Below are 47,888 nucleotides of genomic sequence, written 5' to 3' on the forward strand. Positions count from 1 at the left end.
AGGTTTACGGTAATCGACTCATCATCACCCTCACCCTCACCAGTGCGGTTGTCACCAGAATGCTGTATCGAACCATCTTTGGATTTCAACTGGCGGAACCACACCAAGTCGACCGGCTTCAGGTCGCCATCCAGCATGATGCACGACGCGTCGAGGTCGATCTCTCCACCGCCACCACCGAAAATCTTGCCGAAAAGACCAGTAGCTTTCACAGGATCCCAGCCCAGACCCAGGGTTACCTTGGACAGACCCGAGCCCGCGGTCTTCTCCAGAGAAATGGACTGATTCTTCGAAAGGGTAAGTGCCATCGTTACGCTCCTTGTTGGTCATCGTGCTGTTGGGTGCCAGAGGAGACACCCGTAACTGAATTTGTGGTCGCGTCCGTCGAGTTCACACGCGCACCAATTTTCTCAATCTTCATCCGGCCACGTTGCCAGCGCGGGTGAAAGTGCCGCCAGTGCGGCTCTTGCGCTGCAGCAAGTAGCTCTTGATCCCCGCGGGTGTCACCCCAAGCTCGTAGCTTGTACTGGGCCAGCGGGCCATATACAGCTTCCAGGCGAAGTACCTTTGCTTCGCAGCGGCAGTTACTCCCGCTAAGCGCGCCTGTTAGCTTGCCTTCAACTACTTCAAGCTCAGTCCCAATCAAGCTGATACCCAGCTCCTGAGCGAATGGCATGAGCACTATCCGCGGAGAAGCTGAACAGATTGTTACCAGGGCACCGCTTGCAACCTCGGACGCGACGGATTCTACGCCGGCCGGCCGCATGAGCCGTACCCAAAACGCCCGCCTGAATTCCGCAGCCTTCCGCTTCACCCAAGCCTCCTCAACACCAGTCAGGAAGGTGGCGACAAGCACAGCTTTAAGCTCGTCGCGACTCATTCCCTTGCCGAGGTAGCGAATGCACGCAGGAAGCATGCGTATCACCCGTGCGGCGAACTTCCGCTTACCGAACGCAAACAGCAGGAATGGGACGAAAGTGTCTCGCCGCGTCAGGGTGCCGTCGAAGTCAAAAACCGACAGGACCTGGCCGGAGGCCGGGCCAGCTTCAATCAATTCCTGGGTCATCGAACTGCCTCAGCCAAGCGAACTGGCTCCGCTATACCTGCTTCTGCGGGTTTCACTCCGTGCCATTTCACCCGTTCGATGATGTTGACGGCCCAGTTGTAGTGGGTCGCTGGTTCAACCATCGCATCGTTGTGCTTGAAGACAGCGGGCGCAGAACCATCGACGATGAGCTTGGCGCAGTTGTAGTCCTCAAGAGGAACGCGGAAGCCGTCATGAATCTGCGCAATCTGAGTCGGGTGGATCGCTGTCTTACCAACCAGCCCATGGGCAATGTCCAGGTCCAGCTCCTCAGCGAGCAGCTGAGGTGTTGCGAGCTGCTCGAAGACAGGCGCGGTAAGAGCAAAACCTTGTGCCCCAAGGACCCCGCACAGCATTGGGATCACGTACCCCATTGGGGTCTGATACAAGGTCGTTGCCGGGTTTCGGCGCAACCCCAGGCAACTCATAAGATCATTTCCACCGATGCGCAACGCAAGGATTCGATCCCCCAGCTCTGCGCGAAGCGCGCAACCCAACTCGCCCATCGCCCCAGGGTTGTATACGTCGCTGGTTTCAAGCGTGGGCATCAACAGCAGGTCGGGGTTGGTAACTGCTCGGACCCACTCGCCCAATGTGGCAAGGGACAGTTTCGGCACTACGAACCCATGCGCTGCGGTGATTTCTGGCCACTCATTGAGTACAGCCGCCATCCTCGAATCACGCGGTCGAACGAAAACCAGTGGACTTCTTGGAGAGCGATTAACTCGGGGCCCGATAGCAGTCAGGATCGCGCGCAGCGACTCCAGAGCATGCTCAACATCGGTCGCGGCAACCGCGTCCTCTAGGCAGATAACGAGCGAGCGAAGACCAGGCTGCTTATCAGCGCAAATCACCTCGACGATATCGGCTCGAGTTGCAGGCATGTAGAGCGTCGCGCCCAGTGCCCACGGGGAGATGCGGTCCATTAGCTCACCTCCCGGATGATAGTAACGGCACGGTAGGGCCCCAAGCCTTCACCAGCTTCCTGTACCTGGATGCCGGCACGGTCAGTCAGATGGATCAGCAGTTGGACATCTGCATCGCTGCGGTCCCGCACCAGTACCTGATCTGGGACACGGCGCAGCACAGCGCGAGTCGCTTCGGCGATACCGGGCTTGATGCGATTCAAATTGGTCACACCAAATCGGTCAGCAAGACGGCTGACGACATCAAGTGCATCGTTCTGCAGGTTCTTTGCCTCTTCTGGTGTCCACGGCAGGGCCGGACTTACCTCGACGGCAGCTCGAGCTGCTTCGATCCGATCAATGAAAGCCCGGGTCACGTCGTGCTCTCGCAGGTGGTCGTATACGACGCAACCATGCAACCCGCCATCACTCGGCCAGATCGAACGGGAAACCAAACCGGAGACGGTCGCACCGAGAATACCGGATGGGATGATCCAGTCTTCAGCCGAGGCTGCCAGCCAGGCCCGTCCGCACGGATCTGCCAGTACGACCAGTCGGGGGTCTTCAGGGAAACGGCTGTCTCCTGCAAGGCTGCGCTTGATCTCCCCAGAGATTGCGCCTTTGCCCGTCCACCCATCGACGAAAACGATGTTCTCGGCGCCGTGCGCAGCGATGATAGATTCAAGCGCAACAGTGTCGATACCACGATCGCGGACGATGCTGATGCCGTAGTGATGTGCATCGCGGCCCAGGTCGATCAATGCACGGCGTAACAGAACCCCAAGCGGAAGCCCGGCGCGAACGAAGGACACGAGCGCAATCGTCGGACCCTGATAGCGTTCTTCCAAGGCCAGAGCCAGGGATTGAACGTCCGCCGCCATGCGCAGGCCGTTCTGAGTCATCGCTCGCTCGAACAACTGCATGTGAGTCTGTGACGGCGCATCTTCCTGGCTGATCATGTCCGAGTAGTGCTTTTGCTTGGACTGGATCAGCCGCTCCTTTTCCAGCACATCGGTCAGGCCGATGTTCACTGGCTGCAAAAGGAAATGTACATCCTCAGGCAAGTAGCTACCGCTACCAACAGTCATCGAGGTCAGGATCGGGTTAAGCATGGATGCTGCCCTCCACCAATGCGGCAAGCTGGCTCCGCGCCGGAGTCGACCAGAAATCGCAGAGGTTCATGTAGCCGAGATCGGTGATGCTATCGCCGAAGCCGAGCACAGGGCGCTCCCCGTTCAACTCACGATCCTGCTTGAGGAAGTGCTCAACAGCGACGCGCTTGGACAGACCTGCAGGTAACAGGGCAAGGTTGTTGCCGTTGGAATGAGTGTGCATGCCTTCGATCAGGCCAGCTTCTCTCAGCTTATTGCGCACCAGAATCAGGTCAGCGTCAGAACCGTTGTTGTGCTTGACCACAACGTAGTGACGCTGATTGGCCTCTTCCACAACCCAGCCACGAAGCGATACACCTTGCTCGTCCCCAATACGCAACGCCGTCTCACACAGCACGGGCAAGCGGTCCTGGAACGCCGAAAGAATTCCATTCATCACGCCATGCCAGTCCATATTGACGGAGCGGTCGGGATTCAGGATCAGGCCGCCATGGGAGCAAATAGCAGGGCCAGTGAAATCCAGACGAACACGGTTGAAGGCCTCGGCACTGCGCGCAGTAACGGGTACCACATCAGTCGTTGCCAGAAGCCACCCAAGGAACTGCTTCTGCATCTCGGTCTGGTAACCACTCACTTCACCGTTAACGTCAAAGGACGCCGGATAGCGCGAAGTGCCCTCAGGCATTTTTCGAGCGGTTTGGAAGAGGGTGTCGTCCAGGTCGACCAGAGCCAGCGGGCGCTTATTTGCCATCGACGATCACCTCCGCGTTCAAAGCTTCAATCAAAGCAGCCGGCACAGCCTGTGCGTCCGTCTCGCTGCAGATCAGCACTCGATCGAATTGCCCGGGTGCCACGTTGTAGAGGAAGTTAACGATGCCCAGACCATAGTTGTCTGAGAAGTTCAGCGCGTGCCCAATCGAATGACCAAGTGCAATTGGCGAACGGGTAGTCGAGCTGAAATGCACATCGGCGCCAGCGCGTTCAAGGCGTTCAGCCAACAGGAAGGGCTTCCAAACGAACTCACCGGTACCGAGGACGATGACCCGCTCACCCGGCTGGACAGCGATGTTGAGCCCCAGGGTGTCTGCTACCCCACGGGTACCCAGTCGGCCCCAGTCGTTTTCGGGGTTTACAGCCCAATCCCCCGCGGCCACAGTGCCGGTGTCCGGCATTTCAGGAAGCGGAGCTTCAGGATCTTCGGTGAAGCTGTAAGCGCCACTCAGCAGGGATACCTGTGCAGCCGCTTCGCCGATGCTGCTCGACACAGCGCCCGCAGACCAATCAGTCAGCACGCAGGTGACAACGCGCTCGATCTGGTTGAGCCCAGCGTCCACGAGTGCGCGGTGTAGATTGATGAACGTGCGACCGGTCGAGGCCTCATCATCAACGAGCACCAGCGACTTGGCGCTGCGCATCATTTCCGAGAGTTGAGGTTCGGAAGGCTCATGAATCAAGTGTGCACTGGCATGGCTGTGCTCTTCTTCAAAACGAGCAAAAATCTGAACGCCTACCGGGTGGCGGGTGCTGACGATGTACATGGTGTCAGCCCGTGACTCGCTCAGGGCGCGATGAACGCCCGCCCCCAGGCCGACAGCTGTCTCTGCCATACCGATGACCAGTACAGGGCCTGGCAGGTCGGATGGGATTTGTGCAGCCAAGGCCTTGTAGGATTGCTGCATCACCGATGGCTTGACGGGAATGTGCTTACCCAGCACCCGAGAAACAAACAAAAATGCTCGTTTCGGATTGCGGCGCTCGGCAAAGCCAAAAAGAGACTCAGGCGAAATGGAAGCCTGATGCACATCAACTTCGAGAATGCCGCGCTTCAGCGTGGCGCTCAACTTTGTAGACGCTTGATTCACTATACTATGCTCCATTTTGGAGTTCCGTGGACGATAGTAGTGAACCTAACGTGCGCACTTTTAATTTCAATGGCCTGCAGCATTTAATTTCGCGCTTCGATTTTCCAAAGCGACGGTTGAACACCCCTCGCTATATCGGCAGGTGTCTGTGCTGCATGAGAGTCATTGACTGTGATGTGGATATGGCAAGCTTCTAAGAAGGCGCCGAGCAAATGGGACTTGACTGCAAAGTTCATGTTCTGCGCATCAGGCACGGTTGAAGTAACCATGCCGACCACACTCCCCCGCGAGTCGAACAGTGGACTACCACTCGATCCGGGCTGAATTGCCGCTGTGAACTGCAAGAGGCTCGAGTCATTACGCAGTCCGAACAGGGCGGAGACGCCGCCCTGAGTGACATGCGCACCACCGCCAGCAAATCCCGACATTGGGAAGCCAATCGCCGTCACTGCGTCGCCCAGGGAGCAGCCGCCGGTTGCGGCGAACTGGACGGGCGTCAATGGCGCACCATCTACTCGGAGCAATGCAATGTCGTTTGAAGTGTCGACCATCACTGGCTCAGCTCGGTACCGACCATTGAAGGAACTGATCTCAATCGACGACATCCCCTCGATGACATGGGCGCAGGTCAGCAGCACGTTGCTGGACACAGCAAAGCCAGTGCCAGTGGCGGCCGTTGCACCGCCATTAGGGCGAGAGTCACGACTCCCAACCTCTGGATGGTCAGGGTTGGCTTCGTCAATCTTCACCCCGAGCCTGCGGCCAAACGCCGCCAGGCCATAGGCTGAGCCTTCTGCCATGGCCCGAAATTTCCATTGTCCACCGCGGGAATAGAACTCGCCCAATATCAACGCGCTCTCGCCAAACGCGCTGGTATCTAGGTTGTATGAAACCGTTTGATCAACCTTGAGCTTCAGGTGGCCAAGAGAGCTAACCGGCCCGAGGTTGGAATATCTGTAGACGATCAGCAGAACGCGATCACTGCCGGCAGGCAGGCTCCCGAGCTGAAGCGAGCAGCCGACCTGCTCCCGACTGCCACTCCATTGCATCCAAGCGGGCTGCTCAATATGAAAGAGAGCGGCAGCTCCCCTTGGGGATCGTTTGTCATCAACAGGGATCAGCGCGACAGCTGCGGTCGAGCCAAAAGCATTCTGCTGCGAAGACTCCAGCGTCCACGATGCTTTTTGTGAAGAAAGTGCAACATTGGCGCCTGGCGTCAGCATGTCTCGCTCCCTGAGTAGACAGAAACTTTAATCTAGATTTGGTACACGTGGTACCAGAATGATGGCCATTCTATCACCCAGCTGGGGCCGTAACGGCAATAGTGATCGCCCGAATTCGCACCCCCTCCTTCCAAGAAATCTGTGGTTCTGGGAGGCCAAGCCGGCGCGCAGCGAAGATACCCGCCAGGTTGACACCAGCTTCACGGGTGTAGCCAACACCACCTGAATATCGTGGGTTGATCTCTAGAAGCCTTGGCATCCCATCGGCGCCATCGCGGGTCTGGACGTTGATGATGCCGTCACAACCGAAATGCTGAGCCGCGGCGACAGCCAGATCGGTTGCAGGCGTGTCTCGCTCGAAAGTTTGGTGCGCTCCGGCCTTCCGGCGACCGACATACGCTACTACCTTGCCGCCCTCACAAACCATGTCTACGGAGCACTCTGGCCCTGGGAGGTAGGGCATTACCAGCATCGGCTCACGAGCTGGCCCGGCCGAGTAGATCCGATGATAAGTCTCGAAGTCGACTTCTCGAGCATCTGGGTTCGCAAAGCAGCGGAATGGGTCAACCCCGGCCTTGAACCGCCAGAATCCCTGTCCATAGATGCCAACAACCGGCTTGATGCAAACCTCTGAAGTCGGACTCAAGGTTTCATAGGCAGCGCGTAGTTGGTCTGGGTTTTCAACCGGGATAGCGGGGATGCAAGCCAACCCAGCGCGTTCTGCCTCGGCTGTAAAATTGGCCTTGTCGTCAACCAGCTCAAAAGTGCGCTTGCTCATACCGCCGGTAACAAGCGTGATGCCTGCGCGCTCAAAATCCGCACGACGGCTCTCATACGCGCCCCCAACGCGACCAGCTAAGACCACCTTAATCGAGTTCTCGATTGCAGTGCGGAGCACCCAGTCGATGCGATCTTCGCGGTCTTCAGGCTCCTTAAAGCTGCCGTGAGCCAAACCGGTGATCTCCGGCCGGTCACCCCCATGGGATGCGAATACGCGCACGTCGGCTGGGAGTGCCTCCAAGGCGCCCAGAATGATGTCGCGCTGAGAAGCCTGACCCTGTAGAAACCAGATCATTAGAACCACCTTGATTTAGTGCAATTGAATTTGGATCTAGGATCCTGACCTTGGGCGAGATGGTAACGGTTGAGCCGGCGGCTTCAAGCGGGGCGACATTATGATCTGCCTCCCTGAAAAAGGCTTCTGGCCGAGCGAAAAACGCACCACGCAAATTGTTGCGATTTATGAATGGGGTTGACGCCAAGAATCCAGGGTACACTACCGTCAGGAAGGTGACTAAGTGTGCCCCTGGCCATGAATGTTTTTTCAATAACCTTGTTTGTTTTTACTCACGTTTGCAGAACCTGGAGGAGGCGGCGCGCTGACTTCGTCAAGCATTTCTATGAGGCGGTCGTACTCTTCCTGGGTGATCGCTCCTGATTCCAACGCCTTCCTAGCCTGAAGTCGGATCACGTCCTTCGATAGTGTTGTCCAAGGCTATGTCAGCCTGATGTGCCGAGGGATGACCATGGCGGGTGTGGTGAACGTCACGACCATCATTGCACGTCTTCCCTATTCGGAAACCATCTACAAAATCAGCACTGGTGGTAATACCTACGAACGATAGTGCGGGGATCATTAGCAGATCAGGTGGAGAGTCGGATCCTGATGTGAGATTGCTTCTTCAGGACAGGATAGAGGCACGCATACGGTCCCTCATTTCTTCGCCTGAGGGAGTGACACGCTTATCACGGTGTGCCACAGAACACTTTGCAGCCCCCTATTGCGACCCAAGGCCGTATCAAGAGTGTGCGATACGCCCTTAAAGACAGGCCTGGTGTACGCCGATCCAATTAACCCATCCAATGGCATCAGTTTGGAGGTCAGCATTTAGGCGAACCAGCCCGAATGGTCAAAGGCTTCAAGCAAGACGAAGAGGTCGTAGTGCTTGGGATCTGGCGCCACTCAGTTTCTGAGTCACCGGATACGCTCGACCCCATTCGTCGAGCTGAAAATTTTGTGAGAATTACGCACATATTGGGTCAAAAGGCGCTTCAATTAATAAGTGCAAAATCACGAATCTGGAGAAATTAATCGGTGGAATATCACGATCTATTTTGTTTATTCAGCGGAAAAACCATAAATAATTCCACTAATTTATCGAAGGGATCGATTTGGCCTATGAAATACGGGACTTTAGGGCTTTCCACTTAAATCACGATTGGTGCAGTAGATAAGGCATATTGGAGAGCATTATGGATCCCGGCTAGAACTCCACCTTCCCTCTGCCCGCCTTGATACCGCTACGCCTGGCCTTCCCCTCCAGGCGGCGCGTTTTGGAACCGAGTGTCGGCTTGGTAGGCCGACGCTTCTTTTCAACCTTGCCTGCACTCACGATCAATTCGGTCAGACGCGTCAGCGCGTCAGCCCGGTTCTGCTCCTGGGTACGGTATTGCTGAGCCTTGATGATCAACACACCGTCCCCAGTGATGCGGCTGTCTCGTAATGCCAACAGTCGCCCTTTGTAGAACTCAGGCAATGAAGAAGCGGGAATGTCGAATCGCAAGTGCACGGCACTCGACACCTTGTTGACATTCTGCCCGCCTGCGCCCTGGGCGCGCACGTAGGTCAGTTCCACTTCAGCGTCCGGCAGTTGTACGGAATTGGAGATGGTCAGCATGAAGGGACCCCTATGATTGACCGCATTATCACAGCAATGGCCGCGCCTTAATAACGGTACTTGATTATTCGATGGCTGGCCCTTGTGAAAGGTCAGTCGGGATCTGCCGCCAGGGCTTGTGCGACCTGCCCCTCCAACGCTCAGTCTGCTTGAGCGCCACGAGAATATCCCTTGCTTAGATCAAGCTGCTCAAGTAGCCGGGCAAGATCGGAAACCAGCGCCAATGCCTCCTTCTGATATCGCGCTTGCGACGATAGTTTACCAAGGTGCGAAATGGGTTAATCAGCTCACCAAAGCCTTGGATTGGCATGACAAATATTTCGTTCGCAAGCGCATGAATCGACTCAAAAACGTGCGGTCAGAGGCCGGTAATGGCGAGCTTACTCGATATCTGGATCAAGCGCTCGATATCGAAGTGTTTCGACTGGCCTCTGGCATCAGCGCCAGCCGCTCACTGGTGGAGTACCTGCTCAAACTCGACAGCACTGGACGCTGGAGTCACGCGCAACTGCGTAGCCTATCCAAGTTCGTAGTCCGGGACCCTGCAGATGACAACTTGAAGGTCGCCGTTAGTCATCTTGACGGTGTCATCGCCTGGGTCGGAGGGGTCATGGCCATCAGCTTATGGGCCATAGCTATGGAGTGCTGCATGATCGCTTCAACCGAACCCTCGCCTTGGGCAAACCGTGCTTCGATCAGGTGGTGCAAGTCCACAACTTCCTGAAGATAGCTATTCATTAGGGTCTCTCAAACGAAGATGCGCTGTGATCGGTCGGTGAATACCGCCTCACCGCAACCCGAACCCCATCCGCTTCAATTCATCAAACAGCGCTTCCCGCCCATGCAAGCTGGCAACGCTTCGTAGCCGGCTGACGACCTGTTCCGACCACCCCGAGGCTTTCATGCCTTCACGGTGGTAGAACGCCCCCAGGCGCTCGTCGTAACGGGACAGCAAGCTCTGTTCCTGAGCGGTCGAGTACGTCTCATGGTGCAACACGACCTCCTGCGGTAGCCGCGGCTTGACCTTGGCGGGCCGATCCGCAGAGGGGTAGCCGACACACAAGCCAAACACGGGATAGACATGAGCAGGCAAGTCCAACTCCGCGGCCACACCTTCGATGTCGTTACGAATGCCGCCAATGTAAACGCTCCCCAGCCCCAGGGACTCCAGGGCAATGACCGCGTTCTGCGCCGCGAGTGCCGCATCGATGGTGCCTAGCAACAAGCTTTCAAGATAAGGCAATGCTTCTAGTGCCACACCATGCTGCTCGCCAATGCGCGACACCCGTGACAAGTCGGCAAGCCAGACCAGAAACAGGGGTGCCTGGTGGATATAAGCCTGATTGCCCGCCAGCACCGACAGCCGTTGCTTGCGGCCGGGATCCTGAACTGCCACCACGCTCCAGACCTGAAGGTTGGAAGACGTGGACGCAGACTGGGCAGCGGCAACCAAAGCTTCCAACGTACCATCAGGCAGCGATCGGTCCGCAAATGCCCGTACGCTGCGATGGTCGAGCAACTGCTCGATCACTGCATTGCATTGGGTGAGCGGCGATACCTCTTCGGTACCATAGCGGGCGGCAAGTTTTGATCGGCTATCGGCTGTCATACAATTCCTCCAGAACGATAGGAGGCTATCAAAAAACGGCCACGCGCACATAATGGGTGTTGTAGTCTCTGAGCCTAATGGCTGGCTCAAGTGCCATGGGCTAACTGACTTGCAACCCAATCGAGTACGGACCATCAGCGTGACAACACCTTCCCTGGCAACTCGTGAGGTCTACCAGATATTGCGCGATATCGCCCTCGGGATCCGGAACTTACAGCGCGTAAGCGAACCAAGCTGGACAGAAATAGCCTGTGGATCCATGACCGTGCAAGCAGACGGCTGGATACTCACCTTGCGCAATGAAGCCGGCGCGTTAGATCACCTCATCAGCTGTTTCAGCCCCGACGGCCGTGTTTACGCGTTAAACACCCATCACCACTACGGCACCGACCCGGTTGCGTTGATGAGCACTTGGGAGCACGCCCAGTTGCTGCGGTTACTCGGCGCGGCCTAGCCCCTGTACGGAAAGCTTTGCTACCGTCCGTTCCCAGCACTGTGCGATCTCATCACCCACCGCCCCGCAGCGCGCAACTGCCGGCTCGAACGGCCGCACCTTAACGTGCTCGGTCAAGAACTCATCCGTCCAGCCTGCCCACTCACCGGCCACGGACCTGAGGTTCCAATGCAATGCCGGGTATAGTTCATGCCACAGGATGCTGTGCAATTGATCAAGCGTGTAGGGGCTCTGGGCCACGGCCCTAGCCACCCACGCCAGGCTCGACTCTGTCAGTTCGGTGTCCAGAAAGAACTGCGACAGGGCTTGCCAGGCTTGCAGGCGGCTCTCGTCTATCGTTTGCACCGACTGAGCTACCACTGCTCTGCCAGCGTCACGGGGACGCGCAGCGGCGCCAGGGGACCATCGCGCTGGCCGCACATCTCGTCATGCACCACATGCTGCACCAGCATGCATGGCACAGGCGGCACATCGGCCAGTAGCTCGCGCAGCTCCGTCATCGACCGCAGGCGCACCGCCTGCCCCTGGGCATCGCTGAACGTCTGCGGCCCGTCCGCCGTCAACGCGCGCAGTACGTATAAGCCGCCTTCGAGCGACAGCAGTTCGAGTTCGTTGACGGTGCCGGCAGTGGCCAGTTGTTTCAGTTGCTCTAGGTTCATGGCTGATACTCCATCCGGCAGGCGCGGCCTGCATCGGGCTTGATGGATAACGTCGAGCGCTCGGACTTATACAAATCCAGCGCCTTGTATAAGGATACCGCAGCGCTGCCGTCGTTCCGTCCCGTTCGCAAAACCCGAACACGGGTCGCGAAACTATCTGTACCCACTTGAACTCAATCGTGGCGATGCCGCAGAGCTTCAGCCTGCACGCGGCCTACCTACTGAGGAAGATTGACCACCATGATCGCTCGCTGGCGTTGGGCACTTGCGCAAACGACGAAAAGGCTATGGTTTCGCGCCAGCCTGTTTTCCCTGATCGGTGTATTCACCGCGCTGCTGGCCATTGCCTTGCGCGACATGGTGCCGGCGTCGTTGCCGGCGAAAGTCGGGGCGGACTCGGTCGACAAGATCCTGGGCATCATCGCCTCCAGCATGCTGGCGGTGACCACGTTTTCGCTCAGCACCATGGTGTCGGCCTACAGCGCCGCCAGCAGCGGCGTGACACCTCGCGCGACCAGCTTGGTAATGGAGGACGCCACTACACAGAATGCCCTGGCGACGTTTATTGGCTCTTTTCTGTTCAGCCTGGTGGGCATCATCGCCCTGAGTACGGGCATTTATGGCGCTCAGGGCCGTGTAGTGTTGTTTGCAGTGACCTTGGTGATGATTGTACTGATCGTGTACACCCTGCTGCGCTGGATTGATCACTTGTCCAAGCTTGGCCGCGTGGGGGAAACCATCGACCGCGTGGAGGACGCGGCCATTGCAGCGCTCAAGCGCCGCGCGCAGTGGCCTTACCTGGGGGCACAGCCCTACACGGATGCTACGCAGGTTGACCCGGACGCAGTACCGATTCCCTGCGATGACATCGGCTATGTACAACACGTCGATGTCAGCGCCCTCGCCCACGCAGCCGACAAGTACAGTGCCGTAATCTACCTGGAAGTGCTGCCGGGCAGTTTCGTGCATCACGGTACGGTACTGGCACGCGCCGTGTGCAGCGTACAGGCAGGCAATACCGCAGAACTTGAAGCTGAGATTCTGGCTGCAGTGACGCTCGGGGCACGGCGCACCTATGGCCAGGACCCGCGCTTCGGGCTCTCGGTGCTGGCAGAGATTGCATCCCGCGCACTGTCTCCCGCCACCAATGACTCTGGCACGGTCATCGACGTCATAGGCCGTGGGGTACGCTGCTTTTCCACATGGGCACGGCAAGCGCCGGATACAACGACCGATGGCCAGTTTCAGAACGTGCATGTGCGAGGTTTAACGGTCGACGACATGTTCGATGACTTCTTCACCCTGATTGCACGGGACGGTGCCGGCTTGCTGGAAGTGGACATCCGCTTGGTAAAGGCCCTGGCGAGCCTGGCGCACATCGCGCCTGATCGTTTTGGCCAAGCGTGCATCGCGCACGTGGATTTGTTGCTCAAGCGGGCCGAGCAGGCATTGCCGTTGGATGAGGACAGGCAGCGATTGCGGGCGTTGGTCCAGAATCTGGAATGGCCACGGGCGCAACTGCCTTAAGGGTCATCTCACAATCTGACCGTTCATCGGCTTTACCGCTCAAATTAGCGCTCTACACAATGGGGACTTTTATTTCACCGAATTTTCACGTTGCCAAGTGGATTATCAACTCATCCCCATGAGAAAGACTTAAGCCCGACTAGCAGCGGGCTTTCTTTTGCCCGCTCGAAAATCCCCTTCCTTTAAATGCCACCCTCCCTTGCTCAGCCCATGGCGACGCCCACGCTGAACCGTGGGTATTACCCTCAGGTCAATTGATCACAAGGTGGCGATGGGGGGCGCTTGATGGAGTCATTCGATCTGCAAAGGATGCTGCTGGGTGACTTGCCCGTCACGTTTCTGATGGAAGTGATGATGCGCGTGGTTGCGGCCTTTCTCGCCGTGTTTCTGTTTCTGAAGTTCAGCGGCCGGCGTGGCATCAAGCAGCTTTCGCGCTTCGAACTGGTCGTTATCCTCACCCTGGGTTCGGCCGCCGGCGATGTGACCTTCTACGAAGATGTGCCATTGCTGCCGGTGGCCCTGGTGTTCGTCACGCTACTGCTCCTGTATCGCGGTACGATCTACCTGATGCGCCGGAGTAAGACGTGCGAAGCCTGGATCGACGGCCTCCCGATCACTGTCGTCAAGGACGGGCAGTACGAAATCCACTCGTTGCGCAACCTGAATATCTCCTCGAACGAGTTGTTCATGGAGCTGCGCCAACAAGGGGTTGAGCACCTGGGCCAGGTGCGGTTGGGTTTGCTTGAGACCGACGGCGAACTGAGCCTCTACTTCTACGAAGCCGAAGACACTCAGCCGGGACTGTCAGTGCTGCCACCTGAACACCGCCTGGAATACGACGCCCCACCTGCAGCAGGCCTGTATTGCTGCGTCAGTTGTGGTCTGCCGGTACAGCATCAACTTCATGACGTCATTGCCTGCCCGCGCTGTGGCCATCGCAGTTGGTCACCCGCCCTGATGACCACCCGCACCCGCTAGTGGCCGGCACCCACGAGACCCGTAAGCAACCATCGAGTTACAACTTGGGCCCGGCGATGCAAACAAAAGCTTAGCGATAACGATTCCCACTCGCTATAATTCTGCACCTTGCTGCAAGGCCATTTCCTGTCGTTCCAATTCCTTCATCAGGTTCTCACATGCCCTTCCCAAATTTTGCCCGCAAGCCTGCGTTGCACACTGTCGTCTGGTTGCCCCTGGGGTTGGTCGCAAGCGTGGCGTCACCGCTCACACTTGCCCAGAACACACTGGAAATCCCGGTGCCGGTCGCACAGCCCGTCAATGCGGCCGGCACCACCGGTACGGTTCTTGAGCTTGAAGAAACCGCAGTCTCGGCCAGCGCCGACGCCTCCAGGGATGGCTTGGTACCTGAATATGAAGGGGGCCAAGTAGCCCGCGGTGGGCGTGTTGGTATCCTGGGCAACAAGGACTACATGGAGACGCCCTTCACATCCACCTCCTATACCAATCAACTGATCCAGGACCAGCAGGCGCACAGCGTCGCGGATATTCTGCAGAACGATCCTTCCGTGAGAGTCGCCCGTGGCTTCGGCAACTTCCAGGAACTCTATGTCATGCGCGGCTTCCCGCTGTATTCCGATGACATCGCCTACAACGGCCTCTATGGCCTGCTGCCGCGTCAATATGTGGCGGCGGAGTTCATCGAGCGGGTCGAGGTATTCCGCGGGGCCAATGCCTTCCTCAACGGCGCTGCCCCCGGCGGCACCGGCATCGGCGGCGCCATCAACATCCTGCCCAAGCGTGCCCCGAACGAGCCCCTCACCCGGCTGACCGCTGGCGTTGAAAACCGGGGCTTCGGTACCGTTTCGGCCGACGTGGCGCGGCGCTTTGGGGAGCAAGACCGTTTTGGCGTTCGCGTGAACGTGGCCAAGCGCGACGGGGAGACAGCGGTACAGGACCAGGACCGCTCCCTGGACATGTTCGCCCTGGGCCTGGACTACCAAGGCGAGCGTCTGCGGCTTTCGGCCGACATCGGCCACCAGTACCATTTCATCGACAACCCGCTGCCCAGCGTCACTCCCACAGGCCGCGTACCCAGCCCGCCGGATGCCGACAAAAACTACGGCCAGCCCTGGACGTACTCCAAGGAGAAGCAAACATTCGGCACCTTCCGTGCCGAGTATGACCTCTCCGATGCACTCACCACCTGGGCTGCCATCGGCATGCGCAAGGGGGAAGAGAAGAACGTGCTGGCCAACCCCTCCTCCGACGCCAACGGCGTGACCCGTTCGACGCGCTTCGACAATTACCGGGAAGAGACCGTGGCCACCGGTGAGGTGGGCATGCGCTACACCCTGCAAACAGGTCCGGTGTCGCATCAGTGGGTGCTGTCCGGCTCGATGTTCGACAACAAGGACCGCAATGCCTGGGCGGGTAATTTCGGTGGTTTCGCCAACGATCTCTATGACCCGGTGTATGTCGCCAAGCCCGACAACACCAGTTTCAGTGGCGACATGTCCGACCCACATGTGACCGCGAGAACCCGTACCCAAAGCCTGGCCATCGCTGACACTCTAGGGTTCTTCAATGATCAGTTGCTGATCACTCTGGGGGCTCGTCGGCAAGGGCTGGACGTGACAGGTTACGACTACAATTCCGGCGACAAGACATCCAAGTACAAACGCTATGAAACCACGCCGGTTGCCGGCGCGGTGTATCAAATCAACGAGCAGTTCTCGGTATACGCCAACTACATCGAGGGCTTGACCAAGGGCGATACCGCCGGCGCCACCACTACCCTGCCTGACGGTTCCAGAGCGCCGGTGCTCAATGCCGGCGCCTCCCTGGCGCCCTACGTGGCCAAACAGACCGAAGTGGGCGTGAAGTATGACGGTGGTGGCCTCGGTGGCAGCCTGGCAGTGTTCGAGACGCGCAAGCCGGTCGGCATCGTCGAGGACCAGGTCTTCAAAGAAGGCGGCGAACAACGCAACCGCGGGATCGAGTTGTCGGTGTTCGGCGAGCCGACGCCCGGCGTGCGTCTGCTCGGCGGCGTCACCCTCCTCGATGCTGAGCTCACCAAGACCCAGAACGGTCAGGACGACGGCAACCAGGCCATCGGCGTGCCCAAGACCCAGGCCAACATCGGTGGCGAATGGGACGTGCCAGGTGTGAACGGCCTGACACTGACCAGCCGAGTGGTCTACACCGGCCGTCAGTACATCAACAATGCCAATAACCTCGAGATCCCTTCATGGACGCGGCTGGACCTGGGGGCCCGCTACGGCTTCAAGGTCGACGAGAAGGATGTCACCCTGCGTGCGCGTCTGGACAACGTGGCCGGTCGTGACTATTGGGCTTCCGCTGGTGGGTATCCAGGCTCGAACTATCTGGTACTCGGTGCGCCACGTACGCTGTCTCTAAGTGCGTCGGCCGATTTCTGACCGCGCAGGTCGCACAACCTGCCCCCCCCTACGGCAAGCGTTGTGCCATGCACCGCTTCAGGGCTGCTTCGCAGCCCGTCGCCGTCAGGCCGGGCCCCTCACAACTTAGAGCCAATGCAGGCCTCAGGTTTGAATCTTCGCGCATCGACTACCCTCCCGTTTTCACTCCTGAAAAGAAAGTATTAATCCTCTAAGCCTGTTTTTCTTCACAAACGATAGGAATAGCCTAGGCAGGTACCTTTTCACTCAAGGCCCTGCCCCATGAAATCTGTCGTTTACTCGCAGCCCGGCTTGCCGCTGCAAGACCCTCAATCGCTCTATGATGCAGACCTGCCCAAACCGTCCCCCGGTGCGCGAGACCTGCTGGTCGAAGTCAAGGCCATCGCAGTCAACCCGGTCGATACCAAGATTCGCGCCAGCCGTGGCGGTGACCAGCCACAAGTGCTGGGCTGGGATGCGGTCGGTATTGTCCGCGAGGTGGGCGAGCAGGTGACGCTGTTCCAGCCAGGGGATGAGGTGTTCTACGCCGGCGCCATCGACCGCCCCGGCTGCTACAGCGAATTCCATCTGGTAGACGAGCGCATCGTCGGGCGCAAGCCGTCCAGCCTGGATGCTGCCAGCGCCGCCGCGCTGCCACTGACGTCCATCACGGCGTGGGAGCTGCTGTTCGACCGCTTGCGCCTCGAAGAAAACGGCGGTCAGGGTCAGCACCTGCTGATCATCGGCGCTGCCGGTGGGGTGGGTTCAATCCTGGTGCAATTGGCTCGCCAATTGACCGGGTTGACCGTGATCGCTACGGCATCCAGGGCCCAGACCCAAGCCTGGGTGAAAGACCTGGGCGTGCACCTGGTCATCGACCACACGGCCCCACTGGCCACCCAGCTCAGCGCACACGGTGTTGAAGCGGTCGATCACGTCATCAGCCTGACCCATACCGACACCTACCTTGAGCAACTGATCGAGGTCCTGCGCCCGCAAGGGCAGCTTGCCTTGATCGATGACCCGGCGCAGCTGGATGTGGTCCCACTCAAGCGCAAATCCTTGTCGCTGCACTGGGAGCTGATGTTCACCCGCTCGCTCTATCAGACGCCCGACATGATCAAGCAGCACCAACTGCTCAGTCGTATCAGCGAGATGGTCGACAGCGGTGTGCTCAAGACAACGTTGGGTGAACACTTCGGGACGATCAATGCGAGCAACCTGAAACGGGCGCACGCGGTCATCGAGAGCGGCAAGGCCAAGGGCAAGATTGTGTTGGAAGGCTTCTGAGCACGGCGGCTCGAGGGTCGCGTTCAGGCGTGCAACAGCGGCGTGATGGACTCCATCAACTGGTCGACTGCAGCCGTCACGGTGCCGTCATTCTGACAGAGCAGCCAGCCGTGCTTGTTTGCAGCACGGCTGAACGCCTGGGTGCTTGCGATCTGCTCCTGCAAGGTATGCATCACCGTGCTGCCCAGGCCCCGGCGGCGTGCCGCCGCCCTCGCCCAGGACGTTTGCGCTGTGGTGAGCACCGCAATGTTCAGGTCAGGCACCTGCACGCCGTGTTCGATGTTCAACCGCAAAACCTGATCGAACGGCACGGTTCGGCGAAACGCTGCGTCCGAGGGGTACCAACGGTCGATCAGAACAATGCTGTCGCCAGGTTGACGCGGCAGTACGTGCCGGGTGATCCAGGCGCGACTTTCGGCCAGTTGTTCGCAGACCTGCCACTCAAGTGCTGGCGAAGGCTGCCTAGCCAGCTGATTGACCAACGCCATGGTCTGCGCGCGCTGTGGATCATTGTTGCGCTCACACAGCCTGACCACCTTGTTGCCCTGGGCTCGCAACGCCTGGGTCAGTGCTTCGAGCAGCGTGGTCTTGCCAGTGCCCTTGGGGCCATCCATAGCGATGAAAAGCGGACGACTCATGCGCGTTTACCTTCACAATCATGGGGCGCATGAAACCACCGAAGCCTGTCATGCACAAGGGCGGGCACCTGGTGCAGACGACCGGCACCCACAAAACTGCTATCCGGGGCACTCACCGGCTTTGCCGTACGCGGGTGTACTGCTAGGCTGACGGCGGCGGCCGCGCAGGCAGCCTCTACATCATCTACAGGCATGGCTAATGACCCTCGACCCACAGGTAAACCTGAGTAATTGCGACCGCGAACCCATTCAGATTCCTGGCAGCATCCAGCCCCATGGCTGCTTGCTGGCCTGCGACGCCACCGCAACCGTGATCTTGCGCCACTCGGTCAATGCGCCGCAGTTACTGGGGGCGGCGCTGCCACTCAATGGCCTTAAACTCGATGACGTGATTGGCGGGGAGCTCGCCCATACCTTGCGCAATGCCCTGGCCCGGGTACGCGAAGGCTCGCGCCCGGCGTTGAGCTTTGCAGTCGCCCTGCCCGATGGCAGGCGTGTGGATGTATCGGCGCACCGCTTCAAGGGCAGCACCATCCTGGAATTCGAGCCTGCCGGCCAAAACGTTGCGGAACCCATCGAGCTCGCCCGCACATTGATCGCGCAGTTGCGTGAGATCGACCAGACCGACCGCCTGTTCCGCGATGCCGCACGGTTTGTCCGTGCAGTACTGGGCTACGACCGGGTGATGATCTACCAACTGGGCACCGATGGCGCCGGCAAAGTGATTGCCGAGGCCAAGCGCAGTACGCTGGAGAGCTTCCTGGGGCAGTATTTTCCCGCTTCGGACATCCCGCAGCAGGCACGCGCCTTGTACCTGCGCAACCCGATCCGGGTCATCCCGGACGTGCAGTTCGAGGCAGTTGCCCTGGAGCCTGTGCTGGACCCTTCGGGCGAGCCATTGGACCTGTCCTATGCGCACCTGCGCAGCGTCTCCCCAATCCACTGCGAATACCTGCAGAACATGGGCGTGGGTGCCACCATGTCCATCTCGATCATTGTCAATGGCGCGCTGTGGGGGTTGATTGCCTGCCCCCACTATTCACCGCGCAACCTGACCATGGGCCGGCGAGTGGCGGCCGAGATGTTCGGCGAGTTCTTTGCCCTGCACATCGAAACATTGCGCAGCCGGCAACAACTCGAAGCGGCCGTGCAGGTGCACGACACGCTCGACCTCATGCTGCGCGATGCCAACCATGCCGCCGACATGCACAGCTTCTTCGAAGACCGGCTGCCAAGGCTGATGTCGCTGATCCCGTGCGATGGCATCGGCATCTCGCTGCAAGGGCGTTGGTCGAGTGCCGGTAGCGTTCCGCCCCGAACCTGCGTGCCTGAATTGTTGCGCTTTGCCGAGAGCGTGGCCGAGGCCAGAACATGGGCATCGAATAGCCTGTCCCAGGCCCATCCGGCGGCCCAGGCCTACTTCAGCGACGTATCGGGCGTGCTGCTCATCCCCATTTCGCAGCGCCCGCAGGACTACATCATGTTCTTTCGCAAGGAAGTGGTGCAGACCCTCGACTGGGCGGGCGACCCTAACAAGACCTATACCAGTGGCGCGATGGGCGACCGGCTGACGCCGCGCACGAGTTTTTCCATATGGAAACAGACCGTGCACCAGCAATCTGCGCCCTGGTCGGAGCAGGATCGGCAGTTCGGAGACGCCATTCGGACTGCCATCGTCGAGGTGTTGCTGCACAACAGCGAACTGCTGGCCAGCGAGCGCTCCAAGGCCGAGGTTCGCCAGCGAGTACTCAATGAGGAGCTCAACCACAGGGTCAAGAATATCCTGTCACTGATTGGTGCACTGGTCGCCCATCCCACGGCCGAGGGCCAGACGCTCAAGGGTTACGTGAACACCCTGCAAGGCCGCATCCAGGCCCTGTCGCTGGCCCACGACCAGGTCGTGCGGGGTGACGGTGGTGGGCGCCTGGCGATGTTGCTCGATGCCGAGTTGTCGCCTTATCGCACGGCGATTGCCGACATCGTCATGCAAGGGCCCAACGTGATTCTCGATGCCAGGGCCTACTCGGTAATGGCCCTGGTGCTGCACGAACTGGCGACCAACGCCGCCAAGTACGGTGCGCTGTCATGCCCAGGGGGGCGGCTGTGCGTCAGCTGGGCAATCGACGCTGCGGGCGCCTGCGCCATTATCTGGCAGGAAAGCGGTGGCCCGCCGGTGCAGGTGCCCAGGCGTCGAGGTTTCGGGTCGGTCCTCATCGAGCGCAGCATCCCGTTCGATCTGGGCGGTACCAGTAGCGTGGAATACTACCCTGAAGGGGTTCAGAGCTTGTTCACGCTGCCAGCCCGGCACCTGGCGGTCGCGGAATCCGAGCCTGCGCCTGCTGCTGCCTCGCCCCTGATCGATTCGACAGAGGCATTCGCCGCACGACCTGGCCTGAGCGTGATGATTCTGGAGGATCAGTTGGTCATTGCCATCGGCCTCGAGCAAATACTCAACGATGCCCAAATCGAGCACGTCATCACGGCCAGTTCCGAACAGGAAGCCTTGCAGATATTGGAGCGGCACTCACCCGACGCCGCCATTCTCGATGTGAACCTGGGAAGAGGTACGTCCATTGCCGTGGCCGAGGCATTGGTACGTCGGCGCATCCCTTTCCTGTTCGCAACCGGTTATGGCGATGGCATCAGTATTCCCGCGCACCTGAAGCACATTCCGGTCACGCGTAAACCCTATGACATGAGTACCATCGTGATGAGCCTTCGTGGCCTGCTTGAACCCCAGAACTGAAGACGCTCAAAGCACGGCGGCCATTGCGGCCGCCGCATACAGCGGGAGATCACATCCACATCGCCTGTTGCATCTGGTCGATGCAACAGGATGAACGACCCAGCGATCAGCCACAGCGTGTGGGTACGCTTCAGATCGCCAGCGCTCGCTCACGCAGCTCGCTGTTGAGAATGCGGTCGTTTTCGCTGTAGTCGACCGGGCAGTCGATCACATGAACGCCTGGGGTGGTGATGCAGTGCTCCAGCAGTGGCAACAGGCCCTCGGCGCTTTCGACACGGTGGCCGGTGGCGCCGTAGGCTTCGGCGTACTTGACGAAGTCCGGGTTGCCATAGTCCAGGCCGAAGTCGGTGAAGCCCATGTTGGCCTGCTTCCAGCGGATCATGCCGTAGCCGTCGTCACGCAGAATCACCACGGTGATGTGCATGCCCAGGCGCACTGCGGTTTCCAGTTCCTGGCTGTTCATCATGAAGCCGCCGTCGCCGCACACCGAAATCACCGGGCGGTCCGGATAGACCAGGTGCGAGGCCATGGCCGACGGCAAGCCGGCACCCATGGTCGCCAGGGCGTTGTCCAGCAGCACGGTGTTGGGCTTGTGCGCCTTGTAGTTGCGGGCAAACCAGATCTTGTAGATGCCGTTGTCCAGGGCCACGATGCCCTCGGAAGGCAGTACACGGCGGATATCGGCCACCAGGCGCTGTGGATAGACCGGGAAGCGGTCGTCGTCGCCGCCTTCGGCAATCTGCGCCTCGTTGGCTTCACGAATGGCCATCAGGCGGGTGAAGTCCCAGTGCGCGGTGTCGGTCAGTTGTTCGCTGATCTGCCACACGGCGTTGGCGATGTCCCCGATCACTTCGACCTGAGGGAAGTACACGGCATCGACTTCGGCGGAGCGGAAGCTGATGTGGATGACTTCGGTGCCGCCACGGACCATGAAGAACGGCGGCTTCTCGATCACGTCGTGGCCGATGTTGATGATCAGGTCGGCCGCTTCGATCGCACGGTGTACGAAATCACCGGACGACAACGCCGCGTTGCCCAGGAAGCGCGGGTGACGCTCGTCGACCACGCCCTTGCCCATCTGGGTGGTGATGAACGGGATGCCGGTCTTGTCGATCAGCTGCTTGAGCACCTTGGCCGTCATCTTGCGGTTGGCACCGGCACCGATCACCAGAATCGGGCTGCGAGCCTTTTGCAGTTTTTCCACAGCCGCTTCGATGGCCACGTGCTCGGCCAGCGGACGACGGTGCAGGCTGCGCGGAATAGGCAGGGCGTCGGTCTGCTCGGCGGCGATGTCTTCAGGCAGTTCCAGGTGCACGGCACCCGGCTTTTCTTCCTCGGCCAGGCGGAAGGCTTCGCGCATGCGGGCCGGGATGTTGTCGGCCGAGGCGAACTGGTGGGTGTACTTGGTGATGGGGTCCATCATGCCGCACACGTCGATGATCTGGAAACGGCCCTGCTTGGACTTCTTGATCGGCTTCTGCCCGGTGATCATCATCATCGGCATGCCGCCCAGGTAGGCATAGGCGCTGGCGGTCACCAGGTTGGTGGCACCGGGGCCCAGGGTGGAAAGGCTGACGCCGGTCTTGCCGGTCAGGCGACCGTAGGTGGCAGCCATGAAGCCTGCAGACTGTTCATGGCGGGTCAGTACCAGCTTGATCTTCGACTTGCGCAGGGATTCGAGCAGGTCGAGGTTTTCTTCACCGGGAATGCCGAACACATACTCGACACCTTCGTTTTCCAGGCATTGCACAACGACATCGGCGGCCTTGGCCATTTAATGTACTACCTCAAGATCCAGGGAGGATGCAGCCGGCTGGCTGCGTGACTGAGATGTTGCAGGATGTCTCAGTGCCGCGCATCGTAGGCCGTGGCGTTAATAATAGTAAATATATTGTTATGATGCTGAGCATCACAAAACGTTATCAATCCTGGAATGCCCTAAATGAATCTCAAGGCGCTGCGTTGTTGCGTCGAAATCGTCCGCCAAGGCAGCTTCACCAAGGCCGCTCAGCACCTGCATATCGCCCAGCCTGCGCTGAGCATGGCCGTGACCCGCCTTGAAGAAGAACTGGGCGTCAGTTTGTTCAACCGCACCACGCGCAAGGTGGTACTGACCGTCGAAGGCGAGCAATTTCTGCCCCGCATCGCATCAGCCTTGCGGGAGATGGACGTGGCCCGCCAGGCACTGCGTGACATGGCCGACCTCAAGCGCGGCGAAGTGCGGCTGGGGATCCCGCCCATGTTCGGCCTGCACTATGTGCCCGGGTTGATGAACGCCTTTCGCAGGCTTTATCCCGGCATCGCCATGACCGTGTTCGAGGGCAGCGCCGAAGACATTGGCCAGCGCCTAGAGCAACGAGAAATCGACCTGGCGCTGCTCGAGTCCCGCCGCGTGCCCGCGGATAAGGAATCGATCCTGTTGGGCAGCGATGAAATGCTGGCCTGCATGCACCCGGATCACCCCTACGCCGGCAAGGCAAGCTTGACTGCCGAAGACCTGCGCAGCACCGACATGGTGGTGTTCGACCGTACATTCGTGCAGCGCCAGTTGCTCGACGCCTTCTTTGCCGAACACGGCATTACCTACCAAGTGGCATTGCAGAGCAATTTCGTTTCGTTGGTAGTCCAGGCTGCACTGGACAACATGGGCGTGGCCACATTGCTGCGCTCCGTGCAATTACGAACGCCAGGTATCGTCGGCGTGCCGTTCGAGCCTGCCCAGCAGATGAGTTTCCGGCTGTGCTGGCGGTCGGGTGAGTACCTGTCGCTGGCCAGCCAGCGCTTCATCGACTTTGCCGGACAGAGTCAATATCTAGATCGCTAGCGCTATGGAGTACATCTGTACTCCACCTCGCATTCGCCCTACTTTTGCGCCCGGAGAAGACCGCTGATTGCGTCGGCGAGCGAGTCAGCGCGGCTCGACGCACCGTTCGCGTTGCCATTATCATCCCTTGAACGTTTCAGCATGTTTCAAGGAGCCAGATGTCAGTTTTAGAACCCTCCCCGTTGCCCAGCAAAAGCACGGTCGTAAAAATGGAAGCCGCCATGGCGCTGGGCAGCTTCGCCATTGGCACCGGTGAGTTCGCCATCATGGGCCTGATGCCGGATATCGCCAGTAACCTGAACCTGAGCGAACCTCAGGTCGGACATGCCATCAGCGCCTACGCGCTGGGGGTCATGGTGGGCGCACCCACCTTGGCCATCCTTGGCGCCAAGATTTTGCGCAAGCACATGCTGCTGTTGCTGATGGGCCTGTATGCGCTGGGTAACTTGGCCACCGCCTTCGCACCTTCATTTGGCGGGCTGATCGCGTTTCGCTTCATCAGCGGCCTGCCCCACGGCGCGTACTTTGGCATTGCCGCAGTCGTGGCCTCGAGCATGGTGGCCAACAACCAGCGCGCAGGCGCCGTGGCTCGGGTCATGATGGGGCTTACCTTGGCCATGTTGCTGGGCAACCCGATCGCCACCTTTCTGGGCCAGTACTTTGGCTGGCGTTCGGCGTTCGTGCTGGTCGGGCTGATTGCCGTGTGCACCATCGCCATGGTGTGGCGCTTCGTGCCCCAGCGTCATGATGAGGTGCGCAGTGACCCGCGCAAGGAGCTCAAGGCCTTCACCTTGCCCCAGGTCTGGATGGCGCTGGGCATTGCGTCCATCGGCTTTGCCGGGATGTTCTGCGTGTTCAGCTACCTGGCCCCGACCATGCTCGAAGTGACCCGCGTGGCGCCGCAGTGGATTCCGTTCGGCCTGGCAGCCTTCGGCGTGGGCGGCATTGTCGGCAATATCGTCGGCGGCAAATTGTTCGACCGCTTGCAGTTCCGCGCCGTGGGGCTGGTGCTGGCGTGGTCGGTGTTGGTCCTGCTGTTCTTCACCTTTGCCGCCGCGAACCTGTGGAGCCTGCTGCTGGGCATCGGCCTGGTGGGTACCATGATCGCCCTGGCAGCGCCCTTGCAAATCCGCCTGATGGACATCGCTCACGAAGCCCCAAGCCTTGCAGCGGCCTCGAACCATGCCGCCTTCAACTTGGCCAACGCCCTGGGCCCATGGTTGGGAGGCATGGCGATCACGGCGGGGTTGGGCTGGACCAGTACAGGTTACATCGGCGCTGCCATGGCGCTGCTGGGGCTGGGGCTCTATGTTGTCGCACGGCGCATGAAAGGCGGCGCTTGAGCCAAGGCTACATTCCCGCACGGGCTGGTATCCAAGACGGTGTCTGGCCCTCTCAGACCTATAACTGCCGAGCCCGCTCATGTTCGATTGGGAAGACTTACGCCATTTCTCGACCTTCTGCGCGACCGGGTCGCTGTCTGCCGCCGCCAGGGTACTGTCAGTCGACCACGCTACCGTCGCTCGGCGGATCGCATCCCTCGAGGCTTCGCTCAACCTGAAGCTGGTCGACCGCCGCGCACGGGCCTATGTGCTCACCGAGGATGGCGAGCGCGTGGGCGAGTTGGCCGGTCAGATGGCCGCATCGTCCTTCGCCCTCGAACACTTTGCCAGCGCCGGTCAACAAACGGTAGAAGGTGAAGTGATCCTCTCGGCACCGCCCGCCTTGCTGGGCAGCATCATCGCAAGGCGCCTGGGGGACCTTTACAAGCACTACCCCCAACTGCGCCTGCGGCTGGTGGGCAGCAAGTCTCGGGCATCCCTGGCCAGGCGCGAGGCCGACATCAGCATCGTCCTGTCACGGCCCACCGAGCCGACCCTGGTGGTCAGCCTGCTCGGGCACCTGGACTATCGTCTGTATGCCAGTGCCGATTACCAAGCCAGCGGTTCGGCACGCCGGTACATTGGCTATGACGCCTCCCAGGCCCATTCACCGCAGCAACAGTGGCTCAACCGCCAGGCGGGCGAGCAACCCTTCGCCTTGCTGAGCAACGACTTGCGCATCCAGGCCCAGGCGTGTGCCGGAAGTATAGGCATCGCTTGCCTGCCCGCCTTCATGGCCCATGAGCACGGGTTGACCGTGGCTGGCCAGCCTGAGCAGACCATCAGCATCGAGATCTGGCTGGCGGTGCATGAAGACGTGCGCGCCACGCCGCGGATAAAGGCAGTGACCGATTTCCTGCACCAGCAGATCAAGCCCCTGTTGCGCTTGTGAATTCCTGCAGGTCCCACTTGCAGCAACACGGAATTTGCCCGCATGGCCAACGCGGGTACGCTGCACCTATTCAAAGGCTGACGAGGACACACTGATGCAATACGTGAAATTGGGTACCACCGGGTTGGACATTTCCAGGTTGTGCCTGGGCTGCATGACCTTCGGCGAGCCGGATGCCGGCACGCACCCCTGGACACTGGGCGAAGACGCGAGCAAGCCCATCATTCGCCATGCCGTCGAGCAGGGCATCAACTTTTTCGACACGGCCAATAGCTATTCCGCGGGCACCTCAGAGGTGATCCTCGGCAAACTGCTCAAGGAATTCACCCGGCGTGACGAGACGGTGATCGCCACCAAGGTTTTCTACCCGGCCAACATGTGGCAGGGCGCCAGCCGTCCCAATGAGCAAGGGTTGTCGCGCAAGGCGATCATGACCAGTATCGACGCCAGCCTGTCGCGTTTGGGCACCGACTACGTCGACCTGTACCAGATCCACCGCTGGGACTACACCACTCCCATCGAAGAGACCATGGAAGCGCTCAATGACGTGGTCAGGGCGGGCAAGGCCCGCTATATCGGCGCTTCGTCGATGTATGCCTGGCAATTTGCCAAGGCGCAGCAGGTGGCCACCAGCAACGGCTGGAGCCGTTTCGTGTCGATGCAGAACTTTTTGAACCTGCTGTACCGTGAAGAAGAGCGCGAAATGATTCCCCTGTGCCTGGATCAGGGCGTCGGGCTCATGCCCTGGAGCCCCATGGCACGTGGTCGCCTGACCCGCCCCAACGGGCAGCAGACCGAACGGACCCGCACCGATCTGTCCGGGCAGTCATTCTTCGAGAAAACCGAGGCGCAAGACGGACGCGTCATCGACGTGGTCGAACAGATTGCCCAGGAGCGTGGCGTGCCGATGGCCCAAGTGGCGCTTGCCTGGGTACTGGGCAAGCAAGGGGTCAGCTCGCCCATCGTCGGTGCGTCCAAGCCCGCGCACCTGGACGACGCCTTGGCCGCCATCGACCTGCGCCTGACGGCTGAGGAGACCGCTCGACTCGAGGCACCCTACGTGCCCCATGCAGTCACGGGTTTCAAATAGCATCACGCCTTCCCTGCGACCATTGGCCACCCGTTTTCCTACGCGTGGTGGTCAATGCGTGCTGTCTGCTCTGGGTAGAAGTACTACAATGCACGCCCCAGTAATCTGCGTGTTGTTTACCCATGAAATCATTGCGTTACGCCCTTCATCTACTTCTGATTCTAAGTAGCCCTGCCTGGGCAAACCCGCCCTCCACTTTTGCTGAAGCCAAGGTCGTGGCCAAGCAGCAGGTCTACATGGACCAGGACAAGAGCGCCATGGGCGAGCTGTATTGCGGCTGCCAGTGGACATGGGTAGGCAAGTCAGGCGGACGGATCGACGCGGCTTCGTGTGGCTACCAGACCCGCAAACAGCAAAACCGCGCCGAGCGCACCGAGTGGGAGCACATCGTGCCGGCCCATACCTTCGGCAACCAACGCCAGTGCTGGAAAAACGGCGGCCGGGAGCACTGTGTGGACAGCGACCCGGTATTCCGCGCCATGGAGGCCGACCTCTTCAACCTCTACCCTGCCGTGGGTGAGGTCAACGGTGACCGCAGCAATTTCAACTACGGCATGGTCAGTGGCAACCAGGGCGAATATGGCCAGTGCACGACCAAGGTGGATTTTGCCCAGCGCGCGGCCGAGCCCAGAGATGAAGTCAAGGGCCTGGTCGCCCGTACCACGTTCTACATGTTCGATCGCTACCGCCTGAACATGTCTCGCCAACAGCAACAGCTGCTGATGGCATGGGACCGCCAGCACCCCGTTTCAGCCTGGGAAAAAGAGCGCGACAGACGCATCTCCGCCATCATGGGCCACGCCAACCCGTTCGTCACGGGCGAACGCAAGTGGACCCTGAACTACACCCCAACGGGCGATGGCGTGCAGCCAGCGCTGGCGGCGCCTGCCCGTACCACCGTAGCAAGCCAAGCCCCCGTGGGCGCCGTACTGGGCAACCGCAACAGCCACGTGTATCACTTGTCTGTCGGGTGCCCGGGCTATCACCAGGTCGCGCCCAAGAACCAGGTCGCCTTCGCGACCGAGGTAGAAGCCCAGGCAGCGGGCTACCGCAAAGCCGGCAACTGCCGCTGATCAACCATCCTCAGCGGCGGCGCATCAGCCGTTGACCGCGTTGGCTGGGCGTCTACCCGCTAGCGCGGCGAGCATGTTGTCCACGGCGCAACGCGCCATCGCTTGCCGGGTGTCTTCGGTGGCCGAACCTATGTGCGGGGTGGCCACCACGTTAGCCAGCCGCAGCAAAGGCGAGTCGACCGCCAATGGCTCCTGAACGAACACATCCAGGCCCGCGCCGCGGATGCGCCGTGTTTCGAGGGCATCGATCAGCGCCTGTTCGTCCACGACACGCCCTCGGGAGATATTGATCAGGATGGCCGCAGGTTTCATAAGCGCCAGTTCCTTGCGCCCGATCAGCCCCTCGGTAGCTGCGCTCAACGGGACGGTGAGGCAGACGAAATCTGCCTGCGCCAATAGCGCGTCCAGCGCAACGCGTCTGGCCCCGTAGCGGGCCTCGACGTCAGGCTTGGGTCGCTGGCTGTGGTAGATCACCTGCATGCCGAAACCCGCGGCCGCCCGCCGCGCCAGTGCTTCGCCGATACGCCCCATGCCGACGATGCCCAGCGTCTTGCCGTGTACGTCGCTGCCGAACTGCGCAGGGCCAAGGCTTGATTGCCAATGACCATCGCGCACCCAGTTGGCCAGTTCCACCACCCGCCTGGCCGTGGCCAGGATCAGTGCGAAGCCAGTGTCGGCCGTGGTTTCGGTCAACACATCGGGCGTATTCGTGAGCACGATGCCGCGTCGATCAAGGTCGGTGATGTCGTAGTTGTCCACGCCCACCGACACACTGGAAATGACCTCAAGCTCGGGCGCCAGGTCGAGCAGGCTGGCATCCAGGCGCAAACTGGCGCCTAGCAGGCCGTGGGCGCCGGGCAGCGCATCACGCAAGCGCGCCATCCCATCGGGGCGGGCCAGGTCGACGGTGGTGACCTCTGCCGCGGCCTGAAGGCGCGCGAGCAAGTCGTGGGACAACGCCTTGTACAACACGATGCGTTTTTTCATGTTGGGTTCCTGAAGGGGGTGGCCGGACGCAGGCAAGGCGTCTTGGCGCGCCCGGAGGTGGTTGAGTTGTTCAGCGCTGCGGTCAGGGCAACGGCACACAGCAGCGCGCCACACATGAACAGGTACGACGCTGCGGGACTACCCGTGGCGCCGTTGAGGTATCCCACCAGCCACGAGCCACCGAATGAGCCCAGCGCGCCCATGCTGTTGATCAAGGCCATGGCGCCACCGGCCACGTTGGCCGGCAGAATCTCGGGCACGATTGCGAAGAACGGACCGTAGGGGGCATACATGCAGGCCCCGGCGACCACCAGCAGGGCGTACGACAACCAGAAGTGTTCGGTCCCCAATGCGTAGGAGCCGTAGAAAGCGAGCGCCGCCACCAGCAGCGGTGGCCACACGAAGCGCTTGCGCCGTTGCATCCGATCAGAGGCCCAGGAGACGCCCACCATGGCGATCACCGCCGCCAGGTAAGGCACCGAGGCCAGCCAGCCGGCCTCGACGATGTCGACGTTGGCCGCCTGCTTGAGGATCGAGGGCAGCCACAGCACGAAGCCATATACGCCAATGCTCCAGCAGAAATACTGCAGTGACAGGATGATCACCTGCGGCGAGCGAAACGCCTCACGGTAGTTCTTGACCGGCTTGATGCCCTGCTGCTCTGCTGCCAGTGCCTGTTGCAGATCATTTTTCTCCTGCTCGCTCAGCCAGGAAACCTGCGCAGGCCGGTCATCGACCAGGCGCCACCAGCAAAACGCCCAGATCACCGCCGGCAAGCCTTCGATGATGAACATCCAGCGCCAGTCGAAATGCTTGATCAGGTAGCCCGATACCACCGACATCCACAGGATGGTCACTGGGTTGCCCAGCATCAGGAAGGTGTTGGCACGCGAGCGTTCCGCACGGGTGAACCAATGGCACAGGTAGACCAGCATGGCCGGCATCACCGCCGCCTCCACCACGCCCAGCAGAAAACGGATGCCGATCAACATGTACACGTTGCTGACCATGCCGGTCAGCGTGGCCAGCCCACCCCACAGGATCAGGCAGACGAAGATAAGCTTCTTGACGCTGCGCTTTTCGGCATAGATAGCACCCGGCACCTGGAAGAAGAAGTAGCCCAGAAAGAACAGCGCACCCAGTAGTGAGGACAGCACAGGGGTGATGTGCAGGTCTTCGGCCATGCCCGATGCTGCTGCGAAGCCGTAGTTGGCACGGTCCAGGTAGGCAAGGCTGTAGGTGATGAACACGATGGGGATGATGTACCACCAGCGGCGTGGCGCCAGGCTTGTACGTTTCATGGTGAGTTTCTCCTGAGCTTGTTGTTTTTGTGCGACAGGTGATTCAGGCCGTGCGTATTTCAGGGTTATGTGGGAATTCGTATGCCGTCAGGTCCTGCCGGCGCGGCAAGCCCTCCATGTCACCGCGCGACTGCACGGCGCGGCTGCCGCACCAATTGCCACGGGCAACGGCGTGCTCGACGGGCTGGCCTTCGAGCAAGGCGCTGAGCACCCCGACGGCGAAAGCATCGCCAGCGCCCACGGTGTCGACCACCCATGGCGCGGGTACGGCCGCGACCTGGCCCTCGTCGTTGGCGCTGCGGTAATAGGCGCCCGCCTCGCCCAGCTTGATCACCACCAGGTCCACACCAAGGTCCAGGTAAAAGCCGGCGATCTCGGCAGGTGTCTGACGACCCGTGAGCAGACGCCCCTCCTCCAGCCCCGGCAACACCCAGTTGGCCTGGGCAGCAATGGCGTTGATCTCCTCGATCATGCGCTGCTTGTCGGGCCATAGCGTCGGGCGCAGGTTGGGGTCGAATGAGATGGTGCGACCGGCTGTGCGCATCTGGCTGACCAACGCCTGGGCCAGCGTCCGACAGCCATCCGACAGCGCCAGCGGAATGCCGGTTACATGCAGGTGGCCCGCGCTCAGCCAGGCAGGATCCAGCATCGAAGCACTCATGTGGCTGGCTGCCGAGCCACGCCGGAAATACTCGACGACCGGATCACTGCCGTCATCGCAGCGCGCCTTCAGTTGAAAACCCGTAGGATGAGTGGGGTCAACCTGCACATCCGCGCAGTCGAGCCCTTCTGCACGCAAGCTATCGAGCACGAAGCGCCCCAGCGAGTCGTTGCCTACCCGGCTGATCCAGCGCACCCCAAAGCCAAGCCGCGACAACCCGATGGCGACATTGCTGTCGGCGCCGGCAATGCGTTTGCCGAACCGCCCGACCTGTGCAAGATCCCCCACATCGTCGGCCACGAACATGGCCATGGTCTCGCCGAAGCACAACACGTCATGATCAGGCATGGCTCAGCTCCCGTGCGTGATGGCGCGCACCCAGTGCGGACAGTTGACGTACATGGCTGCGCGTTACGGTCAACAAGTCTTCGCCAAGCAGCGGGTATTCGACCGCGCGCGTGACCCCAGGGGTGAAGTGGGCCAGCACCTGCTGCCAGTGCTCAAGGTCGGGTGCTTGAGGTGCAGTGGCTACCAGCCGCCCGGTGGCATGGCGTATCACTGCCTTGCAATGCACGTACTCCACCCAACGTCCAAGCCGGTTGGCGGCCTCCAGCACAGGCTCGTCCAGCCACTGCCAGTTGCCGATGTCGAACGTCATGCCGACGCGCACACCGCATGCCTGTGCCTGTTCGAAGAAACACACGAGCGGCGCTATCCGCCCACCGTGCTCAGTCTGGTCGTTCTCGACCAGCAATACCGGGCCGTCCTCGGACAGCAGCGCCCGCAATGCCCGCATGTCGACGTCACCCCGGTAATGCCCCAGGGACACCTTCACCGCCACAGCTCCAAGTGCCTTGGCGATGCGCAGCTTGGCCTTCAACTCGGGCGCGAGGACCCCTTGGGCGCACCAGAGCTCTAGCGGCGTGGAGTACAGACACTGCAGCCCTGCACCGGCGATGAATGCACCCAGGGCAGTCGGGTCGGGCTGACATGAGAACAACTCCTCACGTAACTCCACGCGGCTTGCCTCGGCGCTGGCCAGCAGATCGATGAACTGCTCCTGGCCGCGGTGTCGGACGAAGTCTGCGCCGTAGCTGGACAGGCTGATGGAAACAGGATTTGCATGCATTGTTATTGTCCTATGAAACCGGTTTCATTTTTAAGCGGCAGGCATCGCGGGCAAGGCCCAGGCCGCCGTTGTGTTCAGCGTGGGTGGGTGGAACCTCGTATGATCAGCGACGCTTTGAAATCGATGCGCCGGGCGACGCCTTGTTCACCGTGCAGGCGACTGAGCAAGTGTTCGAAGGCTGCCATACCGATGCGTTCGGTGGGCTGCGCCAGGGCCGTGATGCCGTTGCCAACCAAGGGATACCAGTCAAGGTCGTCCAATGCGATCACCCCGACCTCACCGAACAGCGCATGCCCGGCCTCGCGCAATGCGGTGGTCACCGCCAGCGTCGCAACGCCATTGAGGGTGAAAAGTGCCTTGGGACGGGTGCCGTCGCTCCCCAAGAAGCGGGTGAGCGCTTGCGACAGTTCAGGGCCGGTTGGCACCACCTGGCACTGCATGTCAGCACGGGTTTGGACAAGGGCTGTCAACGCCTGGACGCGCTCGGCTCGCGAGCTGGTACCGTCCAGCGGCTCGGTAATGGCGAGAATGTTTCGGTAACCACGGGCGTGTAGATGCTCGATACCCTGCTGCATCGCGTGCGCATTGTCCAGGCCGACCAGGTCGGCGTTGAGCCCAGGCAACTGCCGGTCGACCAGCACGATGGGCAGGTCGCGCATGACGGTAAGCAACTCACCCGGGTGGTGGCCCAGGGTGTTCACGATCAGTCCTTCCACGTTGTAAGACTGCAAGGCGCGCAGGTGGTGGCGCTCTTGCTCGTCATCGCGGTTGGTGTTGCACACGACCAGGCTGTAGCCATGCTGGCGGCACGCCGTCTCCACGCCGTGCATAACGGCGACCGAATAGGGGTTGAGAATATCGGCGACCAACATGCCGATCAGCCGTGTCTGCCCGCGCTTGAGCCCGCGCGCCATCTGGTTCGGCCGATAGCCAAGCTGCTCGATCACCTCGCCCAGGCGCTGGGCAGTGGCATCGGCCAGCAATTGGCGATCGCCCCCGATGTACCGGGAAACGGTGGCCTTCGAGACGCCTGCGACACGGGCCACCTCGCTGATGGTGACACGGTCGCGCACTGGCGCGGGTGCTGGGCTCATGATGGGACCTTATGGTTGTTGTGATCATGATGAAACCGGTTTCACTAGACCAAAAACACCTGTGCGCGTCAATCCACCGTTGATCGGGAATCCTCCGTGCCGCTTGTTTCCGGGTAGATACCGTCTTGACCCTCACCTCGCAAGCGCGATTTGAGGGTCGACCGGCTTGCCGGATTTTAATGCTCAGTCACCTGCCCCAGATCATCACCCGATGTCTGCTTCATGTCGCTTGTGCGCAGCTTTTTCACCGCCTTGACCTCGATAGGCTCCCCCTGGTTACCCCAACTGGTGCGGATGAAGTTGACCACGTCAGTCACCTCCTGATCGCTCAGGCGCCAGCCATAGGCCGGCATGGTGAAGGTCGAGGGCGCAGTGCGGGTCGCAGGCAGGGTCCCGCCCTTGAGGATCAAATGGATCAACGAGGTAGCATCCTGGGTCTGCACCACCGGGTTACCGGCAAGCGCTGGAAAGACGCGCGTGTATCCCTTGCCATCGGTACGGTGGCAGGCGGCGCAATTGTCGATATACACCCCAGCCCCAGGCTTGCTGTCGTCGCCCTTCCACAGCGCATCCGCTACTTGCCGGTCATAGACGTGGGGCGTGTCATTCGGATTGCTGGGCGGCAAGGTCTTCAAGTAGCGCGCGATGGCCGTCAGGTCGGCGTCGCTCATGTACTGCATGCTGTGCTGCACCACATCGCTCATGCCACCGAACACGGCACTGGTGTCACTGCGGCCAGTCTTGAGAAACTGCACCAGTTGCGCCTCGCTCCAACTGCCCAGGCCATCCTTGTGATCGCCTCGCAGATTCTTCGCCACCCAACCTTCGAGCGGCGCGCTGCCGGCCAGGAAGGCATCGCCCTCCTCTGCACTTAATGCTTTTTCCTGCATGGTCAGTGCCCTTGGGGTATGGCAGGCACCGCAGTGGCCCAGGCCTTCGACCAGGTAAGCTCCGCGATCAACCACCGGATCTCGCTCGGGCAATGGCTGCCAGGGTTCAGGGTCCGGGGCGAATACACTGCGCCAGATCGACAACGGCCAACGCATGCTCAAGGGCCAAGGAATGTCCGTGTCCTTGTTCGGCTCCTGCACGGGCGCCACGCCTTTCATGAAGTAGGCGTACAACGCCTGCATGTCGGGTTCGGTCAACCGGGCATAGGACGGGTATGGCATGGCCGGGTACAGCGTACTGCCATCCTTGCGGACCCCATGGCGCAGGGCACGGTCGAAATCTTCGAAACTGTAATGACCAATGCCCTCGGATGAGGGCGTGATATTGGTCGAATAGATCGTGCCGATCGGCGTTTCCATCGGCAACCCGCCTGCGAACGGCTTGCCGTCTTTGGCCGTGTGGCACGCCACACAGTCTCCTGCCCGCGCCAGGTACTCACCCTGGCTGACCAGCGCCGGCTCGTCCTGCGCTGCCTGCGCCGTCATGCCTACACCGATCAGGACGGTGGCGATCAACATTCTGTTCATGCTCATCGCTCCTTACACCGCCACCAGGGGGCCGGGATTCTTCAGGTACCGTTCACGAATGGCCCGCGCCGACCAGTAGGTCAGCGCAGCGACCAGGCCGGTCGGGTTGTAGCCAAGCCCCTGCGGGAATGCCGAGGCCCCAGGCACGAACACGTTGTGCACATCCCAGCACTGCAAATAGCGGTTCAAGGCGCTGGTTTTAGGGTCAGTCCCCATGATCGCCCCACCGTTGAGGTGAGTGGTCTGGTAGGTGGCAGTATTGAAATGCTCGTTCACTTGCTTGCCCAGCACCGCAATGGCCTTGGGGTTCATGGCCTTGGCGATGGCGCTGAGCTTGCCGACCATGAACTGATTCATGCGGATGTCGTTTTCCTGCCAATCGAAGGTCATGCGCAGCAGCGGCAGGCCATAGGCATCACGGTAGGTTGGGTCCAGGTCCAGGTAATTGCCGCGGTAAGACTGGTGCGCGCCGTGCGCATCCATGGAGATCTGATGGGTGTAGTAGTCGGCCGTGGCCTTTTTCCAGGCACTGCCCCAGGCGGGGGTGCCCGGGGGGTTGCCTACACCTGCAATGGGCCGCGTCCCTGCCTGGTTGACCCACATCGGTGAGCCACCGACGAAGCCGTGGGGGCCATGGTCGAAATTGTCGGCGTTGAAGTCGTCGATCGCCACGCCATTGCCACCGGCGCCGATGAAGTTGTTGGTGTGCAAGTCCTTGTCGAAGAAGGCCTTGACGGTGCCCATGTTCTGATAGGCGAAATTGCGCCCGACCACACCCTCATTCTTGACCGGGTCGTAGGGCTTGCCGATGCCAGAAAGCAGCATCAGGCGGACATTGTTGAACTGAAAGGCCGACAGGATCACCAGGTCAGCCGGCTGTTCGACTTCACGGCCCTGGGCGTCGATATAGGTCACGCCGGTCGCACGCTGCTTGCTGTCGTCCAGGTTCACCTTCAGCACATGGGCATTGGGCCTTAGCTCGAAGTGCTCCACCTGGCGCAACGCTGGCAGGATGTTCACGTTGGGCGACGCCTTGGAATACATGTAGCACACGTAGCCGCTGCAGAAGCCGCAGAAATTGCACGGTCCCATCTGAGCGCCATACGGGTTGGTGTAAGGGCCGGATGTGTTGGCCGAGGGCAGGTTGTAAGGGTGATAGCCCAACGACGCGGTGGCCTTCTGGAAAACCTGGGCCGACACCACGTTCTTCTGCGAGGGCAGCGGGAACGGATTGGAGCGGTCTGGGGCAAACGGGTTGCCGCCCTTGCCCTGCCCGACCAGCTCACCCTTGACCGTCCAGGCCTGGCCAGAGGTGCCGAACACCTTCTCGGCAAAGTCGAAGTAGGGTTCCAGTTCTTCGTAGCTGACGCCGAAATCCTGAATGGTCATGTCCTGGGGAATGAACGATTTGCCGTAGCGCTCTTCGTAGTGGCTGCGCATGCGCAGCTCCATCGGGTCGACACGAAAGTGCACCCCCGACCAGTGCAAACCGGCACCGCCCACCCCCTTGCCAGGCAAGAACGCGCCCAGCTGGCGGTACGGCAGCGCTACATCGTTGACGGTATGGCGTATGGTCACCGTTTCCTTGGAAAGGTCCACGAACAGTTTCTTGCGCACGCTGTAGGTCAGCTCGTCGATGACCTGCGGATAACTGCCGTCAGGGTACGTGTCCTGCATGGGCCCGCGCTCCAGCGCAACCACGTGCAGGCCGGCCTCGGTCAGCTCCTTGGCCATGATGGCCCCCGTCCAGCCAAAGCCGACGATCACGGCGTCCACCTTCTTCAATGCATTGGCCATGGCTCAGGCCCTCTCGCCGCGAATGGATACGGGGGGGAACGGGTAGCGCTCGTTGCGCTCGGCCCAATCCATGAAGTCGGCCCGCGCTCCGGGAAAGCCGATGAGCTTCCAGCCGACCATGCCCTGGTTGCCGCCATGCACCGGATCGCAGAAAAAGCCTTCGCGCGTGTTTTGCAGCAGCAGGCTGAAAAATGCCTTGGCCGGCACGTCCTGCAAAGTCAGCTCGCCAGATTCCAGCTGCGCCAGCACCTTGTCCTGCTGCTCGGGGCTGCGCGCGTGGAAGGCTTTGTTACCGTTGGCCAGGCACCATTGGTGAACACCCGCGATACCTAGGCGGTAAATTTGTTGCGGGGTCAGTTGCAATTGATAGCCAAGCTCTGGCGCCGCATCGGCCTTGAACGGACCTTGCATGTACCACAGCCCGCCACTGGCGTAAGCAGTGCCCATCTGGCGGTCGATATACTGCGCAGCGCCGGCCTCGAGGGCCCCAGGCCCTAGCTCGTCGGCTGGAATGAGACGGCTGACCGCTGCTTGGACAAAAGCGAACTCCTCTGGGGTGAAGAACGCAGGATGGTAGGCAGTGGCAGCGGGCTTGGATTCGGGCTGGTCGGGCTGGCGTACCGGCTCGGCCAGTGCGGTGGCACTGCCCAGGCCAATGCCGGTACTGGCCACCGTTACCACTGGTATCAAGGTCAGGGTCTTGCGCAGGAAGTCCCTGCGGGGGTTGTCCGGTACGTGCTCAGACATGTGTAATCCTCATCATCAATCGGCTACCGCGGCCACGGCACGATGAAGACCATTAACAGACGGATGGCGTTCAGAAACGTTTTGAATTAATTGGTGGCTCACCGATAGTGAACACCCATGAACTCCAGCTTTCCTCTGCTGGGTAACAGGCCAACTGGAATACTCAGACTGATGATCCAATCCGATCTGGACCTGTTCGGGGCCCAACCGCAGCACCTGGCACCCTGCACAGTACTGTTGCCAGGCGTCGCGCTGGAAGATGTCGAGCACGTGCTGGATGCGCTTCGCCCGATACTGCGTTGCGCGCCCTGGCGGCACATGCGTACCCCTGGCGGTTTGAACATGGCCGTGGGCCTGACCAACTGCGGCGCACTGGGTTGGATCAGTGACGAACGCGGTTACCGATACAGCCCCGTGGACCCGCTGTCGGGTAGACCCTGGCCGGCGCTGCCGCCTGTACTGCTGACCTTGGCCACGCAGTGCGCTGCGCGTGCAGGGTTCGAGGGCTTCGTACCGGATGCGTGCCTGATCAATCATTACCAGCCAGGTATCCGCCTGAGCCTGCATCAGGACCGCGACGAAAAGGATTTCAGCCAACCCATCGTGTCCCTCTCGTTGGGTTTGCCTGCCGTATTCCTGATGGGTGGATTGCAACGTTCAGACAGAACCCAGCGTATTGCCTTGAATCATGGCGATGTGCTGGTGTGGGGGGGTGAAGACCGTCTACGCTTTCATGGTGTACTGCCCATCAAGCCTGGCGTGCATCCGCGCATGGGCCCGCGCCGCATCAACCTGACGTTTCGCAAGGCAGGCGCCTGAACGCCAACGCAATCGAATTGAACGCATGAAGCAGGATTGAACTCCCATGCAGCCTGCAGCCTCCTCACGTTTCTTCCCTAAAGGAGATCGTCATGACACATCGACATGCCCCAGCACGTACCACGGTCAGAGAGCAGCGTCCATGAGAATGCCAGGCCGCGCTCCTAATGCATCGGTACAACTTGACTACGTCCGCGATACCCTGTTCGGACCCGTGGCGCAAAGTGTCGAGTGCCAGTGCCAGCTCGCACCGCTTAACCTGCAAGGGCGGCCTGCGCTGCGCCTGCACATCTGCCCACCTCTGCCCAACAAGGTGCACCGAGCGCACAGTGTCGCATTCATCTGGGACGGACGCAGTTACCATGGCGTTGTCAGAGACCAGGGCAAGTGCGGCGACGGTGGGCTCAACCTTCTGCTCGAACTGCAGTGACTGCCGGTCAGAAGCGTGCGTTGCGCCGCGCTGTCAGGCCAACTTCTTCGAGTACACGGGAGCGCCGTCGCGCATTGCGTGTAATTGGCCGACCAGGTTTACCAGGTCCCTGCTGCTGTTGAGGCTGCTGAGCGGGACATCACAAAGCGTGACGGATTTTGCAAGATCCTGACCATTGCCAAGGCGGATGGTCAGATGTGCGCCGTCGGCGCAGCTGATTTCACACCGATCTGGCAAGCAGGCCTGCTCGATCATCTGTCGCAGTTCCAGTGTCGATACGCCTATCAGAGACATGGCAGAGCCCTCTTTGGATTAGCTGTGGGTGAATAGGCCTGGGTGTCAGGCACAGGATCACAGTAAGAGGAACCTGTCGGGGCGCATGCAACGATGCGGTATCGAAGTGCTGGGTTCCATCTGCACCTTAGTTGAAGAACACGCCGAGTGCTGGGTAGTTCGAGCCGTATCGAATCGGTGCGACGGGTGGTGGTCAGCGCCCTGGGACGGTGCGCGTTCAGGGCATCCGGCCAAACTTGCCTGACTTGAACGCTTCGATGGACTCGATGATTTCATCCCGCGTGTTCATCACGAAGGGGCCGTATGCCACCACCGGCTCGTCGATAGGCTCGCCGCTCAGCACCAGCACACGAGCGTGCTGCGGGGCTTCAAGCAGCACATCGGCGCCGTCACGGGCCAATATCGTCACCGAGCACGGGCCAGCCTCACTGACCTGATTCAGTCGCAAACCGCCTTCCAGGCTTACCACCGCAGCCGTGCGGCCTGCCGGAACGGGAAGCACCACTTTGGCGCCGGCCTCAAGGTCCAGGTCCCAAACGTCCATCGGCGTGAAAGTGCGAGCCGCCCCGCTCACCCCTTGGTACTCTCCTGCGATCACACGCAGGCTGCCCACGCCCGCACCCAAGTCCACCGTGGGGATATCGGCGCTGGCCAGAGTCTGATAGCCGGCCGGCGCGCGCTTGAACCGGGCCGGAAGGTTCACCCATAGTTGCACCGACTCCAGCACGCCGCCGCTGCGGGCGAACCCAGGTGAATGAAACTCTTCATGAACGATGCCGTCTGCAGCGGTCATCCACTGAACGTCACCCGGTCCTATGACCCCGCCAGCGCCAGTGGAGTCGCGGTGCTCGAGTTCGCCCTGGTAGACGATCGTGACCGTCTCGAAACCCCGGTGTGGGTGAGCTCCGACCCCGCGGCGCGCCGAGGTGGAGGCAAAGGTGTGCGGGCCGGCGTAATCGAGAAGCAGAAACGGGCTGGTGCGACTGACGTCGTCGTCATAGGTGAACAGGCTGCGGACCGGAAAGCCATCGCCGACCCAGTGCCCGGCAGGGTTGGAATGGGTATTCAAAATTGTCTTCATCGTGCGCTCCTCAACGTGCGGGTGCCACGATAACGTTGCATCGACTCACGGGCTAGCTACCTGGAACGGTCCAGCGTGTTCTATGGGTAGGACGCTGGGTTGGAGGAAAGCCAGCACCTCCTGCGCCGCAGCCTCAGGATTTTCCTGCATGAAACAGTGTCCGCCAGCGACCTGCTGCGCACTGACATGAGGGTTGAGCGCTGCCAGCCGTATCGCCGAGGCCTGTACATAAGGGTAGGTCTGGCTGCCGTACACCACACGCGTCGGCACGCTGATACGCGCCAGGCTCGACCACAGGTGGGACGGATAGGTACTGAAAATGTCCACTTCGCGGCTTGGACGGCACTTGAGCATTACACCCCCTTCGCCTTCGGCGATCGCGTGCGCCACGTAGGCCTGCAATGCCGCGTCGGTCCAGCCTTTGAAAATGCCCCGCCCTTGCAGGGAAGTCATGGCTGAGGGGCGGTCCGGCCAGGTGCTGCGCCTGCCGGCCGTTTTGCGCGCCAGCGCATGGTGCCGATTCAACCCGAAGCAGGCGGCCAGCTTCATCGAAAACAGCATGCGCCGGCTGAAGATCACCGGGTCGAGTAGCACCGCGCGCTCGAACAGCTGCGGCTCATTGGCCAGCAGCAACCCGGTGAGCACTCCACCGAAGCTATGACCGATGGCAAGCCGGGGGACGTTGCCATACTCAGCCACGTGTGCGCTGAAGGCTTCGGCGGCCAGCGCTGCCGTGCGGTTCCAGCCACGGAATGGGCCGCCGTGGTCACTGTCCCCGTGCCCCTGGACGTCGCTGAGCCAAAGATCGAAGTGCTGGCCCAGGTGCATCAGCAACGGTTGATAGGCCAGCGAGCAGAACCCGTTGCCGTGCAGAACGTGCAGCAGGGGTCGCCCTGTAGGCTCGCTGCGCCAGCCGCGCAGGATGAACCCTTCGCTACAGTCGTGGGACCACGGTGTCAGTTGCATGATGGGCGCTGCCTTCTGCATCAAGGGTGAAACGCCGATTCTACAAACAGCAGCGGGTAGAGAGAAATGACCAGCAGTGCAGCCATCAGGACATTGAACAGCATCAGCCAGCGCGGGTTCTGCAGCAGACCGCGCAGCGCACTGCCGAACATGACCCATACCCCCACGCTGGGTAGGTTCACCAAAGCGAACAAGGCGGAGATGACCACCACGTTAGCGACGTAGCCTTGCGCCGGGGTATAGGTCGTTATTGCGCCGATGGCCATGACCCAGGCCTTCGGGTTGACCCATTGGAAAGCAGCCGCGGCCCAGAAGCCAATAGGCTTGGGCTCTGCCGTAGAAGCGGTGCCAACCGGCCCTGAGGTGGCGATTTTCCAAGCCAGGTAAAGCAGATAGCCCGCTCCGGCATAGCGCAGTACGGTGTAGAGCGCAGGCCAGGCCTTGAACACCTCTCCCAGGCCCAGGCCGACGGCAAGCACCATGACCATGAACCCTACGCTGACGCCCAGCGCATGTGGCACCGAGCGGCGCACACCGAAATTCACGCCCGAAGCCAATAGCATGGTGTTGTTGGGCCCAGGAGTGATGGAAGAAACGAATGCGAACAGGACGAAGGCGATCAGCAGGTCGAGCGAGGCGAGCATGACGGGTATTCCACTGGGTTCAGGAAAGAGTTCACACTAGCCCAGTGCACGCTTCACCCTTGCAGTACAGATACAGAGAATTTTGCAGATACACATAGCTGTACCACTCGCAGCCGATAAAGGATAAGCGCTCGATGAGTCTTGTAATTCGCCCTGCCCTACGCACTGACGCCCAACAGATCCTGGATTTCATTACCGAATTGGCCGAGTACGAGCGCGCCCGCGACGAAGTGCTGGCCACTCCCCAGGACATCGAGCGCAGCCTGTTCGACGCAGGCAGCACCGTTCATTGCCTGATGGCCGAACGTGAGGGCCGTGCGATTGGTTTTGCCATTTACTTCTACAGTTACTCGACCTGGCTTGGGCGCAATGGCATCTACCTGGAAGACCTCTACATCACCCCAAACGACCGTGGCGATGGCGCCGGACGTCAGTTGCTCCGGCACATTGCCAAGCAGGCGGTTGCCCAAGGCTGCGGCCGTCTGGAATGGAGTGTGCTGGATTGGAACGAGCCGGCCATTGGGTTTTATGACGCACTGGGGGCGCAACCGCAGAACGAGTGGCTGCGGTATCGGCTCGATGGTGAGCGGCTAATCGCCTTCGCTCAGCAATGATCGAGCGCTTGCCCGCCTCGCCTGTGCATTTGACGCAGCGCAGCGCTCGTGCTTTTCTATCGCATTGCGTCAGGTGCCCCAAGAGGGTGAAACGGGAAATCGGTGCGTCACAGGCCTGTCAGGCAGGCTTTGACTATTCCGGTGCTGCCCCCGCAACGGTAAGCGAGTGAGGCGTCTTTACCACTGTGCCAGGAAATTCGGCATGGGAAGGTGACGCTGCCCAGGAGATACACTCCTCCTCGCAAGCCCGGAGACCGGCCTGGCGTCCATCAACACCCCGCGGTGGGCGGGCGCTGTCGCATTCCTGCGGGTATCGCCTGCAGCTGCCGCGCCTGCCCGTCCCCAACACGCAGAGGAAGGCGCCAATGCCCATCACAACCCGCCCGCACGTTACCAGCATCGTTGCCCCCGTATCCCTCAGCCAACGCATTGTCGTCGCTGTAAGCGCCAGCCTGCTGGGCTTGTGCCTGGTCTACTTTGCCGGTTTCTCGCACATCGAAGCCGTTCACAACGCTGCGCATGACACCCGGCACAGCGCCGCCTTCCCCTGCCACTGAGTGCCACCCATGATCACGCACATTGCCCGTACGGCGGGCTTCAGCGGACTGCTGGCGGCACTGCTGCTGACCGTGCTGCAAAGTTTGTGGGTCAGCCCGCTGATCCTGGAAGCGGAGACATACGAGGCATCGGCCCCGGCACATGCCCATGCCCATGCCCAAGATACCGAGGCTGCCCATGAGCACAGTGACGAGGCCTGGTCACCCGAAGAGGGTTGGCAGCGCACGCTCTCGACCACCGGCGGCAACCTGGTCGTGGCGGTGGGGTTCGCTTTGATACTGGCTGGCTTGTACAGCCTGCGCCAACCGCGCACCACGGCCAGTGGTGCTGCCTGGGGCCTGGCCGGTTTCGCCGTGTTCTGCCTGGCGCCCACGCTCGGGCTGCCGCCGGAGCTGCCGGGCACCGCTGCGGCGGACTTGGCGCAACGCCAGGTCTGGTGGGCTGGCGCCGCGGGTGCCACGGCCGTGGGCCTGGCACTGCTGGTATTTGCCCGCCACTGGGCCTTGAAGGGGGTGGGCGTCATTGTCCTGCTGCTGCCGCACGTGATGGGTGCTCCTCAGCCTGAAGTGCACCAGAGTTTGGCTCCAGCGGCGCTGGAGACTCAGTTCCAGCTGGCGTCCTGGCTCACCAATGCAGCATTCTGGCTTGCCCTTGGCCTGATCAGCGCAGCGCTGTATCGCCGCTTCAGCCGACCAGAGTGAAGCCGTTCTACGTAGGGTTTGGCTGCCGCAGGGGTTGCCCGATGGACAGCTTGTTGACCTTGCTCGAACAAGGCCTCGCCCAGCGAGGCCTGGACCCTACGCACCTTCACGGTATCGCCAGCATCGATCTCAAGTCGCACGAGCCAGGGCTGCATGCACTGGCCAGCCACCTGGCGCTGCCCTTGGTGTTCTACCCTGCACCGCACTTGAATCGCTTCGAAACGCATCTGAGCCATCGCTCAGCCGTCGCCTATGCGCACAGCGGGTGCTGGGGCGTGGCCGAGAGTGCAGCGCTGGCCATGGCTGACCAGTACAATGGCGGCCCGCAACTGCTGGTCACGCGTCGAACGCTGGGCCCTGCGACCCTGGCCATCGCTCACTGATCCCGCTCACCTTTGTCAATCATTCAGGAATACCATGACGGTTTACTTCATCGGCGCCGGCCCCGGCGACCCCGAGCTGATCACGGTCAAGGGGCAGCGCCTGATTCGCACCTGCCCTGTCATCATCTATGCCGGCTCTCTGGTCCCCCTTGCCGTTCTGGAAGGCCACTGCGCCGATACCCTGATCAACAGCGCAGAGCTGCACCTCGAGCAGATCATCGATGCCGTCGAGTGCGCCCATGCGCAGGGCAAGGATGTCGCGCGTGTGCACAGCGGTGATCCGAGCCTTTATGGCGCCATCGGTGAACAGATCCGCCATCTGCAGCGTCTTGGCATCGACTATCAGATTGTGCCAGGCGTCACCGCCGTGGCTGCCAGCGCCGCGTTACTGGGATGCGAACTGACCTTGCCCGACGTCGCCCAGAGCGTGATCCTGACCCGCTTCGCAGACAGCTCGCCCATGCCAGCCGGCGAGCAACTAGAGGCGCTTGCGCGTCATGGCACGACGCTAGCCATTCACCTGGGGGTCAAGCACCTGGCACGCATCGTCGAACAGCTACTGCCTCACTACGGTGGCGACTGCCCCGTTGCCGTGGTCTACCGCGCCACTTGGCCGGACCAGGATTGGGTGCGAGGCACACTGGACGACATCGTCGAGCGCGCCACTGTCAAAGGTTATCGCCGTACCGCGTTGATTCTGGTGGGCCGAGTACTGGGCGACACGCCGTTCGCCGAATCGGCCCTTTACCGTGCGGGGCATGCGCACCTTTACCGCGTCTAGCTTGCCAGCCAGTTCCGGTCCGGAACACACTGCGTGCAGACAGTCCCGACAGGAATCACGCTTATGCTGGAATTGCGCCCCAACTGCGAGTGTTGTGATGCCGCTCTGCCCGGTGACAGCCTCGATGCCTTTATCTGCTCCTTCGAGTGCACCTTTTGCCGAGGGTGTGCGCAGGAACGTTTGCAAGGTCGATGCCCCAACTGCCAGGGGATGCTAGCAGCTCGACCCGCACGGGTTGGCAAATCGTTGATAGAGCACCCTGCATCGTCAGCACGCGTAAGTAAAGTACACACAGCGTGTAGCTGATCTTACGGTTTGGCGGCCAACAATAGGCCAAACGCCGCTGAATCGGCCTCCTTTTTGTAGGAATTTTCAACAGCCCCTTGAGGGTAATTCAACACCTCATATACTCGGCATTACTAAAGTTCGGTAATGGTCGTATCGTGCTGCGCTTCTGACAACCCGCTTACAGAAGTATTCCTGAGTACCTCAGGAGCTGGACCACATCTGAACAGGAGTTTTCCTAATGACCAACGTGCTGATCGTGGAGGACCACCCCATCGTCCGCTTATCTTTGCGCATGCTGCTCGAACATGAACGTTTCAATGTGATCGCAGAAGTGGGCAATGGCAGTGAAGTCGCGCAAATGGCACGCGAGCTGAAACCGGACGTGGTGATTCTGGACATCGGTTTGCCTGGGCTGGACGGCATGGAAGTCATCAAGCGCCTGCAATCGCTCGATCAGGTGCCCAAAATCATGGTCCTCACCGGCCAGGCAACAGACTTGTATGTACGCCGCTGTCTGGACGCAGGCATCGGCGCATTCGTGACCAAGGAGGAAGATCACGAAGCCTTGCTGTTCGCGCTCAAGGCCCTGGTAAAAGGCTATTCGACGTTCCCGCAGATGTCGGTCAACAGCAATTCGCTGGAAAGCGAGCCGGTGCGCTTGGCGAGCCTTTCCAACCGCGAAATGGAAGTCCTCAGGCGCCTGACACGTGGAGAAAGCAACAAGAACATCGGCAGCTGCATGAACCTCAGCGCCAAAACCATCAGCACCTACCGCGGCCGGATCATGGAAAAACTCAAGACCGAGTCACTGGTGGAGATGGTCGATCTCGCCAAGCGTAACCACGTCTACTGAGCGGCGCATGACGATCAAACGCGTGCTGGCGAGCACCGTCCTGCTGATGGTGCTGGCGTGCGCCGTCGCGCAGTCGCTGGCCAGCGAGACGCGCAGTTTGCTGGCCCGTTCAGTAAGTGCCACGCAGCCTTTGAAGCTGCAAACGGCCGAGCGCCAGTGGCTGGACGCCCGCAAGCGCTTGGTGTTGGGCACTTCCCGGCCCGACTATCCGCCATTCGATATCAATGTCAGTCCCAATGACTACGAAGGCCTGACGGCAGATTACGTCGGCATCATTGCAGATTTGTTGGGTATAGCCGTTGAAGTCAAACGTTTCGATAGCCGCTATCAGGCCATAGAGGCGCTGCATGAAGGACGTGTGGACGTGCTGGGCAGCTCCAACAGCTTTGAGGCTGCAGACGCCGGGTTGAGCTTGACTACAGCGTATGCCGATGACCTGCCGGTGATCGTGACCCGGGAAGGCCAGCGCCTTGCACCTGCCCACGACCTTGCAGGGCTGCGTCTGGCCATGGTTGACCATTATCTGCCGGCCAATCGTGCCCGCGCCCTTTATCCGGCAGCGCAACTGATTTTATATCGCTCTACCCAGGCGGGTCTGGCCGCCGTGGCAATGGGCGAAGCCGACGCCTACCTGGGCGATGCTATCAGCACGGACTATCTGATTGGCAAGACATTCAAAGGCGCACTGCGGATCGATCACTTCTCACCGATTGTTCCTGAGGCGTTTGCCTTTGCAGTGGCACGCGATAACGATGCACTGCGTCAACTGCTCGACAAAGCACTGCGCCGGATTGGCGAAAGCGAGCGCCTGGCCATTCTCAAGCGCTGGAGCAACAGCAACACCAGTCTTTTGTTACAGCGCCACCTGAGTGTACTGACCGACGAGGAGCAAGCCTGGATCACGGCTCACCCGGTCGTAGACGTGTTGATCAATCCGGCCTTGGCGCCCTTGACGTTCTACGATGACCAGCAGCGGCCCAGTGGCATAACCCTGGACCTGCTCAAACAAATTACCCTGAGGACCGGGCTGCAATTTCATATCAGGCAAGCCGAGTCCGCCCAGTCCATGATCGACCGCCTGGGCCAAGGCGACGCAATGATGATCGGCGCGTTGGGTTACGGCGCCGAACGGTCCAAGCACGTGCGCTTTACACGGCCCTACCTGATCAGCCCGCGTGTGCTCGTTACCCGCGCCGATTACCCGTTGCAGGCCGGTAGCCAGCGCTTTGAACCGCAACGAATCGCGTTGATTCGCAGCTCTCCGCAGCGCGCCATGCTGCAACAGCGCTACCCCCAGGCCCGGCTTGTCGAAGTCGACAACCCCCTGGACCTGATGGAGGCTGTGGTCAATCGCAGTGCCGATGCCGCTTTGAGCAGCCATATCAATGCGGCTTACTACATCAGTCACGTCTTCAAGAACCGACTTCAGATCGCAAGCATTCTTGACGAAGATCCGGCCGTTGCGGCGTTTGCCGTCGCGGCCGATCAGCCACAATTGCAATCGATCCTGGACAAAGCCTTACTGAGCATAGCGCCCGAAGAACTCGAGCAGTTGATCAATCGCTGGAGGACCAGCACCGTGGTCAGCGACAGCCCATGGCGCAACTACCGAGAACTGGCACTACAGGTGTTGGTCCTTGCGGCGTTGCTGATCGCAGGTGTCGTTTTCTGGAACAGCTACCTGCGCAAACTGATCCAGAAGCGAGTCGAAGCCGAGCGCGCCCTGCAGACACAACTGGCGCTGAGTCGTGGCTTGCTGGAGCAGCTTCGCCATGCCAAGGATGAAGCCGAGCAGGCCAGCCTCATGAAAAGCACGTTCCTGACCACCATGAGCCACGAGATACGCACCCCCATGAA

Annotated in this window: 48 protein-coding genes and 1 riboswitch (1 of these 49 cut by a window edge); of the genes, 22 read left to right on the plus strand and 26 right to left on the minus strand. The window is 60.6% G+C overall.

What is annotated here, in order from left to right:
• The 9 genes from ACF8GB_RS03955 to arfB form a co-directional block, all read right to left on the minus strand.
• A protein-coding gene (locus ACF8GB_RS03955; protein WP_014753726.1) for a TerD family protein crosses the window boundary here: on the minus strand, positions 1-308 show its 5' portion. 286 nt of this gene lie to the left of the window's left edge; only the first 308 of its 594 coding nucleotides appear in the window; its start codon is at positions 306-308; its stop codon lies beyond the left edge, outside the window.
• Between the two features lie 2 nt (positions 309-310).
• A complete protein-coding gene (locus tag ACF8GB_RS03960) occupies positions 311-1,066 on the minus strand; it encodes an HAD-IB family hydrolase (RefSeq protein WP_196185872.1) in 756 nt (251 codons plus the stop codon).
• Positions 1,063-2,010 carry an HpcH/HpaI aldolase/citrate lyase family protein gene (locus ACF8GB_RS03965; RefSeq protein ID WP_197844482.1) on the minus strand — a complete coding sequence of 316 codons (948 nt, stop codon included), beginning with the start codon at positions 2,008-2,010 and terminating at the stop codon, positions 1,063-1,065. The genes ACF8GB_RS03960 and ACF8GB_RS03965 overlap by 4 nt, the downstream gene beginning before the upstream one ends.
• Positions 2,010-3,101, minus strand: coding sequence for a cysteine protease StiP domain-containing protein (locus tag ACF8GB_RS03970; RefSeq protein WP_392526578.1), 1,092 nt, complete (start codon positions 3,099-3,101; stop codon positions 2,010-2,012). The genes ACF8GB_RS03965 and ACF8GB_RS03970 overlap by 1 nt, the downstream gene beginning before the upstream one ends.
• Positions 3,094-3,852, minus strand: a complete 759-nt coding sequence (locus ACF8GB_RS03975; RefSeq protein WP_392526579.1) for a trehalose phosphatase — start codon at positions 3,850-3,852, stop codon at positions 3,094-3,096. The genes ACF8GB_RS03970 and ACF8GB_RS03975 overlap by 8 nt, the downstream gene beginning before the upstream one ends.
• Entirely contained in the window at positions 3,842-4,978 is a 1,137-nt protein-coding gene (locus ACF8GB_RS03980; protein WP_196185868.1) for a phosphoribosyltransferase domain-containing protein, read from the minus strand. Before ACF8GB_RS03980 ends, ACF8GB_RS03975 begins: the two co-directional genes overlap by 11 nt.
• A gap of 68 nt (positions 4,979-5,046) precedes the next feature.
• Entirely contained in the window at positions 5,047-6,186 is a 1,140-nt protein-coding gene (locus ACF8GB_RS03985; protein WP_197844486.1) for a trypsin-like peptidase domain-containing protein, read from the minus strand.
• A gap of 73 nt (positions 6,187-6,259) precedes the next feature.
• Positions 6,260-7,261 carry an ATP-grasp domain-containing protein gene (locus ACF8GB_RS03990; RefSeq protein WP_197844487.1) on the minus strand — a complete coding sequence of 334 codons (1,002 nt, stop codon included), beginning with the start codon at positions 7,259-7,261 and terminating at the stop codon, positions 6,260-6,262.
• A 1,189-nt stretch (positions 7,262-8,450) separates the two neighbouring features.
• Positions 8,451-8,864, minus strand: coding sequence for an alternative ribosome rescue aminoacyl-tRNA hydrolase ArfB (gene arfB, locus ACF8GB_RS03995; protein WP_058604619.1), 414 nt, complete (start codon positions 8,862-8,864; stop codon positions 8,451-8,453).
• 223 nt (positions 8,865-9,087) lie between these two features.
• Between arfB and ACF8GB_RS04000 the strand changes: the two genes are divergently transcribed.
• Positions 9,088-9,588, plus strand: a complete 501-nt coding sequence (locus tag ACF8GB_RS04000; RefSeq protein ID WP_196185865.1) for a hypothetical protein — start codon at positions 9,088-9,090, stop codon at positions 9,586-9,588.
• Positions 9,589-9,651: 63 nt separating this feature from the next.
• Here ACF8GB_RS04000 and ACF8GB_RS04005 read toward each other — a convergent pair whose 3' ends face one another.
• Positions 9,652-10,473, minus strand: a complete 822-nt coding sequence (locus ACF8GB_RS04005; RefSeq protein ID WP_392475263.1) for an NADPH-dependent oxidoreductase — start codon at positions 10,471-10,473, stop codon at positions 9,652-9,654.
• Between the two features lie 139 nt (positions 10,474-10,612).
• Here ACF8GB_RS04005 and ACF8GB_RS04010 point away from each other — a divergent pair, with 139 nt between their 5' ends.
• Positions 10,613-10,927, plus strand: a complete 315-nt coding sequence (locus ACF8GB_RS04010) for a hypothetical protein (RefSeq protein ID WP_058637775.1) — start codon at positions 10,613-10,615, stop codon at positions 10,925-10,927.
• Here the strand turns inward: ACF8GB_RS04010 and ACF8GB_RS04015 are convergent.
• Together ACF8GB_RS04015 and ACF8GB_RS04020 are read right to left on the minus strand one after the other, a co-directional pair.
• Positions 10,910-11,272 (minus strand): hypothetical protein, encoded by a 363-nt coding sequence (locus ACF8GB_RS04015; protein ID WP_058637776.1) that lies wholly within the window; start codon positions 11,270-11,272, stop codon positions 10,910-10,912. The two genes, ACF8GB_RS04010 and ACF8GB_RS04015, sit on opposite strands and share 18 nt — an antisense overlap.
• A gap of 8 nt (positions 11,273-11,280) precedes the next feature.
• On the minus strand, positions 11,281-11,586 hold the full coding sequence (locus ACF8GB_RS04020) for a DUF6482 family protein (RefSeq protein WP_392526582.1): 306 nt from the start codon (positions 11,584-11,586) through the stop codon (positions 11,281-11,283).
• Positions 11,587-11,826: 240 nt separating this feature from the next.
• Between ACF8GB_RS04020 and ACF8GB_RS04025 the strand changes: the two genes are divergently transcribed.
• The 4 genes from ACF8GB_RS04025 (at position 11,827) to ACF8GB_RS04040 (ending at position 17,780) form a co-directional block, all read left to right on the plus strand.
• Positions 11,827-13,113 carry a DUF2254 domain-containing protein gene (locus ACF8GB_RS04025; protein WP_392475264.1) on the plus strand — a complete coding sequence of 429 codons (1,287 nt, stop codon included), beginning with the start codon at positions 11,827-11,829 and terminating at the stop codon, positions 13,111-13,113.
• 285 nt (positions 13,114-13,398) lie between these two features.
• On the plus strand, positions 13,399-14,091 hold the full coding sequence (locus ACF8GB_RS04030; RefSeq protein WP_196127919.1) for a DUF421 domain-containing protein: 693 nt from the start codon (positions 13,399-13,401) through the stop codon (positions 14,089-14,091).
• A 158-nt stretch (positions 14,092-14,249) separates the two neighbouring features.
• A complete protein-coding gene (locus ACF8GB_RS04035; RefSeq protein ID WP_392526584.1) occupies positions 14,250-16,511 on the plus strand; it encodes a TonB-dependent receptor in 2,262 nt (753 codons plus the stop codon).
• 261 nt (positions 16,512-16,772) lie between these two features.
• The gene (locus ACF8GB_RS04040) at positions 16,773-17,780 is read left to right on the plus strand and encodes a zinc-binding alcohol dehydrogenase family protein (RefSeq protein ID WP_392515754.1); all 1,008 of its coding nucleotides are present in this window, start codon (positions 16,773-16,775) and stop codon (positions 17,778-17,780) included.
• A gap of 23 nt (positions 17,781-17,803) precedes the next feature.
• Here the strand turns inward: ACF8GB_RS04040 and ACF8GB_RS04045 are convergent, their stop codons facing one another.
• Positions 17,804-18,418 carry a thymidylate kinase gene (locus ACF8GB_RS04045; RefSeq protein ID WP_058637732.1) on the minus strand — a complete coding sequence of 205 codons (615 nt, stop codon included), beginning with the start codon at positions 18,416-18,418 and terminating at the stop codon, positions 17,804-17,806.
• A 199-nt stretch (positions 18,419-18,617) separates the two neighbouring features.
• On the opposite strand from ACF8GB_RS04045, the gene ACF8GB_RS04050 reads away from it, so the two are divergent.
• On the plus strand, positions 18,618-21,164 hold the full coding sequence (locus ACF8GB_RS04050; RefSeq protein ID WP_392526585.1) for an HWE histidine kinase domain-containing protein: 2,547 nt from the start codon (positions 18,618-18,620) through the stop codon (positions 21,162-21,164).
• A gap of 130 nt (positions 21,165-21,294) precedes the next feature.
• Here the strand turns inward: ACF8GB_RS04050 and ACF8GB_RS04055 are convergent, their stop codons facing one another.
• Positions 21,295-22,938, minus strand: a complete 1,644-nt coding sequence (locus ACF8GB_RS04055) for an acetolactate synthase large subunit (protein WP_058604990.1) — start codon at positions 22,936-22,938, stop codon at positions 21,295-21,297.
• Between the two features lie 168 nt (positions 22,939-23,106).
• Between ACF8GB_RS04055 and ACF8GB_RS04060 the strand changes: the two genes are divergently transcribed.
• From ACF8GB_RS04060 to ACF8GB_RS04080, 5 genes are all read left to right on the plus strand, one after another.
• Positions 23,107-23,988: a LysR family transcriptional regulator gene (locus ACF8GB_RS04060; RefSeq protein ID WP_058604991.1), complete on the plus strand. Its 882-nt coding sequence runs from the start codon at positions 23,107-23,109 to the stop codon at positions 23,986-23,988.
• A gap of 158 nt (positions 23,989-24,146) precedes the next feature.
• Positions 24,147-25,331 (plus strand): MFS transporter, encoded by a 1,185-nt coding sequence (locus ACF8GB_RS04065; protein ID WP_178091303.1) that lies wholly within the window; start codon positions 24,147-24,149, stop codon positions 25,329-25,331.
• Between the two features lie 79 nt (positions 25,332-25,410).
• Positions 25,411-26,262 (plus strand): LysR family transcriptional regulator, encoded by an 852-nt coding sequence (locus ACF8GB_RS04070; protein ID WP_058637734.1) that lies wholly within the window; start codon positions 25,411-25,413, stop codon positions 26,260-26,262.
• Between the two features lie 94 nt (positions 26,263-26,356).
• Complete coding sequence (locus ACF8GB_RS04075; protein WP_392526586.1) at positions 26,357-27,352, plus strand: aldo/keto reductase; 996 nt, start codon at positions 26,357-26,359, stop codon at positions 27,350-27,352.
• 122 nt (positions 27,353-27,474) lie between these two features.
• On the plus strand, positions 27,475-28,425 hold the full coding sequence (locus ACF8GB_RS04080; RefSeq protein WP_058637736.1) for an endonuclease: 951 nt from the start codon (positions 27,475-27,477) through the stop codon (positions 28,423-28,425).
• Positions 28,426-28,449: 24 nt separating this feature from the next.
• Here ACF8GB_RS04080 and ACF8GB_RS04085 read toward each other — a convergent pair whose 3' ends face one another.
• The 8 genes from ACF8GB_RS04085 to ACF8GB_RS04120 all read right to left on the minus strand — a co-directional run bounded on the left by ACF8GB_RS04085 (position 28,450) and on the right by ACF8GB_RS04120 (position 37,619).
• Positions 28,450-29,412 (minus strand): D-glycerate dehydrogenase, encoded by a 963-nt coding sequence (locus tag ACF8GB_RS04085; RefSeq protein WP_058637737.1) that lies wholly within the window; start codon positions 29,410-29,412, stop codon positions 28,450-28,452.
• A complete protein-coding gene (locus ACF8GB_RS04090) occupies positions 29,409-30,713 on the minus strand; it encodes an MFS transporter (protein ID WP_100851414.1) in 1,305 nt (434 codons plus the stop codon). The genes ACF8GB_RS04085 and ACF8GB_RS04090 overlap by 4 nt, the downstream gene beginning before the upstream one ends.
• A 43-nt stretch (positions 30,714-30,756) precedes the next feature.
• On the minus strand, positions 30,757-31,722 hold the full coding sequence (locus tag ACF8GB_RS04095; protein ID WP_058637739.1) for a sugar kinase: 966 nt from the start codon (positions 31,720-31,722) through the stop codon (positions 30,757-30,759).
• Positions 31,715-32,503, minus strand: coding sequence for a sugar phosphate isomerase/epimerase family protein (locus ACF8GB_RS04100; protein ID WP_392526587.1), 789 nt, complete (start codon positions 32,501-32,503; stop codon positions 31,715-31,717). Before ACF8GB_RS04100 ends, ACF8GB_RS04095 begins: the two co-directional genes overlap by 8 nt.
• Before the next feature lie 74 nt (positions 32,504-32,577).
• Positions 32,578-33,597, minus strand: a complete 1,020-nt coding sequence (locus ACF8GB_RS04105; protein ID WP_392526588.1) for a LacI family DNA-binding transcriptional regulator — start codon at positions 33,595-33,597, stop codon at positions 32,578-32,580.
• 176 nt (positions 33,598-33,773) lie between these two features.
• A complete protein-coding gene (locus ACF8GB_RS04110) occupies positions 33,774-35,075 on the minus strand; it encodes a c-type cytochrome (RefSeq protein ID WP_392526589.1) in 1,302 nt (433 codons plus the stop codon).
• 12 nt (positions 35,076-35,087) lie between these two features.
• Positions 35,088-36,872, minus strand: coding sequence for a GMC family oxidoreductase (locus ACF8GB_RS04115; RefSeq protein ID WP_058637743.1), 1,785 nt, complete (start codon positions 36,870-36,872; stop codon positions 35,088-35,090).
• A gap of 3 nt (positions 36,873-36,875) precedes the next feature.
• Positions 36,876-37,619, minus strand: a complete 744-nt coding sequence (locus tag ACF8GB_RS04120) for a gluconate 2-dehydrogenase subunit 3 family protein (RefSeq protein WP_078478601.1) — start codon at positions 37,617-37,619, stop codon at positions 36,876-36,878.
• Positions 37,620-37,790: 171 nt separating this feature from the next.
• Here ACF8GB_RS04120 and alkB point away from each other — a divergent pair, with 171 nt between their 5' ends.
• Together alkB and ACF8GB_RS04130 are read left to right on the plus strand one after the other, a co-directional pair.
• Complete coding sequence (alkB, locus tag ACF8GB_RS04125; protein WP_196126073.1) at positions 37,791-38,438, plus strand: DNA oxidative demethylase AlkB; 648 nt, start codon at positions 37,791-37,793, stop codon at positions 38,436-38,438.
• A gap of 142 nt (positions 38,439-38,580) precedes the next feature.
• Positions 38,581-38,868, plus strand: a complete 288-nt coding sequence (locus ACF8GB_RS04130) for a hypothetical protein (protein ID WP_049695925.1) — start codon at positions 38,581-38,583, stop codon at positions 38,866-38,868.
• A 33-nt stretch (positions 38,869-38,901) separates the two neighbouring features.
• Here the strand turns inward: ACF8GB_RS04130 and ACF8GB_RS04135 are convergent, their stop codons facing one another.
• The 4 genes from ACF8GB_RS04135 to ACF8GB_RS04150 all read right to left on the minus strand — a co-directional run bounded on the left by ACF8GB_RS04135 (position 38,902) and on the right by ACF8GB_RS04150 (position 41,853).
• The gene (locus tag ACF8GB_RS04135) at positions 38,902-39,162 is read right to left on the minus strand and encodes a DUF1652 domain-containing protein (protein ID WP_392526591.1); all 261 of its coding nucleotides are present in this window, start codon (positions 39,160-39,162) and stop codon (positions 38,902-38,904) included.
• 217 nt (positions 39,163-39,379) lie between these two features.
• The gene (locus ACF8GB_RS04140; protein WP_392526592.1) at positions 39,380-40,243 is read right to left on the minus strand and encodes a pirin family protein; all 864 of its coding nucleotides are present in this window, start codon (positions 40,241-40,243) and stop codon (positions 39,380-39,382) included.
• Between the two features lie 45 nt (positions 40,244-40,288).
• A complete protein-coding gene (locus tag ACF8GB_RS04145; RefSeq protein WP_197844621.1) occupies positions 40,289-41,209 on the minus strand; it encodes an alpha/beta fold hydrolase in 921 nt (306 codons plus the stop codon).
• A gap of 20 nt (positions 41,210-41,229) precedes the next feature.
• Positions 41,230-41,853 (minus strand): LysE family translocator, encoded by a 624-nt coding sequence (locus ACF8GB_RS04150; protein WP_058605006.1) that lies wholly within the window; start codon positions 41,851-41,853, stop codon positions 41,230-41,232.
• 134 nt (positions 41,854-41,987) lie between these two features.
• On the opposite strand from ACF8GB_RS04150, the gene ACF8GB_RS04155 reads away from it, so the two are divergent.
• The 8 genes from ACF8GB_RS04155 to ACF8GB_RS04190 form a co-directional block, all read left to right on the plus strand.
• Positions 41,988-42,467, plus strand: a complete 480-nt coding sequence (locus ACF8GB_RS04155; RefSeq protein WP_058605007.1) for a GNAT family N-acetyltransferase — start codon at positions 41,988-41,990, stop codon at positions 42,465-42,467.
• A gap of 54 nt (positions 42,468-42,521) precedes the next feature.
• A riboswitch (cobalamin riboswitch) is annotated at positions 42,522-42,745 on the plus strand.
• 87 nt (positions 42,746-42,832) lie between these two features.
• Positions 42,833-43,024, plus strand: coding sequence for a CbtB-domain containing protein (locus ACF8GB_RS04160; RefSeq protein WP_058637748.1), 192 nt, complete (start codon positions 42,833-42,835; stop codon positions 43,022-43,024).
• A gap of 9 nt (positions 43,025-43,033) precedes the next feature.
• Positions 43,034-43,726, plus strand: coding sequence for a CbtA family protein (locus ACF8GB_RS04165; protein WP_078478599.1), 693 nt, complete (start codon positions 43,034-43,036; stop codon positions 43,724-43,726).
• A complete protein-coding gene (locus ACF8GB_RS04170; RefSeq protein WP_197844623.1) occupies positions 43,723-44,109 on the plus strand; it encodes a cobalamin biosynthesis protein in 387 nt (128 codons plus the stop codon). Before ACF8GB_RS04165 ends, ACF8GB_RS04170 begins: the two co-directional genes overlap by 4 nt.
• Positions 44,110-44,143: 34 nt before the next feature.
• On the plus strand, positions 44,144-44,890 hold the full coding sequence (cobM, locus tag ACF8GB_RS04175) for a precorrin-4 C(11)-methyltransferase (RefSeq protein WP_392526593.1): 747 nt from the start codon (positions 44,144-44,146) through the stop codon (positions 44,888-44,890).
• 63 nt (positions 44,891-44,953) lie between these two features.
• Positions 44,954-45,196, plus strand: a complete 243-nt coding sequence (locus ACF8GB_RS04180) for a DUF1272 domain-containing protein (RefSeq protein WP_197844624.1) — start codon at positions 44,954-44,956, stop codon at positions 45,194-45,196.
• Positions 45,197-45,416: 220 nt separating this feature from the next.
• On the plus strand, positions 45,417-46,031 hold the full coding sequence (locus tag ACF8GB_RS04185) for a response regulator transcription factor (protein ID WP_058637752.1): 615 nt from the start codon (positions 45,417-45,419) through the stop codon (positions 46,029-46,031).
• Positions 46,032-46,044: 13 nt separating this feature from the next.
• A partial coding sequence (locus tag ACF8GB_RS04190; protein WP_392526597.1) for a transporter substrate-binding domain-containing protein occupies positions 46,045-47,888 on the plus strand: 1,844 nt, incomplete at its 3' end.

The organism is Pseudomonas sp. xss_4 (genome assembly GCF_043104125.1).
Taxonomy (GTDB): domain Bacteria; phylum Pseudomonadota; class Gammaproteobacteria; order Pseudomonadales; family Pseudomonadaceae; genus Aquipseudomonas; species Aquipseudomonas parafulva_B.

Excerpts from the sequence above, each read along its gene's own strand:
- ACF8GB_RS03960 (WP_196185872.1), bottom strand. The coding sequence starts at position 1,066 with ATGACCCAGGAATTGATTGAAGCTGGCCCGGCCTCCGGCCAGGTCCTG.
- ACF8GB_RS03965 (WP_197844482.1), bottom strand. The coding sequence starts at position 2,010 with ATGGACCGCATCTCCCCGTGGGCACTGGGCGCGACGCTCTACATGCCT.
- ACF8GB_RS03970 (WP_392526578.1), bottom strand. The coding sequence starts at position 3,101 with ATGCTTAACCCGATCCTGACCTCGATGACTGTTGGTAGCGGTAGCTAC.
- ACF8GB_RS03975 (WP_392526579.1), bottom strand. The coding sequence starts at position 3,852 with ATGGCAAATAAGCGCCCGCTGGCTCTGGTCGACCTGGACGACACCCTC.
- ACF8GB_RS03980 (WP_196185868.1), bottom strand. The coding sequence starts at position 4,978 with ATGGAGCATAGTATAGTGAATCAAGCGTCTACAAAGTTGAGCGCCACG.
- ACF8GB_RS03985 (WP_197844486.1), bottom strand. The coding sequence starts at position 6,186 with ATGCTGACGCCAGGCGCCAATGTTGCACTTTCTTCACAAAAAGCATCG.
- ACF8GB_RS03990 (WP_197844487.1), bottom strand. The coding sequence starts at position 7,261 with ATGATCTGGTTTCTACAGGGTCAGGCTTCTCAGCGCGACATCATTCTG.
- arfB (WP_058604619.1), bottom strand. The coding sequence starts at position 8,864 with ATGCTGACCATCTCCAATTCCGTACAACTGCCGGACGCTGAAGTGGAA.
- ACF8GB_RS04000 (WP_196185865.1), top strand. The coding sequence starts at position 9,088 with ATGCCTCCTTCTGATATCGCGCTTGCGACGATAGTTTACCAAGGTGCG.
- ACF8GB_RS04005 (WP_392475263.1), bottom strand. The coding sequence starts at position 10,473 with ATGACAGCCGATAGCCGATCAAAACTTGCCGCCCGCTATGGTACCGAA.
- ACF8GB_RS04020 (WP_392526582.1), bottom strand. The coding sequence starts at position 11,586 with ATGAACCTAGAGCAACTGAAACAACTGGCCACTGCCGGCACCGTCAAC.
- ACF8GB_RS04025 (WP_392475264.1), top strand. The coding sequence starts at position 11,827 with ATGATCGCTCGCTGGCGTTGGGCACTTGCGCAAACGACGAAAAGGCTA.
- ACF8GB_RS04030 (WP_196127919.1), top strand. The coding sequence starts at position 13,399 with ATGGAGTCATTCGATCTGCAAAGGATGCTGCTGGGTGACTTGCCCGTC.
- ACF8GB_RS04035 (WP_392526584.1), top strand. The coding sequence starts at position 14,250 with ATGCCCTTCCCAAATTTTGCCCGCAAGCCTGCGTTGCACACTGTCGTC.
- ACF8GB_RS04040 (WP_392515754.1), top strand. The coding sequence starts at position 16,773 with ATGAAATCTGTCGTTTACTCGCAGCCCGGCTTGCCGCTGCAAGACCCT.
- ACF8GB_RS04045 (WP_058637732.1), bottom strand. The coding sequence starts at position 18,418 with ATGAGTCGTCCGCTTTTCATCGCTATGGATGGCCCCAAGGGCACTGGC.
- ACF8GB_RS04050 (WP_392526585.1), top strand. The coding sequence starts at position 18,618 with ATGACCCTCGACCCACAGGTAAACCTGAGTAATTGCGACCGCGAACCC.
- ACF8GB_RS04055 (WP_058604990.1), bottom strand. The coding sequence starts at position 22,938 with ATGGCCAAGGCCGCCGATGTCGTTGTGCAATGCCTGGAAAACGAAGGT.
- ACF8GB_RS04060 (WP_058604991.1), top strand. The coding sequence starts at position 23,107 with ATGAATCTCAAGGCGCTGCGTTGTTGCGTCGAAATCGTCCGCCAAGGC.
- ACF8GB_RS04065 (WP_178091303.1), top strand. The coding sequence starts at position 24,147 with ATGTCAGTTTTAGAACCCTCCCCGTTGCCCAGCAAAAGCACGGTCGTA.
- ACF8GB_RS04070 (WP_058637734.1), top strand. The coding sequence starts at position 25,411 with ATGTTCGATTGGGAAGACTTACGCCATTTCTCGACCTTCTGCGCGACC.
- ACF8GB_RS04075 (WP_392526586.1), top strand. The coding sequence starts at position 26,357 with ATGCAATACGTGAAATTGGGTACCACCGGGTTGGACATTTCCAGGTTG.
- ACF8GB_RS04080 (WP_058637736.1), top strand. The coding sequence starts at position 27,475 with ATGAAATCATTGCGTTACGCCCTTCATCTACTTCTGATTCTAAGTAGC.
- ACF8GB_RS04085 (WP_058637737.1), bottom strand. The coding sequence starts at position 29,412 with ATGAAAAAACGCATCGTGTTGTACAAGGCGTTGTCCCACGACTTGCTC.
- ACF8GB_RS04090 (WP_100851414.1), bottom strand. The coding sequence starts at position 30,713 with ATGAAACGTACAAGCCTGGCGCCACGCCGCTGGTGGTACATCATCCCC.
- ACF8GB_RS04095 (WP_058637739.1), bottom strand. The coding sequence starts at position 31,722 with ATGCCTGATCATGACGTGTTGTGCTTCGGCGAGACCATGGCCATGTTC.
- ACF8GB_RS04100 (WP_392526587.1), bottom strand. The coding sequence starts at position 32,503 with ATGCATGCAAATCCTGTTTCCATCAGCCTGTCCAGCTACGGCGCAGAC.
- ACF8GB_RS04105 (WP_392526588.1), bottom strand. The coding sequence starts at position 33,597 with ATGAGCCCAGCACCCGCGCCAGTGCGCGACCGTGTCACCATCAGCGAG.
- ACF8GB_RS04110 (WP_392526589.1), bottom strand. The coding sequence starts at position 35,075 with ATGAACAGAATGTTGATCGCCACCGTCCTGATCGGTGTAGGCATGACG.
- ACF8GB_RS04115 (WP_058637743.1), bottom strand. The coding sequence starts at position 36,872 with ATGGCCAATGCATTGAAGAAGGTGGACGCCGTGATCGTCGGCTTTGGC.
- ACF8GB_RS04120 (WP_078478601.1), bottom strand. The coding sequence starts at position 37,619 with ATGTCTGAGCACGTACCGGACAACCCCCGCAGGGACTTCCTGCGCAAG.
- alkB (WP_196126073.1), top strand. The coding sequence starts at position 37,791 with ATGATCCAATCCGATCTGGACCTGTTCGGGGCCCAACCGCAGCACCTG.
- ACF8GB_RS04130 (WP_049695925.1), top strand. The coding sequence starts at position 38,581 with ATGAGAATGCCAGGCCGCGCTCCTAATGCATCGGTACAACTTGACTAC.
- ACF8GB_RS04135 (WP_392526591.1), bottom strand. The coding sequence starts at position 39,162 with ATGTCTCTGATAGGCGTATCGACACTGGAACTGCGACAGATGATCGAG.
- ACF8GB_RS04140 (WP_392526592.1), bottom strand. The coding sequence starts at position 40,243 with ATGAAGACAATTTTGAATACCCATTCCAACCCTGCCGGGCACTGGGTC.
- ACF8GB_RS04145 (WP_197844621.1), bottom strand. The coding sequence starts at position 41,209 with ATGCAACTGACACCGTGGTCCCACGACTGTAGCGAAGGGTTCATCCTG.
- ACF8GB_RS04150 (WP_058605006.1), bottom strand. The coding sequence starts at position 41,853 with ATGCTCGCCTCGCTCGACCTGCTGATCGCCTTCGTCCTGTTCGCATTC.
- ACF8GB_RS04155 (WP_058605007.1), top strand. The coding sequence starts at position 41,988 with ATGAGTCTTGTAATTCGCCCTGCCCTACGCACTGACGCCCAACAGATC.
- ACF8GB_RS04160 (WP_058637748.1), top strand. The coding sequence starts at position 42,833 with ATGCCCATCACAACCCGCCCGCACGTTACCAGCATCGTTGCCCCCGTA.
- ACF8GB_RS04165 (WP_078478599.1), top strand. The coding sequence starts at position 43,034 with ATGATCACGCACATTGCCCGTACGGCGGGCTTCAGCGGACTGCTGGCG.
- cobM (WP_392526593.1), top strand. The coding sequence starts at position 44,144 with ATGACGGTTTACTTCATCGGCGCCGGCCCCGGCGACCCCGAGCTGATC.
- ACF8GB_RS04180 (WP_197844624.1), top strand. The coding sequence starts at position 44,954 with ATGCTGGAATTGCGCCCCAACTGCGAGTGTTGTGATGCCGCTCTGCCC.
- ACF8GB_RS04185 (WP_058637752.1), top strand. The coding sequence starts at position 45,417 with ATGACCAACGTGCTGATCGTGGAGGACCACCCCATCGTCCGCTTATCT.